We start from the raw sequence: 55,290 nt of genomic DNA on the forward strand, positions 1-55,290 counted from the left end.
CGAAGAGCCCCAAGGATCTCGACGCGCCACCCTACGCCTGAGCGGCTGCCGACACGCAAATTAACCGTATGATTACCCGCGCTCGCTAGAGGGGAAGCGACCCTCAATATTCGGCGCGACGATCTTGGTCCTTCAAAATAAAGCATTTCTGGTAAGCCTGCCGCTGATGCTGACGGCATCCTGCGTGCTTCCGGCCGCGGGCGCGAACCTACGCACCGCCGAAGTGAAGGCTGAGACGCTGCCTGATGTCATGCCGCCGCCCTCCTCGCTCCAGGCGCTGACGCCGGAGGCGGAGGCGCAATGGGAGCAGGCGGCGGGCAAATTCGACGCGCCCTCCGCCGCCCCTGCCCTTCCTTTCCAGCATCAGGGCGGGCCCGAGGATCAGTCGCGCGCAGCCGATTGCCTTGCTAAGGCGGTCTATTACGAGGCCCGCTCCGAAAGCGAAGAGGGCCAGCGTGCCGTCGCCCAAGTCGTCCTGAACCGCGTCCGCCATCCCGCCTTCCCGGCGAGCGTCTGCGGCGTCGTTTTCCAGGGCTCGACCCGCCGCACCGGCTGCCAGTTCAGCTTCACCTGCGACGGCGCGATGGCGCGGCGGCCGCAGGGCTGGGCGTGGGAACGGGCGCGGCGAATCGCCGACGCGGCGCTGAACGGCGAGGTCTATACGCCGGTCGGCAACGCGACCCATTACCACACCACCGCCATCCTGCCCTATTGGGCGCCGAGCCTGTCGCGCTCGGCCGTGATCGGCGCCCACGTCTTCTACCGCTGGCGCGGTGCTCAAGGCCGCTCCGCCGCCTTCCGCCAAGCTTATTCCGGCGATGAAAACGCGCGCTTCGTCCGCGCCTCGGCCTGGCGCCCTGACGATGTCTCGTCGGCTCAGTCGGACGAGCCATCGGCCGTAAAACGTCTCAGCTTCGACACCGGCACGGTTCGTATTCACCGGGGCACGACCCAGATCGAGAGCAAGCCCGACGCCGGCAAGGTGGCCCCGCCGGAAAGCTTCGGAGTCCGAATTCATCGCGGCGCACCTGCCGAGAGCTGATCTGCTCCAGCGCCGGGTAAGGCGCGCGTCAACCAAATCACTCGCTGTTCGGCTCCTCGTCCGGAGCCCGCGGCGCGGGCGCGGGCGCGGGCGGCGGTGCCGGCTCGTCCGGCGTCTCCCTCTCCGTAGGCGCCGGTTGCTGCCGTCCCGAAGGCACGGGCGGGCTCACTCGCGACAGGCTTGGCTCGGGGATGAGGAGCCCAGTATCGTCCGAAGGCGGCGTATTCTGCGGCGGCGGCACGTATATCTGCCCTGCACCTCCGTCGCCTGCAGCCGGCGGCTTAAATTCCACATCATAGTCTTGCACGTAATAGTCAGTCCGATCGAGGGTATATGCAGGCGTCTGCGCCTGCGGCTGCGGCGGGGTGAACTTGATCGGCGGCGCGCCCTTGGTCGCCTCGACCATATAGGCGCCCCAGATCTGCGCCGGGACGCCGCCGCCGACTGTATCGCCCAGCGACCGGTTGTCGTCATGGCCGATCCAGACGCCGGTCGCGAGATCGCCCGCAAAGCCGATGAAATAGGCATCGCGGCTGTCCTGCGTCGTGCCCGTCTTGCCGAAAGTCCCGGCGGGGATCGCCGCCGCGCGGCCGGTGCCCTCATTGCCCGCGGCAAAGAGTAGCTGCCCAAGCATCTGGCGTTCGTTGTCTTTGAGCGGGCTGGTGCCGGACTGCGCCCGCTCCGGAATACCGGTCGCCTTGATCGGATAGCTGCCGCTCCGCACCGCTGCGAAAGCGGACACCATCTCGATCAGCGGCACGCCCGACGTACCGAGCGCAAGGCTGGGCGTATTCTCGAGCTCCGCCGTCACGCCAAGGTCTCGCGCCGCCTGGATCACCGCCGACCGCCCGACGCTTTCAGACAGTCGCACCGCGCCCACATTGCTCGACACGGCAAAGGCTTCCCGCAAGGTAATCGGCCCGCGATACTTCCCTTCGTAATTCTTCGGCGTCCAGTTGCCGACCCGAAGCGGCTGGTCCTGGATCATGTCCTGCGGCGAATAGCCGGCCCGAAGCGCGGCCAGGTAGACGAACAATTTAAACGTCGAACCCGGCTGCCGCTTCGCCTGCGTCGCACGGTTGAAGGCGCTCTGCCGGTAATTCTTGCCGCCGACCATGGCCACCACGCGCCCGTCCGAGCGCATCGACACCAAAGCCACCTGCGCATCGCCCGTGCCGACGCTCCTGATCGCATTCACCGCCTGCCGCTGAAGCCGGTCCTCGAGCGTCGTCCTGATCTGGCGCTGGCCGTAGCTCGCCTCCCGCGCGTCCAGCTCGTCCAGCACCCAGTCGGCGAAATAGGTTCCCTTGGGCAGGTTCTTCACCGCGCCCTTGTTGATGACCACCTCGGGCGCCTTCGCCGCAGCAGTCGCATCGACAAAGCCCGCCTCGACCATGGCGTTCAGCACCAGATCGCCGCGCTCCCGCGCGCCTTTCAGGTTGGAGGTCGGCGCAAGCCTCGACGGCGCCTTCACCAGCCCCGCCAGCATTGCCGCTTCCTTGACGGTCAGCTCCTCCGGCTTCCGGCTGAAATAATGGTTCGCCGCCGCGCGGAGGCCGTACACATTGTCACCGAAATAGACGCTCGACATGTAGCGCGACAGGATCTCCTCCTTGTCGAGCCACGCTTCGAGCCACAGCGCCAGCACCAGCTCTTGCGCCTTCCGCGCCGCCGTCTGCTCGGACGAAAGGAAGGCGAGCTTCGCCAGCTGCTGCGTGATCGTGCTGCCGCCCTCCGCCACCTCGCCGGACGTTGCGTTGACGAACGCCGCGCGCGCGATGCCCCAGGCATCGATACCAGGATGGTCGTAGAAACGCCGGTCTTCGATCGCGAGGAAGGCAGCCGGAATATGCGCCGGAAGCTCCGCCGCCTTCACCGGCGCCGCCACCACCGCGCCCTTGCGCGCGATCGGCCGCCCCTCCGCCGACAGGAGGGTGATGCTCGGCGACGTGATCGGCTGAAGCGACTTCGAAAGCGGCGCCGTGATCAGCAGGAACGCGGTCATCGCCAGCAGGAACAGCAGGACGCCAAGCACCATCCACTTGGCGATTCTCCAGACCCGCCGCCCCTCGCGCCTGCGCCTTGCCTCGGCCCTCTGCATATAATCTACGGCGGGGGCGGAGGCGCGCGGCGTGGAGGCCGATCTTAGGCGATAAAGCATTGCGCCCGAACCGTTTAGGCAAACGCCTGTTCCGCCCTCCAGACGATTCAATAAGCTATGGGCACCTTGCTTAGACGGCAGGAACCGATGTGCTGCCGACTTCCCGCTTGACTCTGCGGCACGTATCCCGCAGTGGGCGGCGCGACGGCGGGCCACTGGTCCGCCTTTGCTTTTGGGTTTGGGCAGTCCCCCGCTTCGACTGCCTGGCCGGGGTTACCTGAAACGGACCCCGTACGAACGGAGAAGAGACATGCGTCATCGCGTCGGCGGCCGCAAGCTGCAGCGTACCTCAAGCCACCGGGCGGCCCTGTTCCGCAACATGGCGGCCGCGCTCATCAAGCATGAGCAGATCACCACTACCACCGCCAAGGCGAAAGAGCTTCGGCCCTATGTCGAGAAGCTGATCACGCTGGCGAAGAAGGGTGGGCTTTCGAACCGGCGCCTCGCGCATGCGCGGCTTCTGGACGACGCGCAGCTCGTGAAATTGTTCGACACGCTCGCGCCGCGTTATGCGGACCGCAACGGCGGCTATTGCCGGATCATCAAGGCCGGCATCCGCGCTTCGGATGCAGCGCCGATCGCGATCATCGAGCTGGTCGACCGCGACGTTTCCGCCAAGGGGCAGGATTCGGGTCCGGTCATGACCGACGAGGAAGATTTCGACCAGGCCGCCTGAAGGGGCAGGCCTGAAGGCCAGTGAAGGGGCTGCTTCGGCGGCCCCTTTTTCGTTGTGCGGGAAGCTGAACCTCACCCTACGAACGGGTTCAGGACCGGGTCACGCCCGTAACGGTAAACCATTGTCAAAGCTGGCCGAATCGTGGCCGGAATAAACAGGAGGTTTGCCATGAACAAGCTCACCAAGACTTTCCTCGGCGCGGGTACCGCTGCCCTGATGACGGTCACCGCGGCGGCTCCCGCCAACGCTCAGATCTATCGCAACCGCGATCGCGGCGGCATCGATGTTGGCGATATCGTCACTGGCGTCGTGATCGCCGGCGCTGCAGCGGCGGCCATCGGCGCGCTGTCTCGGGCCGCAAACGGCGGCCGCTACGGCGGCGTCTATGAAGGCGGCTACGGCTACCCGCAGGGCAGCTATGGCTATCCGCAGGGAAGCTACGGCGCCTATGGCAGCGGCTACGGTTATGGTCCGCAGGCGGCCGTGAACGTGTGTGGCGCCGAAGCGCAGCGCTATGGCCAGGGCGGACGGGTCACTGTGACCGACGTCGACCGCAAAGGCAGCCGCAGCTACCGCGTCAAAGGCGTGATCGACGCTGGCTACAACAATGGCGGCTATTACAATCGCGGCTACGGTTACAATCAGCGGGCCGAGTTCAAGTGCACCGCCCGCGAGGACGGCCGGATAACAGACTTCGATCTCAACCGCTAAGCTCTAGCCCCGCAAATTCCAGCCTTGCTGGACAGAAAGGCGCGCCGGTCCTAATCGGCGCGCCTATTCTTTTGCCCGTGAGACTCCATGACCGTCCAGCCGACAGACTCCATCCTCATCGTCGATTTCGGGAGCCAGGTGACGCAGCTCATCGCCCGGCGGGTGCGGGAAGCAGGCGTGTATAGCGAGATCGCGCCGTTCAACGCAGCGGACGAAGCGTTCGAGCGGCTGAAGCCGAAGGGAATCATCCTGTCGGGCGGGCCGTCTTCGGTGATGTGGGAAGACAGCCCCCGCGCGCCGCAGCATTTCTTCAATGCGGGTCTGCCGGTGCTCGGCATCTGCTACGGGCAGCAGACGATGGCGCACCAACTTGGCGGCACCGTTGCGCCGTCGGACAGCCGCGAATTCGGCCGCGCCTTCATCGAGATTACCGGCGAGACGCAGCTGTTCGACGGGCTGTGGAGCCCCGGCGAGAAGCACCAGGTGTGGATGAGCCACGGCGACCGGGTCGAGAAGCTGCCCGAAGGCTTCAAGGTCGTCGCCCAGTCCGAAGGCGCGCCTTATGCGGTTGCCGTGAACGAAGAGCGGCGCTTCTTCAGCCTGATGTTCCACCCCGAGGTCGTGCACACGCCGGACGGCGGCAAGCTGCTTTCCAATTTCGTGCGGCACGTCTGCGGCCTTCCCGGCGATTGGACGATGGCCGAGTTCCGCGAGGCCAAGATCGCCGAGATACGCGAGCAGGTCGGCAACGGGCGCGTGATCTGCGGCCTTTCCGGCGGCGTCGACAGTGCGGTCGCGGCGGTCCTGATCCACGAGGCGATCGGGCATCAGCTGACCTGCGTCTTCGTCGACCATGGCTTGATGCGGCAGGGCGAGGCGGAGCAGGTCGTCAGCCTGTTCCGCGGCCACTACAACATTCCGCTCGTTCATGTGGACGCCGAGAAGATGTTCCTCGGCGGCCTTGCGGGCGTCAGCGACCCCGAGGCCAAGCGTAAGTTCATCGGCAAGACCTTCATCGACGTGTTCGAGGAGGAGGCGCGGAAGATCGGCGGCGCCGACTTCCTGGCGCAGGGCACGCTCTATCCGGACGTGATCGAAAGCGTCAGCTTCACCGGCGGCCCGAGCGTCACGATCAAGAGCCACCACAATGTCGGCGGTCTGCCCGAACGCATGAACATGAAGCTGGTCGAGCCGCTTCGCGAACTCTTCAAGGACGAGGTGCGCGAGCTCGGGCGCGAGTTGGGGCTGCCGGAGGCATTTGTGGGCCGGCACCCGTTCCCTGGCCCGGGCCTCGCCATTCGCATCCCGGGCGAGATCACCAAGGAGAAGTGCGACATCCTCCGCAAGGCGGACGCCATCTATCTGGAGGAAATCCGCAATGCGGGCCTGTACGACGCGATCTGGCAGGCCTTTGCCGTGCTGTTGCCGGTGCGGACGGTGGGCGTGATGGGCGACCACCGCACCTACGAATATGTCTGCGCCTTGCGAGCCGTCACCTCGACCGACGGCATGACCGCCGACATCTACCCGTTCGACGCAGCTTTCCTGAGCCGCACCGCCACCCGCATCATCAACGAAGTGCGCGGCATCAACCGGGTGGTCTATGATTATACGTCAAAGCCGCCTGGCACGATCGAGTGGGAGTGAGCGGCTTGCCGCTCTAAATCCGCACCCTGCCTAAATCACTTTTGAAATCAACGCCTTTGTCGTCATAGAGGAGTCATGTCGCCGCGTTAGTAAGCGGCCGGGCCGGAGACTGCCGATTCTTACTATGCAGGGGGAGCCGAGCGCGTGCAGCCCTTTTCTGCGGCTTTGAAAAGGGGACAGCATGACTGCCGTTTATTACTCGCTCGCTTCCGGCAATTTCTCACAGGATTGACCGAACACCGGCCAGATCAACGCCGCCGACGACTGGTCGGGCGTGCCGAGTATCGTCGGCTATTTGGGCGACTATAGGCAAGCAGCCAGACGGGTCGATCCGCTTATCAACTCTCGCCCTAGTCTGACGTTTGGAGGCTCTGATTATGGCAGACGCTCAAGTCGGCACTGCAAAGGCCTCCTTGCATAGGCGTCGGCTTGAACTCGATAGGAAGGCAGCAAGGCTACCTCTTGCACACTTCCTCGCCCCCTTTCGAGTATAGGCGCGTGAAGGCGGAGGTGGGTGAGGTGGCGATCGCTACAGCTCCCGTGCACCGTTTCAACTGAAAGCGCACTTTGCGCGACTTAAAATCGAGAGACACTCGGCGGAACGTCTCCAATATGTCAGTTCCCAACAGCAGGGCTGGTTCGTCAGAAAGACCAAATACGCCGAAAGGCGGCACGTCAGCAAATGCCATCGGCACGTCGCGCAAAGTGATGGGACCGAGTGTGAGCTCGCTAATACGTGCCAATTGCAGTTCCATAGTCACGCCCGTGACTCCAGTCGTCGTGATCGTCCAGAATTTGCCTCGTCCCTTTTGAATGAGCCTGTCTCGAAGAGCGAGATTGCCAATCGTGATTTCGGACCCCGTGTCGATGACAGCGTCGAGCGGCAAACCTGCGGCCCTGACTTCAGTTAGGATCAACTGTCCGCGGTTGCGGCGCGCTACGACCACGATCTCGCCTGGATAACGCTTCACGGGCTGTCGCGCATCTTCGACCTGGATCAGCCGCTTCTCGAAATCCATCATCAAGCGCTGCTCGACGAGTGCGTCGATACCGAGCATCCCTTCGCCGCCAAGGTCTGCTTCCCGCAAGGCGGGGAGTTGCAGGTTTCTCACCGTGCTCGATCCGAGTGCTAATTCATCGACCCTGACGCGGTCCACCAGGTTGCGGGCCGTCATGTTATTAAGGATGGCCGGCGTACCGAGCGGAAGCTGCAAGTCGTTGGCGATGCGCAGGCCTACCACCGATGTATCCGCGCCGCTGTCCACGAGGAAGCGATAGGGGCCCCGGCCATTCACCCGAACATCGACGCTGAGGCGAGTGTTTACCTTCCTCGCCTTCACGTCCTCGCCCTCAATAGCGAGAGAATTGTCGATCACTGCCGGCGGGAGCGGGAGCATTTGCGGAGGCGTCTCCGGAGCAGGCCTCGGCTTGCCGACCCGCGGCGCCTGCGCAGTTGCTCCGACTATGACCGTCGAGGCGAGGAAGGCCAGGCCAAAAGTCAGGATCAGATGTCGCTGGAGCCTAGGCAAGTGGCTCTCCTTGAATGGATGAGAGATGGGTACCTATACACGACATTTCGGGCGAAACAGAGCGCGCTCCATTCACCAAGCCATGTCGCGTCAGAGGGTCGCCGTTGCGCCAGATCTATGGCTCGCGTCGATCAGAAGTACGCCATCTCCCCGACCGGCATACCTGCATGGCGTTGGTGCCGGAATTCCTGCCCAAGGTAATGCCGCCGCTCGGCAGGAATTCCATGCTCGTGTGTAACACCGGTTTGGAGCAATGGGCTATGAAAAGCGTTGGATTTGCGCGCTTTCGCGGAAATCTGCGCCTTTGGAAGAAACTGGTGGAGCCGAGGGGGATCGAACCCCTGACCTCTACAATGCCATTGTAGCGCTCTCCCAGCTGAGCTACGGCCCCGATCCAGTTTTTCGCCTCCCGCTGCTGGGGCGGGCGCGTTTGAGACAGCGCCCTTAAAACAGGCGCCGCCGCTTCACAAGCGGGTTTAGATTTCCTCGTCTTCGTCGCCCGCGCCCGGAACGCCGATATCGTCGTCGCCTCCGAGATCGACCTCGTCGTCCGGATTTTCTTCCGCATCCTCGTCGACATCGATGTCGAGATCGTCGGCTGCGAGATCCGCATCCTCCTTCTCGGGCTCGACGGCTTCCTTCTTGGGCGCGTCATAGGGAAGCGGCTGCTTCGACTTCAGGACAGGTTCGGGCTCCCAGGCCACGCCGCATTCGAGGCAGGTGACGGGATCGTCCTTGCCGAGGTCGTAGAAACGGGTTCCGCACTTGGGGCAGGTGCGCTTGGTGCCCCATTCAGCTTTCACCATGGGTGAGAGAGCCTCCGGTTTGAAAAAGAAAAATAGCGGCCGCGCGCGTGGCTTGGCCGTGATCGGGGCGCGCCTTGCCATAGCGGGGGGCCGCTGTCAAAAGCCAAGCGCGCTTACCCGATATGAGGATGCTCGAAGCCGGTATGAAGCCCTTCCCGGCCCAGCCGATGTCGTTTTCCGCCTCCGGCCCACTGAAAGGGGCAGCGGAGGTGCCCGGCGATAAATCGATCTCCCACCGCGCGCTGATGCTTGCCGCAGTGGCCTGCGGGCGGAGCCGGATCGCCGGCCTTTCCGAGGCAGAGGACGTCGCCTCGACCGCCGCGGCGCTGCGTGCGATGGGCGTGAAGATCGAGCGCGCGGACGACGGCGCGTGGGAAGTGCACGGCGTCGGCACCGGCGCGCTGCTTCAGCCGCGCTCCGCGCTCGATATGGGCAATAGCGGTACGTCTGCCCGGCTGCTGATGGGCCTCATCGCCTCGCATCCGGTCACGGCCACCTTCACCGGCGATGCCTCCTTGAGCCGCAGGCCGATGGACCGCGTGATCGCGCCGCTCCAGCGGCTGGGTGCGGAGGCGACGGCCGCGCCCGGCGGGCGGCTGCCGCTCACCCTGCGCGGCGTGTGTCCCGCCCTCCCCCTCACCCACCGGCTCACGGTGGCGTCAGCGCAGGTGAAATCGGCGCTGCTGCTCGCCGGCCTCAACACGCCTGGCATTACAACTGTCATCGAGGAAGTGCCGACCCGCGACCATACGGAGCGGATGCTGCAGCTGTTCGGCGCCGAGGTGCAGGTGGCGGACCGGAACGGCACCCGCGAGATCAGCGTCCGCGGCGAGGCCGATCTCCGCCCGCAGGCGCTTCACATCCCTGCCGACCCGTCCGCCGCCGCGTTCCTCGCCGTCGCCGCCCTCATCGTCCCGGGCTCCGCGATCCGCATTGAAGGCGTGGGCGTGAACCCGATGCGCATGGGCTTTTACGACACCCTCCGTGAAATGGGCGCCGACCTTCATTTCTCCGCTCAGCGAATGGTGAGCGGGGAGCCCGTCGCCGATCTCGAAGTCCGCCACGCCCCTCTTAGTGCAGTGAGCATCGACCGCGCCCGCGCGCCGGCCATGATTGACGAATTCCCGATCTTCTTCATCGCCGCCGCCTTTGCCGAAGGGGAAAGCCGCGCCACCGGCCTCTCCGAGCTGCGAGTCAAGGAATCCGATCGCATCGCCGCCATGGCCGCCGGCCTTCAGGCGATCGGTGCCGAGGTGGCGGAAAGCGACGACGGCCTCATAATCCGCGGCAGCGGCGGCGCTCCCCTCGCCGGCGGCGCGACGATCGCCTCGCGGCTCGACCACCGCATTTCGATGAGCTTCGCCGTGGCTGGCCTTCGCTGCGCAGCGCCGGTAACGGTCGACGACATGAACCCGGTTTCCACCAGCTTCCCCGGCTTCGCAGCCGCGCTTCAGGGCCTTGCCGCGTGATCATCGCCGTCGACGGCCCCGCCGCTTCCGGCAAGGGCACCATCGCCCGCGCGCTCGCTGCGCATTACGGCCTGCCGCATCTCGACACCGGCCTTCTCTACCGCGCAGTGGGTTTGAACCTCCTCCAGACGGGCGGCGACCCCGAAAGCGAGTTCGCCGCGCTCCGCGCCTGCGACATCAGCCAGATCGACTTCGCCGACCCCGAACTGAAGAGCGAGACCGTCGGCGGCCTCGCTTCCCGCATCTCGGCTTACCCCACCGTACGAAACGCCCTGCTCGAACGTCAGCGCACCTTCGCCAGCCAACCCGGCGGCGCAGTCCTCGACGGTCGCGACATAGGCACCGTCATCGCGCCTCAGGCGGAAGCAAAGCTCTTCGTCACCGCCTCCCCAGAGGTCCGCGCCCAGCGCCGCCTCGCCGAGCTCACCCGCCTCGGCCTCAACGTCCACTACGAGGACGTGCTCGCCGACATCCACGCCCGCGACGCTCGCGACCGGAACCGCGAGGCAGCGCCCCTCCGGCCGGCCGAGGACGCCTTTCTTCTCGACACCAGCGAAATGTCCGCCGACGAAGCCATCGCCGCCGCCCTCGCCGCCGTAGAAAGCCCGCTATAGCAGACTGATCCGGTGACCCTCGCTACCGAAAGCTGTCGCATGCTCGATGCACCTCGGTGATCAAGGAACCGTCGGCGCTTGCTGCGCGCGTAAGTATATGCTCTCTAAAGGGTTACCGGGGGGTAGGTCGTATGGCCGCGAGGACGAAGAGCCGCAGCGAATGCGCTGATGGAGTGGGCAGGCCGGCGGATGCCGCCGCGCCGAAGACGGCCGAGCCGTTCGACCGCTACCGCCTTCTGGTTCGGATGTTCGACCAAGCGCCCGGCTTCATCGCAATCGCGTCGGGCCCGGAGCACAGGATCGAGTTCTGCAATCAGGCTTATCATGCGCATGTCGGTCACCGGAAGGTGATCGGCTTGCCGGTCAGAGAGGTCCTTCCTGAGCTGGAAAGTCAGGGCATTCTAGATATCCTCGACCGCGTCTACACGTCGGGCATCGCCTATACGACTCGTGAAGCCATGGTCACTCTGTTTCAGCCAGATGGAACGATCGAGAACCTTTGCATGACTCTCTCCTACACTCCGATCAAGGAAGAGGACGGCACCGTTTTCGGTATCCTCTATGAAGGCATTGATACAACCGAGGAGAAGCGCGCCAAGGAAGAGGTAAGGCGGCTTCACGGGGAACTCATTCATATGTCACGCCTGTCGGCGATGGGGACGATGGCCTCTACCCTAGCTCACGAACTCAACCAGCCGCTCACCGCCGCGCTCAACTTCTGCCGAGCCGCCGGTCGGCTCGTTGCGACCGCTCCCGAACAGGCGGCGGGAGCGATACACCAGGCGGGAAACTGTATCGAACGTGCCGGGGGCATCATCAGAAGCCTGAGGGAAACGACAAAAAGGCGGCCGCCGTGCCGTTCGGCTGCATCGTTGGCCGAAATAGTTCGAGAAGCTGCAACGATCGGCCTGAGCGGCCACGAAGATCTGCAGCTCAGCGTCAACGTACCTGAAGAGTTGCAGGTCGACGTCGACCGGATCCAGCTTGAGCAGGTTTTCATCAACTTAATGCGCAACGCTGCAGAAGCAATGTATGACAGCGCCTACAAAAGCCTGACCATCGAGGCTGCCGCTTGCCCCGGCGAGGTGGTCGTCTCAGTCACCGATCGGGGTCCGGGCCTGCCTCCCGATCTTGTCGCGAAGCTTTTCGAGATGACGGATTCAACCAAGGCGACCGGGATGGGCGTGGGTCTGTCGATATGCCGGACCATCGTGGACGCTCATGGCGGCCGGATCTGGGCCGAGAACAACCCTATGGGAGGCGCGACCTTCTTCTTCTCAATTCCAGAGCTGGACGGGTTTGACGCAACGAACGATGATTTTCGGGCCGGTATCGGCCGCGTGTCGAGGTCAGCCGTTTAGGCGAGAGGTGCGGCTGTCGGTCCTCTCTGAACTAGTGGGCGAGCAGTCCGTGCTTCCTTTCACCTAGCTTAGCCGTCCACCCCGACCTGTTTCGAGCCCGGCATCCCCCGCCAATCTAATGAGATCGGCTAATGTCTTTGCCTGAAGGCAGGCCATCAGATCCGCGCGATGCATCTCGACGGTGCGCAGGGCCACATTGAGTTCGATGGCAGTTACCTTATTGGATTTGCCCTCGATGAGGCGGCTTAGGACCTGCTTCTGACGCTCGGTAAGGACGTTGATCTTCCGCCGCGCCTCCGATCTGCGGCAGGAACGAAGAACGCGGTTGTCCAGCAATGCCGCGGCTTGATCCAGGCTACTCAACAGAGCTTCCATTTCACAAGGCTTCTCAAGAAAATCTACCGCGCCAAGTCTCATCGTTTCGACCGCGAGCGCGACGTCACCATGGCCGGTCATCATCACGACGGGCCATTCTATTTCACGCTGTCGCATTTCGTGAAGAATATCGACGCCGTTCAACGACGGCATTCGGATATCGAGGATGACACAGCCAGGATCGAGATCTTCGATCTCTGCAAGGAAGTCCGTACCGCTGGCAAAGGGTCGAACAGGATTCTTTCTGGCCGAAAGCATGAAGCTCAGCGAGGCGCGAACCTCACGGTCGTCGTCGACAACATATATCGGCGCAGCTCGCGTACCTGCCTCCGCACAATTGTTGTGCCACCTGGACATAAAATGTTCTAACTTTGATATTAATGCAAGTTGGATATGAGTCAGAGCGAGGTTGTTGAGGACCATCCCTCCAGTAGCATTCGACCATTCCCGCCTCTCAACTACTGCTTGCCGCCACAACCGCATTGAACTATAGGGCCCACCGTCCTGCGGGCGCGGCCCGCGGAGCTTGCGGCAATAGGCATAGCGCGTAGGGCATGCCCCTGACGCGCCTTTTTGCTTAAAGAACGCCCAGACTTCGCTGCTCATTGCACGCATGGACGCTGCTCACGGCATGGGGTCGGGGCGGCAACATTACTCTGGCCCGGCCCGCGCATGGCTTATTCGCGGTGCGGACCGGTTGTGAAAGACAGATATTCTATGGCTACTTCGGCAATGCCGACCCGCGACGATTTCGCGGCACTCCTCAACGAAAGCCTCGGCGGCGAAAATGAAGGCTTCGAAGGCCGCGTCGTCAAGGGCACCGTCACCGCGATCGAAAACGACCTCGCTGTCATCGACGTGGGCCTCAAGTCCGAAGGCCGCGTGCCGCTCCGCGAATTCGCAGCGCCGGGCCAGAAGGCCGAACTCAATGTCGGCGACGAAGTCGAAGTGTTCGTCGACCGCGTCGAAAATCATAATGGCGAAGCGATGCTGTCGCGCGACCGCGCGCGCCGCGAAGCCGCTTGGGACAAGCTCGAAACCGAATATTCGGCCGGCAACCGCGTCGACGGCGTCATCTTCGGCCGCGTGAAGGGCGGCTTCACCGTCGACCTCGGCGGAGCCGTGGCCTTCTTGCCCGGTAGCCAAGTGGACATCCGCCCGGTCCGCGACGTCGGCCCGCTGATGGACCAGGCGATGCCGTTCCAGATCCTGAAGATGGATCGCCGCCGCGGCAATATCGTCGTCTCGCGCCGCGCCATCCTCGAGGAAACCCGCGCCGAACAGCGTTCGGGCCTCATTCAGAGCCTCGCCGAAGGTCAGGTGATCGAGGGCGTGGTGAAGAACATCACCGATTACGGCGCCTTCGTGGACCTCGGCGGCATCGACGGCCTGCTCCACGTCACCGACCTCTCCTACAAGCGGATCAATCATCCGTCGGAGATGATCAATATCGGCGACACCGTCCGCGTGCAGATCATCCGCATCAACAAGGACACGCAGCGCATCAGCCTCGGCATGAAGCAGCTCGAATCCGATCCGTGGGAAGGCGCGCAGGCCAAGTATCCGATCAACGGCGTGTTCCGCGGCCGCGTTACCAACATCACCGAATATGGCGCCTTCGTGGAGCTGGAGGCGGGGATCGAGGGTCTCGTCCACGTCTCCGAGATGAGCTGGACCAAGAAGAACGTGCATCCGGGCAAGATCGTCTCGACTTCGCAGGAAGTCGATGTCTCGATTCTCGAGGTGGACGAGGAGAAGCGCCGGATTTCGCTTGGCCTCAAGCAGGCGCAGGCCAATCCGTGGGCCGAGTTCGCCGAAAAGCACCCGGTCGGCACCGAGGTCGAGGGGGAAGTGAAGAACGCGACCGAATTCGGCCTGTTCATCGGCCTCGAAGGGGACGTCGACGGCATGGTCCATATGTCTGACATCGCCTGGGGCGTGTCGGGCGAGGAAGCGCTGGCCCTGCATCACAAGGGCGAGACCGTGAAGGCGGTCGTGCTCGACGTCGATGTCGAAAAGGAGCGTATCAGCCTCGGCATGAAGCAGCTTGAGCGCGGCGGCGTTGCCGCTGGCGGCGGCGCTTCGGCTGGCGGCGCCGGCGGTGCCGGCGGCGTCAAGAAGAACGACATCGTCACCGTGACCGTGCTCAACGTTCAGGACGGCGGGCTCGACGTGCAGGTGGGCGACGATGGGCCGACCGGCTTCATCAAGCGCACCGACCTCGGCCGCGATCGCGACGAACAGCGCCCCGAGCGCTTCCAGGTCGGCCAGAAGTTCGACGCGATGGTGTCGGGCTTCGACCGTTCCAAGAAGCCGAACTTCTCGATCAAGGCGATGCAGATCGCCGAAGAGAAGCAGGCCGTCGCCCAGTACGGTTCGTCCGATTCGGGTGCCAGCCTCGGCGACATTCTGGGTGAGGCTTTGAAGCAGAAGAACAGCTAAGCTGTTGAGAATAGAGGCGGGTGCCGCAGCGGCATCCGCCTCTTTCCAACATGCATCAACCAGTTTTCTGTTGGAACACCTTGCCTTAGCGCCAATATGGTGCGATTAATTTAAATTAGCGGGCCGCAGTGGGGAGCGGCTTTTCCTGGTCAGGCTTGACCGACTTTTAGCCAAGGGTGGGGTTACTTTGATCAGATCAGAACTCGTCCAGAAGCTTTGCGAGGACCACCCGGATCTTACTGCGCGTGAGATCGAGCGCGTGGTCAGCTCTTTCTTCGACTCCGTCACCGGCCAGCTTCAGAAAGCCGGCCGCGTCGAGCTGCGCGGCTTCGGCGCCTTTTCCACCCGCGAGCGCGACAGCCGCAAGGGCCGCAACCCCCGCACGGGCGAGTCCGTCGACGTGGAAGCGAAGCGCGTCCCTTATTTCAAGCCCGGCAAGGAAATGCGCGAGCGCCTCAACGTCTGAGGACGGTTGACGCGCGCCGCTTAGGCGGCCACCCCGCTTCACGTGCGGACGTGGCGGAATGGTAGACGCTGGAGACTTAAAATCTTCTGCCCGCAAGGGCGTGCGGGTTCGAGTCCCGCCGTCCGCACCAGCGCCTGATTGGCGCTCTCTCTGCCGCTGCGTTATCGCTTTCAAATGACGATTCGAGGCGGGTGGCTGACGGCGGCACTGGCAGGCGCGCTGCTGCTTTGCGGATGCGAGGAGCAGCGCTCCGGCCCCGTCGCCGTCAGCGCGATCGGTGCCGAGCCGCGCCTTCACAATCCCAACCTCGTGCCGCTCGACGCGGCTTCGAAGCTGCTTATCCAGTCGACGGCACAGGGGCTTCTCAAGTTCGATGCCGCGGGCCAACTCGAACCGGCTCTGGCGCAAAGCTGGATCGTGTCGAACGACGGCCTCCGCTACACCTTCCGGATCCGCCGCACGACCTGGCCCGACGGCAGCAGGGTGACTGCCGATCAGGTGGTGGGGCGGCTGCGCGCCGCGGCAAGCGCCGCCAGCCGCAATCCTCTGAAGCCGCTCCTCGGCGCCATCGACGAGATCATGCCGATGACCGAAGAGGTGCTTGAAATCAGCCTTAAGAGTCCGCGTCCTAATTTCCTTCAGCTTCTGGCCCAGCCGGAACTGGCGATCATCCGGAACGGCAGCGGCACCGGCCCCTTTCATGCCGCCAGGGAGGGAGGTGTGATCGCCCTCCACCTCCCGACTGAAGAAGAGGCCGAGGAAGATACGCCTGCCGAAGAGGACCTGCAGGCGCCGTCGGTGCATCTTCGCGGCGAACGCGCTGCGCTCGCCATTGCCCGTTTCATGGACGGCAAAGCCGACCTCGTAACCGGCGGCACCGTCGGAGACCTGCCGATCGCGCGTGTGGCGGAACCAGGCGACAGACTGCAGTTCGATCCCGTCGCGGGGCTCTTCGGCCTCAGCTTCGGCAAGAATAGCGGCATCCTCGGCGACATAGAAGTGCGGCGCGCGCTCGCCATGGCGATCGACCGCCCCGCCTTGGTGGCGGCTCTCGGCGTCCCCGATCTCCAGCCGCGCGAGACTCTGCTTCCCGCTGGCATAGACGAGCTTCCTCAGCCTGCCATTGCGGCATGGACGCAGGTGCCGCTGCCGACGCGCCGGTCGCAGGCCGCGGCCGCCATTGCCGAAGCTGCGGAAGGCACGCCGGTGACCCTCCGCGTCGCGATCCCCGAAGGTCCTGGTTACCAGCTCACTTTCGCTCATCTCCGCCGCGACTGGCGCGCCATTGGCGTCGATGCGCAGGCGGTGCGGCCGACGGACCGCTCGGCCGATCTCCGCCTCATCGACAGCGTCGCGCCGGTGGAGCTAGCCAGCTGGTACCTTCGGCAGTTCACCTGCGAGGCCAGCGCGATCTGCGATCCGGCCGCGGACGAGATCATGGCCGCAGCCCGCATCGCCCCGACTGCCGCCAACCGTCAGGCGCTGCTCGCCAATGCGGACCGCATTCTGACTGATAAAATAGCCTTCATTCCGCTGGCGGCGCCGGTGCGCTGGTCGCTGGTGGCGCCGCGTCTCACCGGCTTTCGCACAAACATGTTCGGCCGGCACAGCTTGGAAGGGCTCATTGCGGAAGAGCGTTGAGCTTCCTAGCTTCCATTCAAGGAGGGGCCGATGCCGACGCCGCAAGAACAGTTCGAACGCCTTGCCAACCAGCTTCCAGTGGGCCGCGACCCCGCCTCGGTGCGGAAACGGCTGGAGGCCGTAGAGGGAGTGCTTGAGCGGATGTTCGTCCTCCCCGGCATCAATCGCCCCATAGGGTTGGACAGCATCGTTGGCCTCGTGCCGGTGCTCGGCGACGTCGTTACCGCCTCGATGGGTGCATGGCTCGTCTGGGAGGCACGAAACCTCGGCATGTCGAAATTCCAGCTGATGCGTATGGCCGGCAATGTCGGCGTCGACACCGCATTAGGGGCGATACCCCTCGTCGGCGACCTGTTCGACTTCGCCTTCCGCTCCAACACGCGGAACCTCCGTATCGTGAAGCGGTACCTCGACAAAAATCATCCGGAGACGATGGTCGTCGAGGGCGAGGTGGTCAGCCGGAGCTAGCGCCTCTCCACCAGTTCCCGGTTGAGGTAAGCGAGCAGCAAGGCCGCGCGTTTCGCATCTTCGGCATTATCGGCGCCGACCGAATGGCCCCCCTCCAGATATTCGTGGAAGTAGAAGCGGTTGCCATATTCCTCCAGCCGCGCTGCCGCCTTCCGCGCATGCCCCGGGTGGACGCGGTCGTCCTTGGTGGAGCTGTAGAAGAGCACCGCCGGATATTTCACGCCCTTCCTGAGGTTCTGGTAGGGCGAATATTTGGACATGAACGCCCAGTCCTCGGGCTTATCCGGATCGCCATATTCGTCGATCCACGAGGCGCCGGCGAGAAGCTTCGAATAGCGCTTCATGTCGAACAGGGGCGATCCGATGATCGCGGCATTGTAGAGGTCCGGCCGCTGGTTCACCGCCGCGCCGGTCAGCACGCCGCCGTTCGAACGGCCCGAAATGCCGATCCGGCCCTTTTGCGACACGCCTGTGCGGATCAGATCCTCGGCGACCGCGTGGAGATCGTCGAAGCTCTTCTGCCGGTTCTCGCGAAGCACGGATTCATGCCATGCCGGGCCATATTCGCCGCCGCCGCGAATATTGGCGAGAACGTAGGCATTGCCCTGCTCTGCCCAGAAGAGCCCGAGCGGACCGGCGCGGTAAGGCTGCCCCGTCAGATAACCTGGCGTCTGTGCATTACGAAATCCGCCATAAGCATGGATGAGCGCCGGCATCGGCCCGTCCACGCCTTTCTTCCGCACAAGGAAGTACGGGATGCGCGTCCCGTCCTTCGACGTGGCAAAGCGCTGCTCGACCTGGAAGGCATTCGCATCGAACTTGGCCGGCAGGCTTTGAACGAGCGCCGGTGCGGCATTCGGTCTCACCGCATAGAGCGACGGCGGCGTCAGCATGCCCTCGACAGTCGCAAGGGCCATGTCGCGCTTGCCCGACGTTCCCAGCAGCTTGATCGTGCTGTTAGAAGCCAGCGGCATGGCTTGGGAGGTCCAGTCGCCGCCGTCCTGCGGCGACAGGGCGAAGAGCTTGCCGGACACGTCGTCCAGCGCCTTCACCCAAAGGATGCTGTCGGATGCGGCGACCTCCTCGATCGCCTGCGCCCTGCTCGGCGCCATTACCAGGCGCGGAGGCACGTCGCGGCCGGCGGCCAGATCGTTCAGCCCATAGGAGATGAGCGCACCGGCGGGAAAGCTGCCGAGCGGCGCATTCAGCTTCGCGATAAGACGCCCGGCGATCACGTCCTGATATTCCGCCGTGTCGGGCAGCGGCGTCTTCACCAGTGTTCCGGCAGGCGTGAGGATGGACAGATCGCTCGTCCAGAAAGTCTTGGCGCGCCTAATGAAGGTCCAGCGCGTGTCGCCGTCGAGCGCCGCGAACGGCGCCGCCCAGGTATCGCCCTTCTCGCCGGTGAAGACCGTCTTCGCCTGTGTGAGCGGCGTGCCGCGCTTCCACAGCTTGACGATCCTCGGGTAACCGGAGGCGGTAAGGCTGTCGGCGCCGAAATCGGTGCCGACCAGCAGATTATCCTGGTCAAACCAGGCGATATTGCTCTTGGCCTCGGGAACAGTGAAGCCGCCTTCGACGAACCTGCCGGTCTGAAGATCGAACTCGCGCACTACGTCGGCATCGGTGCCGCCGGGGCTCAATGAGACGAGGCAGCGGCGATAGTCGGGCGCAAGGCAGTCGGCGCCGTGCCAGACCCAGCTCTTGCCCTCCTGCTTGCCCAGCGCGTCGACGTCGATCAGCGTCCGCCATTGCGGCTTGCCGGCGGCATAGGCCTCGATCGGCGAAATCCGCCAGATGCCGCGCGGGTTCTTGGCGTCGCGCCACAGGTTGGTGACATAGTCGCCCATCACCGCTTCCGGCGCCGCGATCTGCTGCTCGTCATCGAGAATGGAAAGGGCCCGGACGCGATATTCCTCATAGCGCGGATAGGCGGTGAGGAGGTCCTCCGTTTCCTTGTTCCACTCCTTCACCCGATTCAGGGCCCGCTCACCCTCCACCTCTTCAAGCCACAGATAGGGATCGTCGGAAGCTGGGGCGGCAGCGATGAGCAGCAGAGCAGCGGCAGGAAGAATGTGGCGCAGCAAGGCGATCTCTCCGAATTTTCTGGTCTGGCACTATGACTTAACGGTCAAAGCGCCTGCCGTCACTACCATGAACCGGCGCTTAGTCCCCGGCGAGGATCGGCTTTCCCACGTCATCTTTGCCGACCGTCCTCCCCGCCATGTCAAGCATGCGATCGAGCGACTTCTTGGCGGCGAGGCGGAGGTCCTCGTCCAACTCGACGCGCGGCTCAAGATCGCGGAGCGCGACGTAGAGCTTCTCCATCGTGTTGAGGGCCATGTACGGACACATGTTGCAGTTGCAGTTCCCGTCCGCGCCCGGTGCACCGATGAAGCGCTTGTGCGGCGCCTTCAATTCCATCTGATGGATGATGCGCGGCTCAGTCGCCACGATCAGGGTCTCGGCGGGTGAGCGCAGCGCATAATCCAGGATCGAAGAGGTCGAGCCGACATGATCGGCATGGTCGATGATGTGCGGCGGACATTCCGGATGCGCGAGCACCGGCGCGTCCGGATGCTGCGCCTTCAGCTTCAGAAGCTCCGTTTCCGAAAACGCTTCGTGGACGATGCAGACGCCCGGCCACAGCAGCATGTCGCGCCCGGTCTTCCGCGCCAGATAGCCGCCCAAATGCTTGTCGGGGCCGAAGATGATCTTCTGGTCCTTCGGAATTTGGCTGAGGATCGTTTCCGCGGATGACGAGGTGACGATGACGTCTGACAGCGCCTTCACCGCCGCCGAACAGTTGATGTAGGTGAGCGCAATGTGATCGGGATGCTTCTCCCGGAACGCCTTGAACTGGTCCGGCGGGCAGGAATCCTCAAGGCTGCAGCCCGCGTCCATGTCGGGCAGCACCACGATCTTCTCAGGCGAGAGGATCTTCGCCGTCTCCGCCATGAAACGGACGCCGCAAAATGCGATCACATCCGCGTCCGTCGCCTCGGCCTTGCGACTGAGGTCGAGGCTGTCGCCGACGAAATCGGCGATGTCCTGCAATTCCGGCGCTTGGTAATAATGCGCGAGAATTACGGCGTTCCGCTCCTTCCGCAGCCGCTCGATTTCGGCGCGGAGGTCGAGGCCGCGAAGGCTTCTGTTCGGTGCGTTCATGCTTTCCCCAACTTCCGGCGGCTACTGCGCCTGCCGTTCCTTTAACACATCCTCGATCCGGCGCGACCGGTCGAGATAGGAAGCGTCATTGCCGCTCTCGCCGGCAAATCGCACCTCCACATTGGCTTCGATCCCCGCAGCCCGCAGCGGCATCGCGAAGCTTCGCGCCACAGCGCGCCGCGCCGCGTCCCGCGCAAGCCGCATAGGCAGCGGCTGCCGCGCCTGTTGGATCAGCTCCTGCCGCCCCCGCTCCCGGTTGGCGGCGTCGAGCCGGTTTTCCGCGTCGGTAAGGGCGATCAGAACCCCGCCGCCATCATATTCTCTTATCTCCCTAAGATCGACCTCGGGGCCGGAAATTTCAAGTGGTGGCAAGGAGATAGACAGGGTCTTGGTCGCCTCGTTCCAAGCGATATCCCGCTGCTGCAGCTTTGCCAGATCGAGTTCGTAGCGGACCATGCCCGGCATGATCAGCGTCTTTTCCGCGCTGAGACCGAACCGCGTCTGCCGCGACGTGACGACGGCAACGAAGCGGGCCGCGAACGGCGTTAGGCGCGCCTGCTCCCGCACTGACTGAAGGCTTGCGGCGGCGATCGTCTCCGGGTCGGGACCGCGAAGCATGTTGCCCATGCGGATAAGGCCGATCAGCGCCGCTCCGAGCAGCAGCCCGACGGCAAGTGCGAGAGCGATCTTGGCACGGCTCCTCATGCGGCAAGGCTCCATTCCTCATCCACGCGACGAACAACCCCGCGCGCCTCGAGGTCGATAAGATGCGCAAGCACGGAGCGGCCAGCCGCCGGATGAAGGCGCGGATCGATGCCCTTATACATGTCCGTCACCATTGCCGGGATACGTCCTTGGCCGCGCTTCAGGTGCCGCAATATCTGCCCCTCCCGCTGCTTGCGATGGCCGATCAGGCCCCGCACCAGCCGCTGCGGCTTCTCGATGGAGGGTCCGTGCGCCGGATAGTAGATCACGTCGTCGCGCGCGAGCAGCCGCTCAAGACTCTGCATGTAGAGCGCCATGTCACCATCGGGCGGCGACACGACGGTGGTTGACCAGCCCATCACATGGTCGCCGCTGAACAGCGCCCGCTCCTCAAGCAGCGAAAAACAGAGATGATTGGACGTGTGGCCCGGCGTCGCTACCGCTTCCAAGGTCCAGCCCTCGCCCGCGATCGTCTCGCCGTCTTCAAGCACTCGGTCCGGACGGTAGTCCGGGTCGAAAGCAGCATCCGCCCGCGGCCCGTCATCCTCAAGCGTCAGCGGCGCGCAACCAACGATCGGTGCGCCGGTTGCCGCCTGAAGCGCACGGCTGGCAGGGCTGTGGTCGCGGTGCGTATGCGTGCAGACGATCGCCGCCACCTTCTCGTCGCCAAGCACGTCAAGAAGCACCTCGATATGTTGAGGCAGGTCCGGCCCCGGATCGATCACCGCCACCTCGCCGCTGCCGAGGACGTAAGTCTGCGTGCCGGTGTAGGTGAACGGCGACGGGTTGGGGGCGAGCAGCCGCCGGACCAGCGGGCTCAGCCGCTCAACCTTGCCGGTAGGCCACTCTTCCATGCCGGGGCATGTGGCACCGGCAGAGCCAAAATAAAAGGCGGAGGCGCCTTTTGAAGCGCCTCCGCCTGAACATCGTCTTAGAGCCGGTTCAGCTTAGGACGCTGCCTTCCGGCGTGCGATCTCAGCCTTGATGGCTGCCACTGTGCGCTCCCTATGAGCAGCAGGCATGGGGCTCTCCTGATCGATACGGGCGAGAGCCTTCTCAAGCGTCGCAACCATATCGGCATTGGTGGTGCCTTCGTTGCAGATGAAGAACTTCAGCCTGTCGTTCTCGCCAGCTTCGCCGATATCGGCCTCGAACGTTTGCGAAACATCACAGGTCATCGGCCGCTCGGCGCGCTGAATATCCTGGCCAGGACGGATCGCCCGAGTGAACGGCCGCGCACTCAGAGCCGGCATGGTGGCAGGATCGCCCGTGAACACGCGGGTATGCATCTTGCCGTCCTTCAATTCGTCGTCCGGACCGGCGAGTATCACGACGTCACCGACCTTCTCCTTCGCCTCCTGGGCGAAGCTTGGGCTGCTGAGGACGAGGCCGGCAGGCAAGAGCGCGGCAAGCACGGCGGTCCCGCCAATGCTGCGCAGCAGGCTGCTGCGGTGGTTCTTGATCATCTTCAATCTCCGTTTCAATTGATCGGCGTGGTTCAGGGGGCACACGGTGATCAGGCCGGGGTGGCTCGCCGCCTTCACGAGCGCACAGCCATAATCGTGCTTTTCGTTTGCACTGGCATCGGCGGTAACGGCGGCGTCACAGGAGAGCTCTTGGTCCGCCCGAAAGGCGCGGAAGGCAAACCATGCCACTGGATTGAACCAGTTGAACGCCAGCATCAGGAGCGCAGCCATGTTCCACCACATATCCCCCCTGAGGTGGTGGGTTAGCTCATGCTCCAGTGCGAGCCGCTGTTCCGTAGGAGTATAGCGTTCGATAAAATCGGCAGGAAGAACGATGCGCCGTTTCAGAAGACCGAGCGCCAGCGGGCCTTGCACCGCATGGCTCGCGATCGTTCCGATACCGCCAAAGACGGGCGGTTCCGCCGCTGTTGCGCTCGCCTCGATCCGGCGCAGGAACATCCTGTAGGACGCCCATTGCCAGATGAGGAAAACGGCCGCGCCCCCGGACCAGATTGCGAGGTATAGAGGCATTTGCTGCTCCGGGCTGCCGCTCGGAAGCGACATCGGCGCGGCCGCTCCCTCTGCCGCCGCTGGGATGAAGGCATAGGCAGAGGGAAGCACGGAAGGCATTTCAATTTCGAAGAATGGCATCGGCGGAAGGACCAGCCTCAGCGCGGGCAGGATCCAGAGCGCATATGCCCATCCCGCCCCGAAATAATTGGCAACGGGGCGCCGAAGCATCAGCACCACGACCATGAGCAGGGTGACCGCGACGAGCGTCTGAACCAGCCAGCCGATCACGACTTCAGCGCCTTCAAAAGGGCTTCGATCTCGGCGATGTCCTCAGCGCTGAGCCGGTCCTGCTTCGCCAGATGAGCGACCAGCGGCGTCACTCGGCCGCCGAACATCCGGTCAATGAGCTTGCCGGATTCCTGCGTGACATAGTCTTCGCGGCGTATCGTGGGACGGTAGAGGTAGCGGCGGCCATCCTCCTCATGGGCCAACACGCCCTTGGCAAGGAGACGGGACAGCAGCGTCTTGACGGTTCTGACGCTCCAGCCGCGGCGAGTATCGACCCGCTCGGCCACATCGGCAGCAGTCAGTGGGGCGTTCTGCCAGAGCACCTCCATCACCGCCTGCTCGGCTTCCGATATCCGCTCGCTCACCCGACTCTCCCGACTACATCCGTAATCATCGCGACTACATCTGTAGTCAATAGCCTGAACGGTTGATGAATGTCTATCAACTCGGGGGTGTCGGACGCTTTTACAGCGACCAGCGGACGCAGATTGGCGTTAACCGTGAAGATGCGCGGATTTCTGCGGCACGCCGAAATTGGCACGCGGCATGTATTCTAGGATGATGTCCCAACGTTCCAACGAAGCAGGGGCGGGCAAGCGCTTTTCCGGTCGCGCGCCCGCCCCTCTTATTTTGCGCTGCTGGCGATCAGCTGACCTTGGCGACCTGCTTTTGCTCGAGGAACTGCTGGAGCTCGCCGGCTTCGTACATCTCCATCATGATGTCGGAGCCGCCGACGAACTCCCCCTTCACATAAAGCTGAGGGATGGTCGGCCAGTCGGAAAATTCCTTTATCCCTTGGCGGATTTCCGGATCCTGGAGCACGTCCACCGTCTCATAGGCGACGCCTAGATGATCGAGGATCGCGATCGCGCGGGACGAAAAGCCGCATTGGGGGAACAGCGCCGTGCCCTTCATAAACAGGGTCACGTCGTTCGCGTTGACGATCTCGGTGATGCGGGCGTTGGTATCGGACACTTTTCTACTCCTCAATCCGGTGTGGCTGTGGTGAGCTGCAGCGCGTGGAGCACGCCGCCCATCCTTCCGCCCAGCGCCTCATAGACGCGCTGATGTTGCTTGACGCGCGGCAGACCTCTGAAGCTTTCCGCTATAACCCGCGCTGAATAATGATCGCCGTCGCCCGCAAGATCGGTGATCTCGACACGGGCATCGGGAATGCCTTCCCGGATCAGCGCCTCGATCTCTTCGGCCGCCATCGGCATGATGCTTACTTCATCTCCGAGATGAACTGGCGCCGCGCTTCAACCGACTTGTGCTCCAGAGCCTCGCGGATGCGCGCCTCGTCGCATTCGACGCCGGCACTGGTAAGGTCGCCAAGCACCTTCCGGATCACATCCTCGTCGCCCGCTTCCTCGAAATCGGCGCGAACCACATCCTTCGCATAGGCATCCGCCTCAACCTCGGTCAAACCCATCAGGTTTGCCGCCCACTGCCCCAGCAGCCGATTGCGGCGCGCAAGGATCTTGAACTGCAGCTCCTGATCGCGTGCATACATATTCTCAAATGCGCGTTCGCGGTCGTCGAAGGTGGTCATGGTCTTCCCTTGGCTGTTGCGTGTCCAGATAAGCGCAAGGGCGGCAGCGCGCAACGCGGGCGGGTGAGCGACGAACTGAATCTTGATAGAAAGGCGGCCCGCCTTGGCCAGCCGCCTTTCCATGATTATCGCAGGGGCAGGAAGAGGTCTGTCACCGTCTCGTTCTCCGGCACCTCCGGAAAAAACTTCACCCGCTGAGCAAAAGGCGGAAAGTCGCGGAGTTCTTCGCCGCTTCTTGGCAGCCAGTCGGCATAAAGAAAGGTGAAGCCTGCCCCAAGATCGTCACTTGCGCCGGTGAGGCGCAGCACCGCACAGCGACCGCCGGGTATCAGCCCTTCGACAACGCCAACTTCATTTGGCTCGATTGATCCATTCGTGGCTGCACAGATATCCATCCGATAATCCTCGGCCGCAGTGCTCGCCGGATCGGAATGGAAGATATTGTAGGTGGCGCTGCTACGCGGTGGCAGCCCCGCCGACCTTCGCCAGCTTATGAAGCGTCGCACGCTGTCGCCGATGCGGGATGGGTCTCCGCGATGCTCTAGAAGAGCGACGGGGGTATCGGAGAAATCGACAATGCGTACATCGCCGTCGATGAAATCATTCGCCATAGCTTGGCTCCTTGCCTGAGTGATCGGCCCGAGGGCCTGGAGCCAAGGAGTCCAGTTCGGCTGTTTCCGAAAATCGTTGGGCGTCTGTTCCAGCCACTGCTTGAAGGCCCGAGCAAAGGCTTCCGGACCCTCATAGCCGCTGTTCAGCGCCACCTCCATCACGCTGGCTCCTCGAAACGCCAGACGGTAAGAGGCGCGCTTCATCCGGACGAGCTGAACGTAACGTGCGACGCTGATCCCGAACAATTCCGAAAACTGCCGGTGGAAATGATATTTGGAGAAAGCTGCCACTTGGGCGAGCCGCTCGACGCTCAAATCCTCGTCGAGATGCCCGTCTATATGATCCAGCACCCGCTTCATTCGCGTCCAGTAATGCTGCGTCATGGCTGCTTCACCAAATAACCTCCTTGGCGGAGGCTTCTTTAATCGGGCACGGGAGGTGCAGCCTGACCGATCTTGCTTTTCGGCCAGCCAGTCACTCGACCATAACGACGAGCTTACCCACCGCCTTGCGGGCGGCCATATAGGCGATGGCTTCGCCGCCGTCCGCGAGCGGCCAGGTGCGGCTGACCTTGGGCGCGATCTTTCCCTCCTGCCAGAGGCGGAACAAAGTCTGGATGTGCGCGGCATTGGCTTTCGGGTCGCGTGCCGCGAAGGCGCCCCAGAAGACGCCGCAGACGTCGCAGCTCTTGAGGAGGGTCAGGTTGAGCGGCAGCTTCGGAATGCCTGCTGGAAAGCCAACGACGAGGTAGCGGCCTTCCCAGGCAATCGAGCGGAGCGCGGGCTCCGCATAATCGCCACCGACGGGGTCGTAGATCACGTCGGCGCCGTTCGGCCCCACCGCATCCTTGAATTGCTGGGCGAGCGCCTTCGACTGGTCCTTGTCGAACGGGCCGCGGGGGTAGACGATCGCTTCCTCCGCACCCGCCGCTCGTGCCGCCTCCGCCTTTTCCTCCGAGGACACCGCCGCCACCACACGCGCGCCGAACGCCTTGCCGAGTTCCACTGCTGCAAGGCCGACGCCGCCCGCGGCGCCAAGCACCAGCAGGGTCTCGCCCTCCTTCAACTTACCGCGATCCAGAAGCGCGTGGATCGAGGTGGCATAGGTGAGGATCAGCGCCGATCCCTCCTCGAAACTCCGTTCCGGCGGCAGCGGCAGCGCCATGCGCGCGTCCACCAGCACCTTTTCGGAAAGGCCGCCGTGGCCGAGCATCGCGATCAGCCGGTCGCCTTCCTTCCAGCCTTCGACACCCTCGCCCAATGCTTCCACCACGCCGGCAATCTCGCCGCCGGGGGCGAAGGGCCGCTCGGGCCGGAACTGATACTTATCCTCGATGATCAGCACGTCGGGATAATTGATCGCGCAGGCCTTCACCCGCACCAATAATTGTCCCCTCCCCGGTACTGGGTCCGGCAGCTCCGCGAGCTCCAGCGTCTCAGGGCCGCCCGCCGCGCGGGAGAGCAGCGCCTTCACTCGGCCGCCGCCGGCGCAGGCGCCCGGTAATCGGCGATGATGGTGCCGCTCGCGCCCACTTCATTTTCATGGCCGATTTCACGGTGGGTTTCGGCAAGCGCCGCTTCCTCCCATTCGCGCATCGTGGGCAGTGAAAGCATGTGCGCCACCCAAGCGGCAGCGCCGTCTCCAACTTCGAGACCGTGACTGCGGATCCGGAAAGCGACCGGCGCGAAAAAAGCGTCTGCAGCGGTGAAGTCCTTTCCGGCGAGGAAGGGACCGCCAAACCGCGCGGGGCCACCGCCGAGAATCTCGTCCATGCGAGCCACATCACGGCGAAGGGCGTCGCTGTCTTCCTCGCGCCGCACGCGGATGCCGACGTTCATCGGGCAGCGGCTGCGGAGCGCACTGAAGCCGCTATGCATCTCCGCCACGACACATTGCGCCCAGGCTTTCGCCTCTGCGTCCTTCGGCCAAATCCCCTGGTGCCGATCGGCAAGGTAGAGTGTGATGCCGAGCGAGTCCCAGATCGCTCGATCGCCGTCGATCAGGCACGGCACCGTTCCGCTGGGGGCGAAGCTGCGAAACGCCTCGTAATTCTCAAGTCCGCTGAACGGCACCAGCCGGTCCTCGAACGGGATATCCAGCTGCCGCATCAGCAGCCATGGACGGAGCGACCAGCTCGAATAATTTCGATTGGCGGTGATGAGCGTGTACATCGCTCTTATTGGGCCGCCTGCGGAAAGGCTGGAAGCTTGGCGATGTCGGCCTGCTCATGCTGGATGATCACCTTGGCGCCCAGGTTTTTCGCAATGCGATCGAACCGATCCATCGATGCCAGTGTGTCCGCCCGATTGTGGTTGAAGGGCGGGACGCCGCGGTTAGCGACCTGTTCGGTGAAGTGATAAAGGTCTCCGGTCAGGAGCACCGGCCCCGACGCTAGCCGCACCAGCAGAGCATTGTGCCCCGCCGTATGGCCGGGTGTGGTGAGCATCATGACGCGTCCGTCGCCGAATACGTCCTTGTCGGCGATAGTTGCCTCGAGCTTTCCGCTGCCTTCAAGCCAGTGCGCGAGCGCCTCTTTCGAGTCCTTGTCCGCCGGTGGATCAGCCTTCAACGCATCCACATCGCCCTTGCCGATCAGCAGCTGCGCGTTCGGAAAGTGTTTGGCCTGGCCAACATGGTCGAAATGCCAGTGGCTGATGCCGATCATCTCGATCTGCTCCGGACGGACGTTGATGTCCTTCAGCTGGTCGAGAACACTGCGCTTCAGCTTCAGTGTCTGCGCCGGGGTAGTGAAGCTACGCCCGACAAGCCGGTCCGTGAGCCCGGTGTCCCAAAGGAAATAGCGGCTGCCGTTACGAATGAGGTAGCAGCTGCCGACGATCGTCTTGGGCCCTTCGGGATATTGAAAAGTGTCGGAGAAGAAGGCGCCATATTGATTGATCTGAAATTCGCCGCAATCGAGCCGCCAAAGCTGCAGGGGTGCCGGTTGCGCGGGCGGGGCCTGCATTCCACTCAAGGCCAGGAATGCCGTTGCTGCGGCGATCAGCTTCTTCATGTCGTCCCCCTTCCGATTGATCCTCTCAGGCTTCGTAGCGCGCCGTCGTCTTCGCCGCTACTTCCTCGGCCGTCACGCCCGGCGCCATTTCGATGAGCTTGAAGGGGCTCTCATGGTCGGGTCGCTGGAACACGCATAGATCGGTGATAATCATGTCGACCACATTTTTGCCCGTCAGCGGCAGCGTGCATTCGGGAATGAACTTCGGATCGCCGTTTTTCGAGGTGTGCTCCATCACCACGATGATCTTCTTGACGCCGGCGACGAGGTCCATTGCCCCGCCCATGCCCTTGATCATCTTGCCGGGGATCATCCAGTTGGCGATGTCGCCGTCCTGGCTTACTTCCATGGCGCCGAGCACGGTGAGATCGATATGGCCGCCGCGGATCATCGCGAAGCTGTCGGATGACGAGAAATAGCTCGACGAGGGAAGCTCCGAGATCGTCTGCTTGCCCGCGTTGATGAGGTCCGGATCCTCCTCGCCCTCGTACGGAAACGGGCCAATGCCGAGCATCCCGTTTTCCGACTGGAGCGTCACTTCCATGCCCGCGGGGATATTGTTCGCGACGAGCGTCGGAATGCCGATGCCTAGGTTCACAGAAGAGCCGTCGCGAAGCTCCTTCGCCGCGCGCGCCGCCATCTGGTTGCGGTCCCACCCCATCTTAGCTTCCCTTCTGCTTCTCTTTTCGCTCGGCAATGGCCGCCTCGATGAGGGCCGCCACCGCCGGATCCTTCAGATCGTCCAGCGTCCTGATCTTTAGGTGCCGCAGCATCTTGCCGGGCCCGCCGAGGCGCCCGCCCGGATCGGGCAGGTTCGCGCCGTGAAAGAACCCCAGATTGGCATGCGCCGTAAAGGCGATCATGTAGATATAGCCGTCGCTCATCTTCTTGGGGCCGGTGCCCCACCAGATCAGCCTCTCCTTCGGGCTCGGCACCGCGACCGCCTCAGGATCGCGACGGTCGATCTCAGCATGCATCGCTTCGAGTAGGCCCTGCCCGAATGGGCCGACCCGCTCGAAAACCTGGTCGATGGTGCCGAGATGCTCCGATACCTTCAATCCGCACCTCCCGTGCCCGGATCGACCCAGCGCTTGTCGGCCGGGAACACATCGTCATAGCTGCCGCGGACGCTCGGCCCGTAGACCGGGTTGGGGAGCATGAACCAGCCATTGCCCCAGAGAGAAGCGAAGCTGCCGCTCGTCGCTGCGCGGCGGCGATCCGGAACGCTCAGCGTCTTCACATTGAACAGGTCGGAGAAATCGCCGAGTTGGTCACCGGCCATGGCGATCACGCAATAACGTTCTGCGATCAGCGCTCGGCGCGCGTCCTTGGCCGATCCGCTGCCGGCATCGCCCTGCAGGAACAAGGTGTCACGATGCCGCGCCGGCCCAAGGCCGGACTGATTGATTGCGATCTCCGTAAAGGTCGCGTTCTCGGCCTTGCGGTTGGTGTTGAAGATCACCTTCACACCCGCCTCGCGGATTGCGCGGAGGGCTGTCACCGCGCCCGGCACCGGCGCGACATTGTCCGCACCCGTTCGCTCCCAGCGGTCCCAGATCTCCTGGCTGTAGCTGCGGCCCTTCACGGCCTCGTCATATTCATAGCCGAGGTTGAGCAAAGCAGTCTCGTCAACGTCGAGCACCACCGCCAGCGGCTTGTTTCCGCATTGCTGGAAGCGCGGACTATCTAACGTCGAACCTTCGGCAAGAATGACGCTCTGCGCGGGCCGCCGCAGTGCAAACTGCCGCACATAATCGCGCATCGCATGATAAGCTTGGATCGACGTCGCGCCCGCCTCGCCCGAACCGTACAGCCACTGCATCGTCTTCGGCGGCTCAGCCGAAGCGGCAGGCGCGGGCAACACCGTAACGGGCGCCGGCGCGGTTGTGCAGGCCGACAGCGCCAGCAAAACCGCAGCGGCCGATTTTCGCATCATGCCGTTTCCCGCTGGCGTGTCATCCGGAACTCGATCTTCTTGTCGTACGGCGCGCCGAGGATCAGGCGCTTCACATAGATGCTCGGCAGGTGGATGGCGTCGGCATCGAGGCTCCCCACCGGAACGATCTCCTCAACCTCCGCGACGCAGACCTTGCCCGAAGTGGCCATCGGCTGGTTGAAGTTCCGCGCCGTCTTGCGGAAAATGAGGTTCCCCGCCTCGTCCGCCTTCCAGCCCTTGATGATGGAAAGGTCCGCGCGGATGCCGCGCTCGAGGATGTAGGTCTCTCCGTCGAACTCCTTATGCTCCTTGCCCTCGGCGACGACGGTGCCGACGCCGGTCTTGGTGTAGAAGCCCGGAATGCCCGCCCCACCCGCGCGGCAGCGTTCGGCGAGTGTCCCCTGCGGGCAGAATTCGACCTCGAGTTCCCCGGCCAGGAACTGCCGCTCGAACTCCTTATTCTCCCCCACATAGGAGGAGATCATCTTCTTCACCTGGCGCGAACGGAGGAGCTTCCCCAGACCCTCATTGTCGATGCCGGCATTATTGGAAGCGATGGTAAGGTCCTTCACCCCCGACGCCTGGATCGCGTCGATCAGCCGCTCCGGAATGCCGCAGAGGCCGAAGCCCCCCGCGCAGATCGTCATGCCGTCGAACAGGAGCCCGTCGAGCGCGGCCTCCGCATTAGGGTAGATCTTTTTCATCAACCGCTCCGCTCTGGTCGAAAGGCCGATAGGCGGAGCGGCCGAGTCAGGTCAAGAAAACCTGAATGGGCCTTCAACTTCTGCAGGTCAGCTCTTCAGCTTCGACAGCACGCCCTGAAGCTGCATGGCGTTCGACATGTCGCCCTCAACCTTCAGCTTGCCCATCATGAAGGCGGTCATGCCGTCCATCTGCCCGCTCGCAAGCGCCTGCCAATCCTCCCAGCTGACCTTGATCGTGGTGTCGGCCGCGCCGTCTTCCTCGGTCACCTGATTGGCCTGCCCGTCGAGCATCACCGCGCCTTCGCTGCCGAAGTCGAGCTTCACGCGCTTGCCGGGGATGAAAGCCTGCTTTTCGCCGAGCGCCGCCACCAGTTCCTGCTTCGTCATCTTCGTCTCCTTGGTTGCCGAACCAACTAGTTTACGCGAACGTCAAGTCAAGGCTTCGGCGCTCTCGACGGGCGCGGATGTGGGCGGTAGAGGCGCGGCATGGACGCAGCCGAGATCATCCACGAAAAGTTCCTCGCAAGGGTCGGTAAGGGAAGCCTTCCGCGCCGCGTCGCCCGCGTTCAACCCGCCGACGTGGGCCTCGCCCGCGAGACGATGGTGGAGCTGTTCTACAGCCAGTGCATGAGCCGCCAGATGGACCGGCTCTCGCGCCGGCTTCAGGCGCGGGGCGAGGGCTTTTATACGATCGGCAGTTCCGGCCACGAGAACAACGCCACCGTCGCCGAGGCCTTCCGCGCCGACGACATGGCCTTCCTCCACTACCGCTCCAACGCCTTTCAGATTCACCGCTCGAAGAAGCTGCCCGGCCAGACGCCGGCCTGGGACATGCTGCTGAGCTTCGCCGCTTCCGCCGAGGACCCGATTTCCGGCGGCCGGCACAAGGTGATCGGCTCGAAGGCGCTCGCCATCCCGCCGCAGACCAGCACCATCGCCTCCCACCTCCCCAAGGCCGTCGGCGCGGCGTTCAGCATCGGCATCGCGAAGATGCTGAAGCTTCAGGATGCCGTCTTGGCACAGGACTCCGTCGTCCTGTGCAGCTTCGGCGACGCGTCCGCCAACCATTCGACCGCGCAGGGCGCGTTCAACACCGCCGCCTGGGCGGCCTATCAAGGCACGCCGATGCCGCTCGTTTTCATCTGCGAGGACAATGGCATCGGCATCTCGACCCGAACGCCGAAGGGCTGGATCGAAGCGACCTTCCAGGACCGGACGGCGCTCAAATATATCCACTGCAGCGGCCTCGACATGGCCGACGCTTATCGCGGCGCGGCGGAGGCTGCGCATTACGCCCGCACCAAGCGCCAGCCCGTCTTCCTGCACATGGATTGCGTTCGGCTCTATGGCCATGCCGGCTCCGACGTGCAGGCCACCTACCTGCCCAAGCATTTGATCGAGCAGGACGAGGAGCGCGATCCCCTTCTCTTCAGCGCCTCCCTACTGGTCGAGCAGGACATCCTCTTGGGTAAGGACATCCTCGCCATCTACAACGAGACGGAGGCGACGCTGAACCGCGTGGCCGAAGAGGCGATCCGGCGCCCGAAGCTCATCACTTCCAAGGCGGTGATGGAGAGCATCGTACCTCCCAAGCGCGAAATCGCCCGCGCCAACACGCCTAGCCCGGAGCAGCGCAAGGCGCTGTTCGCCCGCGACCTCGGCATGATGGAAAAGCCGCAGCATATGGCGCGGCTCCTAAGCTGGGCCCTGGCCGACCTCATGCTCGCGCACGGCAACATCATCGTCGCCGGCGAGGATGTCGGGCCGAAAGGCGGCGTCTACAATGTCACCGCCAAGCTGCACGAACGCTTCGGCTCCTGCCGCGTCATCAACACCCTTCTCGACGAACAGAGCATCCTCGGCCTCGGCATCGGCGCCGCCCATAACGACCTGCTCGCCATCACCGAGATCCAGTTCCTCGCCTATGTCCACAATGCCGAAGACCAGATACGCGGCGAGGCGGCGACGCTCAGCTTCTTCTCGGACGGCCAGTACACCAATCCGATGATCATCCGCATCGCAGGCCTCGGCTACCAGAAGGGCTTCGGCGGCCATTTCCACAACGACAACAGCCTCGCCGTCTTCCGCGACATTCCGGGCCTGATCCTCGCCTGCCCGAGCAACGGCGCTGACGCGGTCGAAATGCTGCGCGAGTGCGTCCGCCTCGCGCTCGAGGAACAGCGGGTGATCGTCTTCGTCGAGCCGATCGCGCTCTACATGACACGCGACCTACACGAGGAAGGCGATGCCCTCTGGACCGCACCTTATGCGGCGCCGGGCGAAGCGAAGCCGATCCGGCTGGGCGAGCTCGGCGTCCACGGCGAAGGCACCGATCTCGCCATCGCCAGCTACGCCAACGGCTATTACCTCTCCCGTCAGGCCGAGAAGATATTGCGCGAGCAGCATGGCCTCAAGCTCCGCGTCATCGACCTCCGCTGGCTCGCTCCGCTTAACGAGGATGCGATCGTCGAAGCCACGAAAGGCTGCGCCCGCGTGCTGATCGTCGACGAATGCCGCCGCACCGGATCGCAGAGCGAGGCTTTGATGGCGCTGTTCGCCGAACGGACGCCCCACATCCCCTGCCGCCGTATTACTGCCGAAGACAGCTTCATCCCCCTGGGCCGCGCTGCGACCATCACCCTGCCGAGCCGCGACTCCATTGTCGAAGCGGCGCTGGAGCTGGTCCGTGGCTGAGAAGCTCTCCGCAGTCATCGTCTGCCCGGGCCGCGGAACCTACGGCAAGGCGGAACTCGGCTATCTGAAGCGTCTGCACGCCGACAAGATGGATTTGATCTCCACCGTCGACCGGCTCCGCGCCGAACGCGGCCAGCCAACCATTTCCGAACTGGACGGCGCCGAGCGCTTCAGCCCGGCGCTCCACACGCGCGGCGACATCGCCTCGCCCCTCATCTTCACCGCCTCCTACGCCGACTTCCTAGCCATCGACCGCTCGCGCGTCGATATCGCGGCCGTCACCGGCAATTCGATGGGCTGGTACACCACGCTTGCCGTCGCGGGCGCGGTGAGCGCGGAGCATGGCTTCGGCATCGTCGATGCGATGGGCGAGAACAGCCAGGCCGGTGAGGCCGGAGGGCAGGTCCTGCTCACCCTCGTGGACGAAGATTGGCGGGAGATAGCAGGCCTGCGCCAGCAGGTGCTGGCGCTGGTGCAATCCATCAACTCCCGCACGGATCACGCGCTCTACCTTTCCATCGATCTTGGCGGCATGCTCGTCCTTGCCGGCAACGAAGCCGGCCTTGAAACCCTCCTCAAAGAAGCGCCGCCCACCCCTGCCCGTGAGCCCTTGCGTCTCGTAAATCACGGCCCGTTCCACACGCCGCTGATGCAGGGCTCCTCCGAACGCGCCTTCCAGCTTCCCGCCGAATGGCTTCATGCGCCCAAAGTGCCGATGATCGACGGCCGGGGCCAGATCTGGCGCCCGTTCGCAAGCAACGCTGAGGCACTCCGCAGCTACACCTTTGGGACTCAGATCCTCGAACCTTATGATTTCACCCACGCCGTCCAGGTGGCCGTGAAGGAATATGCCCCCGACCGGATCATCCTGCTTGGCCCCGGCGACACGTTGGGCGGGGCGGTCGCCCAGGCTCTGATCGCCATCGAATGGCGCGGCCTGCGTTCGAAGCAAGACTTCCAGGAGATGCAGGGATCCTCGCCCTTCCTTCTCGCGATGGGCCGCGAGGATCAGCGCGCGCTGGTGATCTGATGAAAAGCTTTACGACACAAAAGGGGATCTGAATGCCGTCAGGACTGGTAGCCCTTCTCGACGACGTCGCGAGCATCACCAAGCTCGCCGCCGCGTCGCTCGACGATATCGGCGCCGCCGCCGGCAAGGCCGGCACGAAAGCGGCCGGCGTGGTGGTGGACGATGCCGCGGTGACCCCGCGCTACGTCACCGGCTTCACCCCAGACCGCGAGCTGCCGATCATTGCCAAGATCGCCAAGGGCTCGCTGAAGAACAAGCTGATCTTCCTCCTTCCCGCCGCACTCCTGCTCTCTGCCTTCGCGCCTTGGGCGATCACGCCGCTGCTGATGCTGGGCGGCGCCTATCTCTGCTACGAAGCGACCGAAAAGATCATGGAGGCGGTGATCGGCCACGACGCCCATGTCGCCGACGTGCCGGTCGATGCCGGCCCGGGTGAGATGGAGGCCGAAAAGGTGTCGGGCGCGATCCGCACCGACTTCATCCTCTCCGCCGAGATCATGGCCATCGCGCTCGCCGACGTGGCGGAAGAACCGCTTCTCACCCAAGGCCTGATCCTTGCCGTCGTCGGCATCGGCATCACCGTCGCCGTCTACGGCGTCGTCGGCCTCATCGTGAAGATGGACGATATCGGACTCCACCTCGCCCAGCGCCGCTTCGGCGGCACCCGCGCGCTCGGCCGCGGCCTCGTCCTCGGCATGCCAGTGCTGATGCGCGCGCTCGGCATTATCGGCACCGCCGCCATGCTCTGGGTCGGCGGCGGCATCGTCGTCCACGGCCTGGAAGAATTCCACTGGGAAACCATCCCCCACACGCTCCACCATTGGGCTGAAGTGGCGGGCCACGCCGTCCCCGCCGCCGAGGGTGCCGTCACATGGATCGTCAATGCGCTCGGCTCCGCCGTGGTCGGTCTAGTGATTGGAGGCGCAGTGATTCTGCTGATCAAACTGTTCCAGAAGGTCCGCGGAACACCGGCAACGCATTAAAGGTGCGATGGCATCACGGCGTTATGTCGAGTTCTAAAGCTCTCAAAGATTCCGCGGTCAACGTCTGCTTTCACCGATCCTATTTAAGGTTGCTGGCGTTGCCGTTTCAGGTGCGCCAGCACAACTACCAAGATCGGCCCGAGAAGTCCGGCAGCCACACTAGCGTAGCTGCTCCAGACATACCTCTTTCCCAGTTCACGCAAAATGGCGGGGCCAACATAAGGATCTGACAACTCCGCATGGGTTCCCCAAGCAACGAAGAGTCCAAATGGAACAACAAGCAGGCCTAGTCGCGGACGCAGCGCTTCCAGCACCAGGGCAACCGCAATGAGTGCCACTGCCAATCCCCACATCGATCCTAGCGCGGGCTCCTTATCGGCGACCTCCGCGCACGCGGGCGAGGACACGGAGAGTGCTGATAAAGTTACCAAGGAACAGCGACGCATTCGATGTCTCCTGCGGACCTAGAGCTGTAAGCGAGAACAGATAACATCTGGTCACCTATCTTCCCATTCACATCAAAGCCCGAACGGATACATCTCGTCCTCGCCTGCCTGGATGGCGCCGGGCAGCGGCGTCACCGCGCTTGTCTCCTCGAACCACACCCAGGCGTCGAACTGACCCGGCAGCACCGCCTGCGCATAGTGGCTCCAGCGTTCCGTCTCCGGGCGATAGATGACGCCGATGAAGCGTTCTAGGCGCGGCTCTTCGAGGGCGGTGCGTAGCTCGGTCTTGGCGCCCCGAAGATCGAGCAGGTAGCGTTCCACACCTGCCTGATGCGACGCCTCCTCATAACTGCCCTTCATCGACGGGCGGACATCCTTCACCTCCATCGGGCCGTCCCAATCGGTTGCCGCGGCGACCGTGCCTGTATGGGTGCCGAAACCGATCAAAGCCGCCTTGTCGCCGAACTTCTCTCGGCAAAGTTGGCCGATATTCAGCTCCTCGCGCACCTGTCCCATCTCCGTATGGCTTGCGTCGCCGATATGGCTGTTATGCGCCCAGACGACCGCCTTCGCGTCCGGCCCTTTCGCCTCCAGCAGCTGGCAGAGCGTCTGGAACATGTGCGTGTCACGAAGATTCCAGCTCTCCGCCGCGCCGTGATACATGACGCGGTAATATTCCTCGGCATTCTTCACGAGCCGCGCATTGGCGGCGGCGTCGAGCCATTCGTCTCCATCCTCGGCGACCAGCTCCCAGCGCTTCTGCATCAGCTCGCGGAGCATCTGCGCCACCGGCTGCGCGCATTCGGCAAAGCCGCGCGTAATCGCCATCCGGCCGTAGCTTTGGGGGTTCTTCGCATAGGGCCGGAGGCAGCCGTAGCGCTCGCGCGCGATCGCGGCAGCGTCGGGGTCGCGCTCTTCCAGATAGTCGATCACCGCCCGGATCGAGCTGCCGAGATTGTAAAGATCGAGGCCGTAGAAGCCCGCCATACGCTCCGGCCCCACCACGGCGTTCCGGCTCCGCATCCAGCGGATGAAGGCTTGCACGTCGGTGTTGCGCCACATCCAGGTCGGAAAGCGGGTGAAGGCGGCCTCCTCGCCGTCGCGCGGCGGCCGGTGCCGTACATAGCGGTCGATGGTCGCCGCGTCGGGCCAGTCCGCTTCAACCGCCACTATCGTGAAGCCATGCTCCTCGATCAGCCGCTGCGTGATGGCGGCGCGGGCGCGATAGAATTCCGACGTGCCGTGGCTCGCCTCGCCGAGCAGGACCACCTTAGCGTCCGCATAGCGGTCGAACATCGCGCCGAAGGCGGGATCGTCAAGGTCCGGGAGCGGCTCCGCGGCGTCCCGGATCAGCTCCGGCAGCGAACGAGATTTGGACGGCGCGCCCTGCTCGTCCCAGGCATGCTTGCCAACCAAAGGCACGAAGCGGACCGGCCCCAGATCCTCCTGCTCATACTCATTCTCGCCGACGCGCGTGACCTTGACGAGGCTCTGCACCTGCTGCGGCTCGCCGACCGGCATGACGAGCCTGCCACCGATGCTGAGCTGGTGCAGCAGCGCCTCCGGCACATGGCTTCCGCTGGCGGCGGCGAGGATAGCATCGAACGGCGCCTCCTCCGGCAACCCTTCGGTGCCGTCGCCCTCTAGAACGTCGACATTGGTATAGCCGAGCCGCTCCAGCCGCTTTCCGGCAAGCTCGGCCAGCTCATGATGCCGCTCGATCGCCAGCACCTCGCCCGCGACCCGTCCCATCACCGCCGCCGCGTAGCCAGAGCCGGCACCGATCTCGAGCACCTTGTCGCCCTTCCCGATCTCCGCAGCCTCGATCATCAAAGCGACGATATAGGGCTGCGAGATCGTCTGGTCGGATTCGATCGGCAGCGGCGAATCCTCGTAGGCGAATTCGATGAGATGCTCCGGCACGAACGCCTCACGCGGAACGCTCCGCATCGCCTCCAGCAGCGAACGGTCGCTGATGCCCCGCGCGGCAATCTGCCGCTCGACCATCTTTTCGCGTGCCTTGGTAAGATCGGCCATCGTCGCCTCCTCGGTCCAAAACCGATGCTAGGCCGCGCCGTTCCTCATTCCGACTGCAGCTCCGCCCGCGTCTCCCGGAGCGAGATGAGTTCCCAAACCGCCACGATCACGAGAATCGCCGTCACTGCGAGCGATATGACGGCAGGGCTAAGTCGGGTGGCCGGAAGCACCATTGCGCCGAGCAGGCAGAGCCCGACGATGTGCGACAGCGGGAAATATTCGGACCCGCTGGTCCGTTTGAAGATGAGGTTGCCGAACAGATACAGCGCCGGGCCGCCGATCAGGGCGGCAACCTCCGCGGCGCCCGCATGGCCGGTGGGATGGGCAAGCGCCATCTCGTCCGACGCAGCGGTGACGATGATCCCCGCCACGATGGGAATGTGGAAATAGGTGTAGGCGAGCCGCGCCATCCGCCCTGGATCCTTGTCCTGCGCCAGCAGCCGTGCGGCGCGCGTGGCGCCAGTATCGAAATAGAGCCACCACATCGCGACGGTGCCGACGAAAGCGGCGGCGAAGGCGACGACGACCGGCAGCGCCCATTCGGTCTCCGCAAATGTGGCGCCGGTGATCAGGATCGATTCGCCGAGCGCGATAATGATGAAGAGGCCGCAGCGTTCCGAAAAATGATGACCTTCCACGTCCCAGGTCGCGGTGTCGCTCCGGCCCAGTCCCGGCACCCAAAAGGCAGCGATCGGACCCGTCGAAACGATGGCGAGACCGATCGCCCAGAGCGCCATCCGCTGCCCCGCATCCTCCACCAGCGCGCCGGCAATCCAGAAGGGCGCTTCGGCGAGGCTCCAGAGGAAGATGCGAATGAAGTTCAGGTGGTTGTCGCGATTATGGTGCCGGAGCGCGAGGATCATGAACAGGTTTCGGCCGATCTGGGTCACCACGTAGGTGATCGCAAACACAAGCCCTCGTTCGCGAAACGCCTCGGGTAGGCTGATCGCCATCAGCATTCCGGTCGCCATCAGCACGATCAGCAGCAGCCGCACCGGCATGTGCCGCACGTCGAGCCAATTGGTGACCCAGGCCGTATCCACCCACACCCACCAAAGCGCGACGAACAGCATTCCCGCCTGAAGGAAACCGACCGGATCCGGATGCTCGATCAGCGCGTGGCTGACCTGCGTCACGGCGAACACGAAGACGAGGTCGAAGAAGAGCTCGATGAAGCCGACCCGCTCGTGGCGTCCCTCGCTGCGCGGCCTCAGCAGATTGCGCCTGATCCCCACCTGCATCGGCGGAGAATTGGACCGGGCGGGTGAAAAGGTAAAGCGGCTAGATGAGCCCCGCGAGCGGGCTCGACGGATCGGCGTAGCGGCGTTTGCCCATACGGCCTGCGCGGTAGGCCATGCGCCCACTCTCGACCGCGAGCTTCATTGCTCGCGCCATCAGCACTGGGTCCTTCGCCTCGGCGATTGCGGTGTTCATCAGGACACCGTCGCAGCCGAGCTCCATCGCCACTGCAGCATCTGACGCCGTGCCGACGCCTGCATCCACCAGCACCGGCACCTTCGCCTGCTCGACCATGATGCGGATCATCACTTCATTCTGAAGGCCAAGGCCCGACCCGATCGGCGCGCCAAGCGGCATGATCGCGACCGCGCCCGCATCCTCCAGCTTCTTCGCGGCGATGGGATCGTCGGCGCAATAGACCATCGGCTCGAAGCCTTCCTTGGCGAGGATCTCGGTCGCGCGCAGGGTCTCGATCATGTCGGGGTAAAGCGTCTTGGCCTCGCCCAGCACTTCCAGCTTCACCAACGTCCAGCCGCCCGCCTCCCGCGCAAGCCGCAAGGTCCGGATCGCCTCCTCCGCCGTGAAGCAGCCGGCGGTGTTCGGAAGATAGGTGATCTTCTTCGGGTCGATATAGTCCATCAGCAGAGGCTGGTTCCGGTCGGATATGTTTACCCGCCGCACGGCGACCGTGACGATCTCGGCACCCGACGCTTCCACGGCCGCCGCGTTCTGCGCGAAATCCTTATACTTCCCCGTGCCGACGATCAGCCGCGAGGTGAAGGTCCGCCCTGCGACGGTCCAGGTATCTTCTTTCATGCTCACCTTGATTGCCTCAGCCCCCGCCCACGAAGGTCACGATTTCGATGTCGTCGCCATCCTCGATCCGCACTTCGCCATGCGTCGAGCGCGGCACGATCTCGAGGTTCCTCTCGACCGCCACGCGCGCCGGATCGAGTCCCAGCTCCTGCGCCAGCTCGGCGATGGTTATGCCTTCGCGGACGCGCCGATGCTCGCCATTGACCGTGATCGAAGCGGTGCCGTCATCGTGCATGGGAAAGCCGTGCCTTTGCGTGATTGCTCAGTCCGCCATATAGGAAGCTTCCATGGCGGCGCTACCGGCGATCTACGTCCTCAACGGACCTAACCTCAACCTCCTCGGCACGCGGGAGCCGGAAATCTACGGCTCCGACACGCTCGACGACATTGCGAGCGCGCTTGAAGACAGGGCTCGGGAGCTGAAGGTCGAGGTCGACATCCGCCAATCCAATCATGAAGGGCATCTGATCGACTGGCTGCACGAGGCGCAGGCGGAAGGTGCGAAGGCAATAATCCTGAATGCGGGCGCCTATACGCATACGTCCGTTGCCCTTCACGATGCGGTGAAGGCGATTACCGTCCCGGTCATCGAGCTTCATCTTTCCAATCCGCACGCGCGGGAGCGCTTCCGCCACCGGAGCTTCATCGCGCCGGTCGCGAGAGGAACCATCACCGGCTTCGGAGCGCTGGGCTATCAGCTTGCTCTGGACGCGGCGGCCCGTCTCTGACAGAGGCCCGGCAACAAACAGAGGGATAATATGGCCGAGAAACAAGGTGCCGAAAGCGCCATGCAGGTCGATACCGATCTGGTGCGCCAGCTCGCCGAAATGCTGGGCGAAGCCGATCTTAGCGAAATCGAGGTTCAGGACGGCGAACGCCGCATCGTGGTGAAGCGGAAGCTTGCCGGCAGCTATGCGCCCGCGCCGGTCGCTGCGCCTGCGGCCGCTCCGGCCCCTGCAGCAGCACCTGCCCCGGCAGCGGAAGCGGCTCCTGCCAATCCAGCGACCCACCCCGGCGCAGTCAAGTCGCCGATGGTCGGCACCGTCTATCTATCCGGCGAGCCGGGCGCACCGCCGTTCGTCTCTCCGGGCGCGACGGTGAATGCCGGCGACACGCTTCTCATCGTCGAAGCGATGAAGGTCATGAACCCGATCACCGCGCCCAAGGGCGGCACCGTCAAACAGGTGCTGGTCGAAAATGCGCAGCCGGTCGAATTCGATCAGCCGCTGGTCATCATCGAATAATGGCGATCAACAAGGTCCTTATCGCCAATCGCGGCGAAATCGCGCTCCGTATCCACCGCGCCTGCCATGAAATGGGAATCAAGACGGTTGCGGTCCATTCCACTGCGGACGCGGACGCGATGCACGTCCGCCTCGCCGACGAAGCGATCTGCATCGGCCCGCCGCCTGCGGGCGAATCCTACCTCAACATCCCCAACATCATCTCGGCCGCCGAGATCAGCCACGCGGACGCGATTCATCCCGGCTACGGCTTCCTCTCCGAAAACGCGCAGTTCGCCGAGATCGTCGAACTCCACAACATCATCTGGATCGGCCCCAAGCCCGAGCATATCCGGACGATGGGCGACAAGATCGAGGCTAAGCGCACGGCCGCGAAGCTCGGCCTGCCGCTCGTCCCGGGCTCGGACGGTCCGGTCGAGGAGGTTGAGGAAGCGAGGAAGATCGCGGCCGAGGCGGGTTATCCCGTCATCATCAAGGCGGCTTCCGGCGGCGGCGGACGCGGCATGAAGGTCGTCCATTCGGAAGACCAACTCGAAGCGCAGATGATGCAGGCGGGCTCCGAGGCAAAGGCCGCGTTCGGCGACGCCACCGTCTATATCGAAAAATATCTCGGCGATCCGCGCCACATCGAATTCCAGGTGTTCGGCGACGGCAACGGCAATGCCGTGCACCTCGGCGAACGCGACTGCTCGCTCCAGCGCCGCCACCAGAAGGTGCTCGAAGAGGCGCCCTCCCCCGTCATCACGCAGGAAGAGCGCGACCGCATGGGCGGCATCGTTGCCAAGGCGATGGCCGACATGGGCTATCGCGGCGCCGGCACGATCGAGTTCCTCTACGAGAATGGCGAATTCTACTTCATCGAGATGAACACGCGGCTGCAGGTCGAGCACCCGGTGACCGAGATGATCACCGGTATCGATCTCGTCCGCGAGCAGATCCGCGTCGCCGCCGGCGAGGGCCTTTCCTGCGAGCAGCACCAGATCAACTTCCGCGGCCACGCGATCGAATGCCGGATCAACGCCGAGGACCCGAAAACCTTCGCCCCCTCGCCCGGCCTCGTGAAGAATTACGTCGCTCCCGGCGGTATGCACGTCCGCGTCGATTCAGGCCTCTACGCCGGCTACAAGGTGCCGCCTTATTACGACAGCATGATCGCCAAGCTGATCGTCTACGGCACCACCCGCGAACGCTGCATCATGCGCCTCCGCCGAGCCCTCGAGGAGTTCGTGGTGGACGGCATGAAGACCACCATCCCCCTCCATCAGAAACTCGTCCGCGACCCCGAATTCAACGAGGGCGAATATACGATCAAATGGTTGGAGGAGTGGTTGGCGCGCGAGGACAGCTAACCCGCCTTCGACTTAGCGGAGACCGTCTTCCAAAACCGCCGCGGGCGCGTAGCTGACCACCTCATACTCGATGCCATCGTGGTCGAGGAAGTAGAAGCGGCGTCCCGGCTCATAATCGGCGTGGTTGAACGGAGCGAGGCCTGCTTCCGCCACCCGCGCTTCCACCGCCTCTAAATCGTCCACGACAACGCCGACGTGGTTGAGGGGCCGCCCCATGGCGCAGGCCTCAGCGGCGAAGCCCGGCCCTGTATAGAGGGCAAGATAATGATCCGCCGAGCCGACATGGATCGTACGCCCACCGTCGCGCGCGGGGCCCTGCCAGCGGATCTGCCAGCCGAATAGCTGCTCCATCAGGCGAGCCGTGCGTTCGGGATCGCTCACCGAAAGATTGACATGCTCGATGCGGGGTTCGGCCACGACTTCGTCTCCTATGCCACTCCAAAAATGCGACATCGAAGCCGAACGTCAACGCTCCGACGGCTTGTTGGCCGGTGTCGGACCGCTCTCCATCAGCGTGATCCGGCCGGCATGAAACTCCATCTTCACGGGCATGCCGTAGAGCTTCTCCAGCTCTTCGCATTTCGCAAGCGCCGCCACCTTCATGCCTTCGTCCGCCGCATAGACGTCCAGCCGCATCGCGCGATCATATTCGCTATATGCCGTTCCATTCAGCGTCGGCAGCAAGGACGCAGTCAGCGTGTGATCCACTCGCCGCCGGATCGCATGCACGTCCTCCAGGCTGTGCGGCGCGCCATATTGCACCACCACCGGGACGCGCGCGGCGCGGTCCTTCAGCTTCATGGGCGGGAGCGGGTCGTGGCCCTTCATTCGCACCACCATGCGGAGCCGCATCCGGTTGCCGTCGATCGGCTCATGATAAATGGCCGCGACCCGGTCCGGATAGCGGGCGAGCAGATGCTTCTTCAGCCACAAACTGTCGGACTGCACCGCCCGCTGATAGGCGAATTCATGCGGCGCCAAGCCCAGGTCAGCCCACTTCGCAGCCTCGCAGCGGTGCCGGGTTTCAGCCTGCCCCTGCGTCTCCGCCTGCCCCGCCGCCAGCACGGCGAAGCCCAATGCGGCTGCGGCAAATATTTGGATCGGCATAAGCCCTCTTTGGCGGGATGAGGTCTCATGATAATTGGCCGCCGCTAGCCAGGAGATGAACCGATGCGCGCCACGATCTACCACAATCCCAATTGCGGCACCTCGCGGAAAACGCTCGATATTTTGAAGGAAGAGGGGGCGGACGTGACGGTGGTCGAATATCTGAAGACGCCGCCGTCGAAGGAAGAGCTGAAGCGGCTCTACGACCGCGCCGGCATCTCGCCCCGCCAGGGCCTCCGCGCCAAGGAGCAGCTCGCCAAGGACCTCGACCTCGTCGACGGCCATGTCAGCGACAATGCCATCCTGGACGCGATGATGGAGAACCCCATCCTCATCGAACGGCCCATCGTCGAAACCGAAAAAGGGGTTCGCCTCTGCCGCCCGCAGGACATGGTGCGGGAGATACTTTAGCGTTAACGGGGCGGTTGACCACTTCGGCGCCTCGCATCAATTTGCTCATGCCCATGGTGCTCGATCCCGACCTGCTGCTTCGCGCTTATTCCATCGGGGTGTTCCCGATGGCAGACAGCCGCGATGCGAACGAGATTTTCTGGGTCGAGCCCCGTCGCCGGGCAATCATCCCCCTGGACGAATTTCGCCTTTCCCATTCGCTCCGAAAGACGATCCGTTCCGGCCGCTTCACCGTCACGCGAGACCGCGCCTTCGCGGAGGTCGTCCGTCGCTGCGCCGACCGCGAGGAGACCTGGATAAACCCGGAAATCGAGGCGAGCTACAACCTTCTCCATAAGGAAGGACATGCCCACTCAGTCGAGTGCTGGCGGGACGGGGAGCTGGTCGGCGGCCTCTACGGCGTCAATCTGGGCGCCGCCTTCTTCGGCGAAAGCATGTTCTCGGCCGAAAAGGACGCGTCGAAGGTGGCGCTTTCCTGGCTCGTCGCCCGGCTCAGGGTCGGCGGCTACCGCCTGCTCGACTGCCAGTTCATGACCGATCATCTTCGCAGCCTTGGGGCCGTCGAAGTCGATCAGCCGGATTATATGGTGTTGCTTGGCTCCGCCCTCGCCGCCGGCTCGCCGGACGGCACTGCAGTCGAGGGCCGGGGCGCGGATCGCGGCGCGGAGTTCGGCGCCTTGGACCGGCTATTGGACTCCGATCCTTCCCGAACGGTCGATGCGCCGGCCTCAGGATGCGTCATCGCGCAGCTTTTGGGCCAGACGTCATAGACCGGATGCTCGATCACGTTGAGCGACGGGCTTTCCTTGTAGAGCCAACCTGAAAAGGCGCGCTGGAACTGCCCCTCAATGTTGCGCACGTCGAGCTGCACGAACGCGCCGGTCAGCTGCTGCGCCTCCCACGGCGCCGTCGTCTCGCATGCCCGCAGGCGCACGATCACACCCCCCACACGTACCGCCTGGCCCGGACGCAGCGTCAGGTCCTGTGCGATGCCGTTCCTCTTGTTGAGGAGGCCGAGCACCGCCACGCGCTGCGCCATGGGCGTGGTGCCGGGGGCGAGGCTTTCCACTTCCTGCGGAATGTCGACGGTGTCGGGCTCCGCCTCCACCGCCCCCTGCTTCGCCTTCGGCTGCGGGTCCGGGCGCTGGTCGCAGCCGGCAAGCGCGGTGGCGGCGATGGCTGCGAGGAGTGCGAGGCGCATCGGCTTACTGCGGCGTCCAGGCTTCATAATCGCCGCTGGCCGCCTGCCGCTGCCCGCCCTTTTCCAGCGACCCGGAGGGCCGATAGGCCTGCTCCGTACCGGTAAGGTTCGGCGTCGGCTCCCTCAGGAACTTGGGCGCGGGCGGAAGCGCCTTGTCCGGCACGTCCTCGATCTGCTTGTGCATCCAGGCGTACCATTCGGGCGGGATGCGGCTCGTATCGTTGGGGCCGTTATACATCACCCAGCGCCGGTCGCCCTTCCGCGACTGGTAATAGGTGTTCCCGTGCATGTCGGTGCCGACCTTCGACCAGCCGCGCCACATGGTAAGCCGCGTCCCGGTGCTCGCGCCTTCCCACCAGGTGAACAGATTCTTGAAGAAGCCCATGGCCGTCCGACTAGCCCTGAAGGGGCGCGGCAGCAAGCGTCGATGAGCAGATGCATCCCGCCCACTCGCAGCGGCTCCGCGCCGCCACCGATCACCGCAGACCAGGCACGGTCGCGGAACGAGCGCCCGTGCCTGCGGTTGACCATTCGAGCCGCAGGTTCGGATGCGGCTGCTCAGCAAAGGAAAGAGGAGAATTCAACGTGACACAGGACCAGCGAACGTTGCCCGAGGGCGCAGGAACGACCAGCGCATCGAACGACACCACGACGACCTATTACCCGACGGAGGCGCGGGGCCGCTCGACCTCTTCGACCTATACGCCGGGAGCCTCCCAGCGCAGCGCCTTCGCCAGCGAGGAATATAGCTCCGCCGAACGCCGGGACCTGGTGGTGACCGAACGGAGCAGCAGCCCCAATCGCGCGACCGTAGTCGGCGCGGCCGTTGCCGGCGCCGTCCTCGGCGCCGCCCTCCCCTTCATGCTTTCCGGCCGCAGCAGCTCACGCAGCAAGTCCGAAACGGCGGTCGCCGAGGAGAGCATCATTATCAACCGCCCAGCCCGGGAACTCTACGACTTCTGGCGCGACTTCACGAACTTCCCGCAGTTCATGGACAATATCAAATCGGTCGAGAAGCTCGACGAGAAGCGCTCGCACTGGGTCATCAAGGCCCCGGCCGGGACCAGCGTCGAATTCGACAGCTTCATCACCGAAGACGTGCCCGGCCGCGTGATCGCGTGGCGGTCGGAAGAAGATGCGAGCGTCCCCAACCGCGGCCGCGTCGAATTCATTGAAACGTCGAACGGCCAAGCCACAAACGTCCGGACCACGATCAGCTACGATCCCCCCGCGGGCGCGGCCGGCCGCCTCGTCGCCAAGCTGTTCCACCGCGAACCGCAGACCCAGGCACGCGAGGATCTCCAGCGCTTCAAGGACCTGATGGAGGGCCGCCGGTCCTGAGCCTTTTGCGGGCGCCCCACATGCGGGCGCCCGCAACTCGCTGCCGTGCGGCTGCTACCGCCGCTTGATCCCGTAGTCGATCCTGATCCGAACCCAACTGCCGACCAGCGACTTTCCGCCCTTCTGCGGCGGCCGCACCTTGAACTGCCACGCCGCCGCCAGCACCGCACGGTTGATCTGCGCTCCGTACGGATATTCGCTGAGCGCCACGCAATCCTCGACCCGGTAATTGGGCGCGGTGCGGCAGGCGATCAGCCCCCAACCCGGCCCGCTCGCCGTCGACATATAGCCGCTAAGCTCATCCTCCCGCGGCTCCCGATACCATGCCGCCGCATAAAGCGGCTCGCCATTCGGCGCCGTCCCCACCCGCTCGGTGTCGCGGGAGGCCGAGGAGCCGCCTCTGTCCGGCGGTCCGTACGCAGCCCTTTTCGCAGGCGCGGGCTGGACGGGTCGCATGGAAGGTGTGGCAGGTTGTGTGGGCACTGGCAGAGGGAGCGGCGCGGGCATGATGGCGGGTAGGGGTGGAGGCGTCTTCGGCACGATTGGCTGAGGCGGCACCGGCTCCTCAGGCGCAGATTCTTGAGGGACCGGCCGCTCTGCGCTCTGCTGTTCGCGCTCAGCGCTTGCCGGAGCAGGCGTATCCTCGGAAGCATTGTCCGCGTTGACGTTAACGACCGTGATGCGCTGCGAGCTGTCCTGAGGCGGCTCTGCCACGCCGAGCGTAAGCAGCACGAGCAGCAACAGTCCCTCAATGAGTAGCGCAAGACCGACCCCAAGCGCACGGCGCCCGGCTCCGCTGCGGAGCCGTTCGACGAGAGGGGTGGCTGGAATGCGGCTCGGTTCGAGCAGACGATTTTCGATGAGAGGCCCCCAAAACAAACACGCGAGGCTAATTCGCGCGCGATAAACCGCCGCTGAACCTGTGGCAAGCAGAGGGCGAGTACAATGTTGCTGGACGAAGAGAGCTGATCCTGCGTGAGAAACGGCACGGGCGCCACCTACCACACGTGCCTCTTTTAGTTAGGAGAACGCTAAAGCATATCTCCTACGGAAAAGGCGTAGCGGGGAAGCCCCGATCGATTTCCCAACGAGCGAGAGAGGCCTCCTCCTGCTCCAAACGGCTATGCGGACTTCCGGCGCAGCGTCGGCAATGATCCTCGAACCCGGCCATGTTTCCCCGCTGAAGCGCGTCAATGGATAAATAGAAGTCCGATTGGCATCTCGCCCGTCCGAGCAATTTGGGGTTTGTATGCCGCTCAACAAGCCGCACGATTTCCAACTTGGTCGCCCGTCCGAGCAACAGCGGGGCAATTAAGCGGGGGTATCCGATGCTTTTTGGACGCGAAAGGCTTCGCAGAACCCGCTTGGCTTCGCTACATACCGCACCGTCATTTAGCCTTAGACCGGCGTAAAGCAGCACCGACGGCGCCATGACGGAGGCGGTGTTGGTATATCCGGCACTGAGGCCATATCGAAAACACTCAACCGCTAGGCCGGGCTGGTCGAGCCACCAATGGCAAATCCCCTCTCGCACAGCGTCGGCGTCGCCTCGACTATTCGGATCTTCCAACGAGCGAAGTCTCTGACATTCTTCAAGCGCCTCGGCGAAGGCGCCGAGTTCGATGAAAATCCCCGCCCGGTTGCGTAGGCTGGAGAGGTGACCGGTACGTTCGAACTCCTTGAGATAGCCCGCAAGAGCTTCTTCATTACGGCCTTGGAGATGCAGGTCCCAAAGGCTAGGTCCGGTGACGCTCAAGATGTTCTCACCTCATATCGATCGGTATGATCGGTTCCGATAGAACACCTTCTACTGCAAAGTTCTAAAGGCGGATGTCGATTACGACATGAACCTTCTCGACAGGCCGAGGAGCAGCGAGAGCATAATTCAGACACAGGGGTGATGCGCTAATCTTCAGCGCCTTGCCGCCGGCCCTCCCGGCCAGCTCACGCAGTCGCCCTCGGCGATGCCCAGCTCCACCGAACGCCCGCCGGCAATTTCCAGCACCGCAGCAAGGTTCTCTTCCACCCCGACCGGCGCCAGCGAATGGGGAACGGTATTCACCGCCACCCGAGCGATCGAGCAATCCGGCCGGACGAAGATCATGTCGAGCGGGATCAGCGTGTTTTTCATCCAGAAGCTCGCCGGACGCGGCGGCGTGAAGGGGAAGACCATGCCCTTGTCGGGGTCAAGCCGCTCGACGAACATCAGGCCGGTCGCCTGCTGCTCCTCGGTCGCCGCGACTTCGACGGTGAAGCGGTGCACGCCGCTGCCCCTTTGCACTTGCAGCGGCACCACCGGAAGCCCCGTCTGGGTGGAAATCCGCGCCTGCTGCGGCGCGTTGGTCTGCGGCTCCGCCCGGCAGCCCACGAGCAGCGACAGGGCCGCCGCCGACAAAAACAGCTTTTTCATCATCTCGGGGCAACCTCTACGGCAAGCGGACCCTTCCGGCCCATGGCGATGCGGGCGCTAAGCGGCTGATCGGGCAAAAGATCGGCCAGGCCGCCGCGGCGCACCGTTTCCATATGGACGAAAATGTCCTCGTCCTCGTCGCCCTCGCGGTTGATGAAGCCGTAGCCTTTGAGACGATTGAACCATTTGACCCGCACCGGCTCGAACGCGCCGGCATCGTCCAGCAGCGCCGTCGGATCGACCCGCTCGCCCATGCGCGGGCTGTGCTGGACCGGATCGGGAAGCACCGCTTCGCTGAGGTCGATCGAAAGCACCTTCTTCGCCTGAAGGCCGCGTTCCTGGTCGGCGACGAGGCATTCGACCAGCGCGCCTTCTGGAAGGCTTCGCCGGTCATGTTCCTTCAGCACGCTGAAGTGGACGAGCACGTCCCCCTTGATGTCGTCGCTGACGAGAAAGCCGAAACCGCGCGTGGCGTCGAACCATTTCATCCGGCCGCTGACCTTGATCAGCGCCTCGTCTTCGGCGCGCGCAGACCTATCTTCCTGATAATCAGGAGCTTCGGCCTGCCCTGCCAGCATCTCCCCACGCGGACTCATACAACGCGCACCTGACTGTTACTTCGGGGAGGAGTATCACGCCTTGGCCGGAAATGTGAACAGTAGCTGAATCTTTTTTGCTAGCCGTCCCGATCTGGCACCTCGCCGGCCCGCGCATTGACGAGTTTCCGCGCCGTTTCCATCGAATGCCCGGCGCGGACCATGGCCGCGAAGGCCTTCTGCCGCGCATTCCGGTCCAGCTCCCCGGCCGCGAACGGCCCGATCCGCTTCCGCTCGGCGAAGCGAAGCGCCGCCTCCCATGCGCCCGCCTCCGTCTGCTCCCGCGCCTCTACCGCGTCCTCCTCGCCGATGCCCGCGGCAAACAGGGCCTGATCCACCCGCCGCCCGCCATACCCACGGCGCTGCAGCGATCCCGCCTTCGCAACGGCAAAGGCGCGATCGTTCACATAGCCGAGCTCGGAAAAGCGCTCGACCAGCCGCTCGACGGGCGGCGATCCGCTCCCCTCCCAGCCCCGCTCCTTCAGCTTCCGCTTGAGGTATGAGGCAAGCTTCGCCCGTGTCGTCGCATAGCGCCCGGCATAGAAAAGCGCGAGCCGCTCCAGCGCTTCGCCGTCGAGCGGCGGCCTCGGCTTTTTATGACGGTCCTGTTGCACGGCCATGTTTGTGCCACAGTCGAGCCCGAATATGAACGCGTCGAGCCCCACATAGGGAGCTGAAATGTGCAAGAAGCGCGGGATGCTTCGAGCTTTTTGAGGAAATAGCCAAGGTGCAGCAACAAGCTGAAGGCAAGCGCATGGCGCCCGTAAATGGGGCTGCCGGCACGATTGCCCCCACCCCCACCGCCGACGATCTTCCGCGGCTCTATTCGGAATTTGAGACGCTCGGCGAGGCGCTGGATTATGCGGCGAAAGGCAAGCGCGGTCTAAACTTCCACGATCCGCGCGGCGTCCTCACCCGCCCATACAGCTACCGGGAGTTGCGCGAGGACGCGCTCCTCACCGCCTACCGCCTCATCGCCTATGGCGTGACGCCCGGCGATCGCATCGCTCTCGTCGCCGAAACAGGCGCCGAATTCGCCGCTCTCTTCTTCGGCGTCGTCTACGCGGGCGCCTGGCCGGTGCCGCTTCCCTTGCCAACCTCCTTCGGCGGCCGGGATAGCTATATCGACCAGCTTACGGTTCAGCTGAAAAGCTCCGATCCGAAGATGCTCTTCTACCCGGCCGAGCTTGCCTCGATGGCCGGCGAAGCGGCGAAGATTGCCGGCTGCGAAGGCCTCGACTGGGAAAGCTTCGCCGAACGCGCCGCGCCGGAGGCGCCGCTGCCGGTGGCGAGCCCCGACGACGTCGCCTATCTCCAATATTCCAGCGGCTCGACCCGCTTCCCGCACGGCGTCGCAGTCACGCACCGCGCGCTCCTCAACAATCTCGCCGCGCACGCGCACGGCATGCAGGTGACCGACACCGATCGCTGCATCTCCTGGCTTCCCTGGTATCACGACATGGGCCTGGTCGGCTGCTTCCTGTCGCCCGTCGCGAACCAGGTCTCAACCGATTACCTCAAGACCGAGGATTTCGCCCGCCGCCCGCTCGCCTGGCTCGATCTTATCAGCCGCAACGAAGGGACCACGCTCAGCTATTCGCCGACCTTCGGCTACGACATTTGCGCCCGCCGCGTGTCGAGCCAGACGCACGTTTCAGAGCGCTTCGACCTCTCCCGTTGGCGCGTCGCCGGCAACGGCGCCGACATGATCCGTCCCGACGTCATGCAGTCGTTCGTCGACGCATTCGCGGATGCCGGCTTCAACGCGCGGAGCTTCCTGCCGAGCTACGGCCTTGCGGAAGCGACGCTCGCCGTCTCGATCATGCCGCCGGGCGAAGGCATCGAGGTCGAACTGGTCGAGGAATCCCTCCTCTCCGGCGCGACCGCCGATCCGTCGAAGCCGAAGCGCTACCGCGCCATCGTCAATTGCGGCAAGGCCGTGCGCGACATGGAGATCGCCGTTCGGGACGATCAGGGTAACGATCTCCCCGACCGCGCCATCGGCAAGGTCTGGTGCCGCGGCCCCTCCGTCATGCACAGCTACTTCCGCGATCCGGAGGCGACCGACGCCTGTCTGGTGAACGGATGGCTCGACACCGGCGACATGGGTTATCTGTCGAACGGCTACATCTACATCGTCGGCCGCGCCAAGGACATGATCATCATCAACGGCAAGAACCACTGGCCGCAGGATATCGAGTGGGCCGTGGAGCAGCTTCCGGGCTTCAAGGCCGGCGACATCGCGGCCTTCTCGATCACCGGCCCGACCGGCGAAGAGACCCCCGCCGTCCTCGTCCAGTGCCGCACCTCGGACGATGCCGAACGCAGCCGCCTCCGCAACGAAATCCGCGAACGCGTCCGCTCGATCACCGGCATGAACTGCGTCATCGAACTGGTCCCGCCGCGCACCCTTCCGCGCACCAGTTCCGGCAAACTGAGCCGTGCGAAGGCGAGAAACCTCTACCTCTCCGGCGAGATCCAGCCCTACGACATCGCAGCCTAGCGCCCGAGCGTAGCGACGCCGGCTGCAACGCAGCCGCCGGAGCAGCGCGAAGAGAGCGCGTCGGCCGGCCAGCCTGCGCAGAGCGACAGGACTGACGTCACGGGATTCATTCCCGTGACGGCCAACGGCGTCTACTATTAAGGAAAATGGCAGGAGTGGAGGGACTCGAACCCACGGCCCTCGGTTTTGGAGACCGATGCTCTACCAGCTGAGCTACACTCCTAGGCCGGAGCGGCAGGTAGCCGCGTGGCGTGGGGAAGGCAAGAGCCGAAACCCCGCCATTACCCTTGCCTTCCGCCCCGCCTCTCGCTATCTCGCGCCCTTCGCATTACATCGGCAAATGCTCGGCTGACCGGCCATCCGGTCCCGGGCGGCTGTCCGCAAGTCTCGTAAGGAATAAGAGCCGTGGCCAAGGTCAATCCGGGTGAATTCTTCCGGCAGGTGCGCGCCGAAACCGCCAAGGTCGTCTGGCCGACGCGGAAGGAAACGGTGATGACGGGCGTGATGGTCGTCATCATGACCACGCTTCTCGGCATCTTCTTCTTCGGCGTCGATTCCGCGTTCAGCGCGATCGTCCAGGCGCTTCTCGGCCTTCTCTCCTAACCGCGTCAGATCAAGGTAGACCCATGTCCCGCTGGTACATCATCCACGCTTATTCGGGCTTCGAGAACAAGGTCCGCGACTCCATCATGTCGGAGGCGCAGCGCATGGGCCTCGAACAGCTGGTCGAGGCGGTCGAGGTCCCGACCGAGAAGGTGACCGAGGTCCGCCGCGGCAAGAAGGTCACGTCCGACAAGAAGTTCTTCCCCGGCTACGTGCTTGCGAAGCTCGCGATGAACGACGACGTCTACCACCTCGTCAAGAACACGCCGAAGGTCACGGGCTTCCTCGGCTCGTCGGGTAAGCCGCAGCCGATCAGCGAGGCTGAGGCCGCGCGCATCCTCAACACCAAGGACGAAGCCGCCGCCGCCGCGCCGAAGCAGAAGGTCAGCGTCGATTACGAGATCGGCGACAATGTGAAGGTGCTCGAAGGGCCGTTCGCAAGCTTCAACGGCATCGTCGAGGAACTCGACTTCGACCGCGGCCGCGTGAAGGTCGGCGTCTCGATTTTTGGTCGTGCGACTCCCGTGGAGTTGGAATTCGATCAGGTAGAGCTCAGCAAATAGCCGCCCTGCATTAGCGCAGCCTAAGCGCAGCGCAGTGCAAGCTAATGTAGGAGTCGGCTTTTGCCGGACGGCGGGCGGCTAAGCCGACCCGACCGACGACGCGGGATTAACTCCCGCGTCCCCCTCCATCTTCTTCCTCATCTCTCGAATCCGCCATCCCCCAAACAGCGCCACGTCCGCATCGTGCGGCGCCTCCCCCCTCGCCCGCGACCACCCCGTCACCAGCTCCAGCGGCGGCAGCTTCGGCGGCTCCGCCTCGTCCGCCATCCGCCAGCTCCCCGTCTCCTCGTAACGCGCCGCTCGCGCCGCCGCCCGAGCCTCCGCCGCACGGTCTTCCGCTGCCCTGTTCCGGTCCGCGGTCCACCTGATCCGCATCCGCTCCAGGAACACCTCCCTCGGCTCGCTCCGCCGCCGCGGGACCGCCGGCGCCGATCCCATCACGATGCTCTTCCGGTGCAGGTAAAGGAGCTGCAGCGCCTGCCCCGCGGTCATGCGCGGCATCGCATCCTCGCCGGCATGCGCGCGCCATCCGTTCTGGCTGGGAAAGGCCTCATCCTCGTCTTCGGCGGCCTGTTCGATCATCATCATCTGCAGCCGGTCGTAACCGGTTTCGAGCGCCAGCCGCATTTCGCGCGCAAAGACTGGGCTCTCCGCCCGCCGCCGGTAGAAAGCCCGCGCCGAAGCCCCCGCTGCCGCCGCCGATAGCCGCACATTGGCGCTTGCCGCGAGCGCCCGGAGGAACAACTGCTCGCATGTTTTGGTGAGCTTCCCCCGATGCGCCGGCCGAAGCTGCAGCTTCCCCGATCGCGTCCGCACCACCACCGCTTCGCCACCTTTGGTGCGAAGCCCCCGCCGGTCCAGGAACGGGTCGCCATGCCCCCGGCATGGCTGCGGACTGCCGAGGGCAGTCTGCACCCGCTCACCCTGAGCTTGTCGAAGCGCCTTCTTCCCCTTCCGCTCCGGCCCCGGCTCGGCCTCTGGGCCTCGCCTCCCGCCGCCAAGATGAAACCGGGCATGCGCCGCCGCCACCGCCGCGTCCCAGCGCTGAGCGAACGCGGCGTCCTTCGTCCGCCGCTCATGCATGGTAGAATGCGCCCGCTTTACCTCCCGAGCAGCGAGCCGCGCATTCCCGGTCTGCCCAAGCACCTCGAGGAAGCGGCCATTCTCATGAACCTGAGCGTGGGTGAAGGGGAGAGGCATCAGTCAAGCCGCGCGAGAGCAGCGCTGCGAGTGCGCAGCAATCGCGAGCAGCGAACGCAGTCGGCGCAGACCGGCCGGCGGGGCAGGCCGTTCCTCAGGCGGGCTGAACCCGTTCGACGTCCCGGCGCGGCTTTGCCGCGCCTAAATTGAAG

57 protein-coding genes, 3 tRNA genes and 2 pseudogenes are annotated in these 55,290 nt (G+C 64.1%); 24 read left to right on the plus strand and 38 right to left on the minus strand.

All coding sequences use genetic code 11. The features are described 5' to 3' along the window. Nucleotides 1-166 precede the first annotated feature (166 nt). A complete protein-coding gene (locus tag VGD10_RS13385; RefSeq protein ID WP_414639531.1) occupies nt 167-1,042 on the plus strand; it encodes a cell wall hydrolase in 876 nt (291 codons plus the stop codon). A gap of 37 nt (nt 1,043-1,079) precedes the next feature. Here the strand turns inward: VGD10_RS13385 and VGD10_RS12185 are convergent, their stop codons facing one another. After that, entirely contained in the window at nt 1,080-3,143 is a 2,064-nt protein-coding gene (locus VGD10_RS12185; protein WP_331041090.1) for a transglycosylase domain-containing protein, read from the minus strand. Nucleotides 3,144-3,453: 310 nt separating this feature from the next. On the opposite strand from VGD10_RS12185, the gene rplQ reads away from it, so the two are divergent. The 3 genes from rplQ to guaA all read left to right on the plus strand — a co-directional run bounded on the left by rplQ (nt 3,454) and on the right by guaA (nt 6,237). Beyond that, nucleotides 3,454-3,879 carry a 50S ribosomal protein L17 gene (rplQ, locus tag VGD10_RS12190; protein ID WP_331041091.1) on the plus strand — a complete coding sequence of 142 codons (426 nt, stop codon included), beginning with the start codon at nt 3,454-3,456 and terminating at the stop codon, nt 3,877-3,879. A 168-nt stretch (nt 3,880-4,047) separates the two neighbouring features. Next, nucleotides 4,048-4,590 carry a hypothetical protein gene (locus VGD10_RS12195; protein WP_331041092.1) on the plus strand — a complete coding sequence of 181 codons (543 nt, stop codon included), beginning with the start codon at nt 4,048-4,050 and terminating at the stop codon, nt 4,588-4,590. Nucleotides 4,591-4,677: 87 nt separating this feature from the next. Next, nucleotides 4,678-6,237, plus strand: a complete 1,560-nt coding sequence (guaA, locus tag VGD10_RS12200; RefSeq protein ID WP_331041093.1) for a glutamine-hydrolyzing GMP synthase — start codon at nt 4,678-4,680, stop codon at nt 6,235-6,237. A gap of 455 nt (nt 6,238-6,692) precedes the next feature. Here the strand turns inward: guaA and VGD10_RS12205 are convergent, their stop codons facing one another. From VGD10_RS12205 to VGD10_RS12215, 3 genes are all read right to left on the minus strand, one after another. Next, the gene (locus tag VGD10_RS12205) at nt 6,693-7,613 is read right to left on the minus strand and encodes a retroviral-like aspartic protease family protein (protein ID WP_331041094.1); all 921 of its coding nucleotides are present in this window, start codon (nt 7,611-7,613) and stop codon (nt 6,693-6,695) included. A gap of 468 nt (nt 7,614-8,081) precedes the next feature. Continuing rightward, nucleotides 8,082-8,157, minus strand: a tRNA-Ala gene (locus tag VGD10_RS12210). Between the two features lie 85 nt (nt 8,158-8,242). Next, complete coding sequence (locus VGD10_RS12215; protein ID WP_331041095.1) at nt 8,243-8,572, minus strand: TIGR02300 family protein; 330 nt, start codon at nt 8,570-8,572, stop codon at nt 8,243-8,245. 128 nt (nt 8,573-8,700) lie between these two features. Here VGD10_RS12215 and aroA point away from each other — a divergent pair, with 128 nt between their 5' ends. From aroA to VGD10_RS12230, 3 genes are all read left to right on the plus strand, one after another. Next, the gene (gene aroA, locus VGD10_RS12220; RefSeq protein ID WP_414639532.1) at nt 8,701-10,041 is read left to right on the plus strand and encodes a 3-phosphoshikimate 1-carboxyvinyltransferase; all 1,341 of its coding nucleotides are present in this window, start codon (nt 8,701-8,703) and stop codon (nt 10,039-10,041) included. After that, entirely contained in the window at nt 10,038-10,655 is a 618-nt protein-coding gene (gene cmk / locus VGD10_RS12225) for a (d)CMP kinase (protein WP_331041097.1), read from the plus strand. The genes aroA and cmk overlap by 4 nt, the downstream gene beginning before the upstream one ends. A gap of 245 nt (nt 10,656-10,900) precedes the next feature. Continuing rightward, on the plus strand, nt 10,901-12,016 hold the full coding sequence (locus VGD10_RS12230; protein ID WP_331041098.1) for an ATP-binding protein: 1,116 nt from the start codon (nt 10,901-10,903) through the stop codon (nt 12,014-12,016). Nucleotides 12,017-12,079: 63 nt separating this feature from the next. On the opposite strand, the gene VGD10_RS12235 is transcribed toward VGD10_RS12230, so the two are convergent. Then, the gene (locus VGD10_RS12235; RefSeq protein ID WP_331041099.1) at nt 12,080-12,997 is read right to left on the minus strand and encodes a response regulator transcription factor; all 918 of its coding nucleotides are present in this window, start codon (nt 12,995-12,997) and stop codon (nt 12,080-12,082) included. A gap of 111 nt (nt 12,998-13,108) precedes the next feature. Between VGD10_RS12235 and rpsA the strand changes: the two genes are divergently transcribed. The 5 genes from rpsA (at nt 13,109) to VGD10_RS12260 (ending at nt 17,408) form a co-directional block, all read left to right on the plus strand. Continuing rightward, nucleotides 13,109-14,833 (plus strand): 30S ribosomal protein S1, encoded by a 1,725-nt coding sequence (gene rpsA / locus VGD10_RS12240; RefSeq protein ID WP_331041100.1) that lies wholly within the window; start codon nt 13,109-13,111, stop codon nt 14,831-14,833. A 187-nt stretch (nt 14,834-15,020) separates the two neighbouring features. Beyond that, entirely contained in the window at nt 15,021-15,299 is a 279-nt protein-coding gene (locus VGD10_RS12245) for an integration host factor subunit beta (protein WP_331041101.1), read from the plus strand. 44 nt (nt 15,300-15,343) lie between these two features. Further along, nucleotides 15,344-15,429 (plus strand) — tRNA-Leu (locus VGD10_RS12250). 44 nt (nt 15,430-15,473) lie between these two features. Further along, entirely contained in the window at nt 15,474-16,940 is a 1,467-nt protein-coding gene (locus VGD10_RS12255) for an ABC transporter substrate-binding protein (RefSeq protein WP_331041102.1), read from the plus strand. 30 nt (nt 16,941-16,970) lie between these two features. Continuing rightward, nucleotides 16,971-17,408, plus strand: a complete 438-nt coding sequence (locus VGD10_RS12260; RefSeq protein ID WP_331041103.1) for a DUF4112 domain-containing protein — start codon at nt 16,971-16,973, stop codon at nt 17,406-17,408. On the opposite strand, the gene VGD10_RS12265 is transcribed toward VGD10_RS12260, so the two are convergent. The 18 genes from VGD10_RS12265 to VGD10_RS12350 form a co-directional block, all read right to left on the minus strand. Then, nucleotides 17,405-19,492, minus strand: coding sequence for a prolyl oligopeptidase family serine peptidase (locus VGD10_RS12265; protein WP_331041153.1), 2,088 nt, complete (start codon nt 19,490-19,492; stop codon nt 17,405-17,407). The two genes, VGD10_RS12260 and VGD10_RS12265, sit on opposite strands and share 4 nt — an antisense overlap. 82 nt (nt 19,493-19,574) lie before the next feature. Then, nucleotides 19,575-20,576, minus strand: coding sequence for a quinolinate synthase NadA (gene nadA / locus VGD10_RS12270; RefSeq protein ID WP_331041104.1), 1,002 nt, complete (start codon nt 20,574-20,576; stop codon nt 19,575-19,577). Between the two features lie 21 nt (nt 20,577-20,597). Next, nucleotides 20,598-21,281: a DUF4230 domain-containing protein gene (locus VGD10_RS12275; protein ID WP_331041105.1), complete on the minus strand. Its 684-nt coding sequence runs from the start codon at nt 21,279-21,281 to the stop codon at nt 20,598-20,600. Continuing rightward, a complete protein-coding gene (locus VGD10_RS12280) occupies nt 21,278-22,135 on the minus strand; it encodes an MBL fold metallo-hydrolase (protein WP_331041106.1) in 858 nt (285 codons plus the stop codon). The genes VGD10_RS12275 and VGD10_RS12280 overlap by 4 nt, the downstream gene beginning before the upstream one ends. 93 nt (nt 22,136-22,228) lie before the next feature. Continuing rightward, nucleotides 22,229-23,548, minus strand: a complete 1,320-nt coding sequence (locus VGD10_RS12285; protein ID WP_331041107.1) for a M56 family metallopeptidase — start codon at nt 23,546-23,548, stop codon at nt 22,229-22,231. After that, on the minus strand, nt 23,545-23,913 hold the full coding sequence (locus VGD10_RS12290; RefSeq protein WP_331041108.1) for a BlaI/MecI/CopY family transcriptional regulator: 369 nt from the start codon (nt 23,911-23,913) through the stop codon (nt 23,545-23,547). Before VGD10_RS12290 ends, VGD10_RS12285 begins: the two co-directional genes overlap by 4 nt. Before the next feature lie 280 nt (nt 23,914-24,193). Further along, a complete protein-coding gene (grxD, locus tag VGD10_RS12295) occupies nt 24,194-24,523 on the minus strand; it encodes a Grx4 family monothiol glutaredoxin (protein WP_331041109.1) in 330 nt (109 codons plus the stop codon). 11 nt (nt 24,524-24,534) lie between these two features. Then, nucleotides 24,535-24,768 (minus strand): BolA family transcriptional regulator, encoded by a 234-nt coding sequence (locus VGD10_RS12300; RefSeq protein WP_331041110.1) that lies wholly within the window; start codon nt 24,766-24,768, stop codon nt 24,535-24,537. Nucleotides 24,769-24,773: 5 nt separating this feature from the next. Continuing rightward, a complete protein-coding gene (locus VGD10_RS12305) occupies nt 24,774-25,100 on the minus strand; it encodes a DUF1476 domain-containing protein (RefSeq protein WP_331041111.1) in 327 nt (108 codons plus the stop codon). A gap of 125 nt (nt 25,101-25,225) precedes the next feature. After that, complete coding sequence (locus VGD10_RS12310; protein ID WP_331041112.1) at nt 25,226-26,095, minus strand: AraC family transcriptional regulator; 870 nt, start codon at nt 26,093-26,095, stop codon at nt 25,226-25,228. A gap of 91 nt (nt 26,096-26,186) precedes the next feature. Then, entirely contained in the window at nt 26,187-27,185 is a 999-nt protein-coding gene (locus VGD10_RS12315; protein ID WP_331041113.1) for an NADPH:quinone oxidoreductase family protein, read from the minus strand. Further along, nucleotides 27,182-27,883 carry a glutathione S-transferase family protein gene (locus tag VGD10_RS12320; protein ID WP_331041114.1) on the minus strand — a complete coding sequence of 234 codons (702 nt, stop codon included), beginning with the start codon at nt 27,881-27,883 and terminating at the stop codon, nt 27,182-27,184. Before VGD10_RS12320 ends, VGD10_RS12315 begins: the two co-directional genes overlap by 4 nt. A gap of 5 nt (nt 27,884-27,888) precedes the next feature. Next, nucleotides 27,889-28,725 (minus strand): N-acyl homoserine lactonase family protein, encoded by an 837-nt coding sequence (locus VGD10_RS12325; RefSeq protein ID WP_331041115.1) that lies wholly within the window; start codon nt 28,723-28,725, stop codon nt 27,889-27,891. A gap of 25 nt (nt 28,726-28,750) precedes the next feature. Beyond that, entirely contained in the window at nt 28,751-29,386 is a 636-nt protein-coding gene (locus VGD10_RS12330) for a 3-oxoacid CoA-transferase subunit B (RefSeq protein WP_331041116.1), read from the minus strand. 1 nt (nt 29,387) lies between these two features. Then, entirely contained in the window at nt 29,388-29,783 is a 396-nt protein-coding gene (locus VGD10_RS12335) for a DUF1801 domain-containing protein (protein ID WP_331041117.1), read from the minus strand. Further along, a complete protein-coding gene (locus VGD10_RS12340) occupies nt 29,780-30,661 on the minus strand; it encodes a 5'-nucleotidase, lipoprotein e(P4) family (protein ID WP_331041118.1) in 882 nt (293 codons plus the stop codon). Before VGD10_RS12340 ends, VGD10_RS12335 begins: the two co-directional genes overlap by 4 nt. Beyond that, a complete protein-coding gene (locus VGD10_RS12345) occupies nt 30,658-31,365 on the minus strand; it encodes a CoA transferase subunit A (RefSeq protein WP_331041119.1) in 708 nt (235 codons plus the stop codon). The genes VGD10_RS12340 and VGD10_RS12345 overlap by 4 nt, the downstream gene beginning before the upstream one ends. An 87-nt stretch (nt 31,366-31,452) precedes the next feature. Next, nucleotides 31,453-31,752 carry an SCP2 sterol-binding domain-containing protein gene (locus VGD10_RS12350; protein ID WP_331041120.1) on the minus strand — a complete coding sequence of 100 codons (300 nt, stop codon included), beginning with the start codon at nt 31,750-31,752 and terminating at the stop codon, nt 31,453-31,455. Between the two features lie 99 nt (nt 31,753-31,851). Here VGD10_RS12350 and VGD10_RS12355 point away from each other — a divergent pair, with 99 nt between their 5' ends. Genes VGD10_RS12355 through VGD10_RS12365 form a run of 3 tightly spaced genes read left to right on the plus strand, consistent with a single transcriptional unit; the run spans nt 31,852 to nt 36,072 of the window. Beyond that, nucleotides 31,852-34,059 carry a thiamine pyrophosphate-dependent enzyme gene (locus VGD10_RS12355; RefSeq protein WP_331041121.1) on the plus strand — a complete coding sequence of 736 codons (2,208 nt, stop codon included), beginning with the start codon at nt 31,852-31,854 and terminating at the stop codon, nt 34,057-34,059. Then, entirely contained in the window at nt 34,052-35,089 is a 1,038-nt protein-coding gene (locus VGD10_RS12360; RefSeq protein WP_331041122.1) for an ACP S-malonyltransferase, read from the plus strand. Before VGD10_RS12355 ends, VGD10_RS12360 begins: the two co-directional genes overlap by 8 nt. A gap of 32 nt (nt 35,090-35,121) precedes the next feature. Next, nucleotides 35,122-36,072 carry a DUF808 domain-containing protein gene (locus VGD10_RS12365; protein WP_331041123.1) on the plus strand — a complete coding sequence of 317 codons (951 nt, stop codon included), beginning with the start codon at nt 35,122-35,124 and terminating at the stop codon, nt 36,070-36,072. An 83-nt stretch (nt 36,073-36,155) separates the two neighbouring features. On the opposite strand, the gene VGD10_RS12370 is transcribed toward VGD10_RS12365, so the two are convergent. From VGD10_RS12370 to thiS, 4 genes and pseudogenes are all read right to left on the minus strand, one after another. After that, a complete protein-coding gene (locus VGD10_RS12370) occupies nt 36,156-36,410 on the minus strand; it encodes a hypothetical protein (RefSeq protein ID WP_331041124.1) in 255 nt (84 codons plus the stop codon). 180 nt (nt 36,411-36,590) lie between these two features. Further along, on the minus strand, nt 36,591-38,555 hold the full coding sequence (locus VGD10_RS12375; RefSeq protein ID WP_331041125.1) for a protein-L-isoaspartate(D-aspartate) O-methyltransferase: 1,965 nt from the start codon (nt 38,553-38,555) through the stop codon (nt 36,591-36,593). 44 nt (nt 38,556-38,599) lie between these two features. Beyond that, nucleotides 38,600-39,790, minus strand: a complete 1,191-nt coding sequence (locus tag VGD10_RS12380) for a low temperature requirement protein A (protein ID WP_331041126.1) — start codon at nt 39,788-39,790, stop codon at nt 38,600-38,602. Nucleotides 39,791-39,836: 46 nt separating this feature from the next. Then, nucleotides 39,837-40,845: pseudogene (gene thiS, locus VGD10_RS12385) on the minus strand (sulfur carrier protein ThiS). Nucleotides 40,846-40,897: 52 nt separating this feature from the next. Here thiS and aroQ point away from each other — a divergent pair. The 3 genes from aroQ to accC are packed head-to-tail and all read left to right on the plus strand — an operon-like array spanning nt 40,898 to nt 43,203. Next, a complete protein-coding gene (aroQ, locus tag VGD10_RS12390) occupies nt 40,898-41,338 on the plus strand; it encodes a type II 3-dehydroquinate dehydratase (protein ID WP_331041127.1) in 441 nt (146 codons plus the stop codon). 30 nt (nt 41,339-41,368) lie between these two features. Continuing rightward, nucleotides 41,369-41,854 (plus strand): acetyl-CoA carboxylase biotin carboxyl carrier protein, encoded by a 486-nt coding sequence (accB, locus tag VGD10_RS12395; protein WP_331041128.1) that lies wholly within the window; start codon nt 41,369-41,371, stop codon nt 41,852-41,854. Next, nucleotides 41,854-43,203 carry an acetyl-CoA carboxylase biotin carboxylase subunit gene (gene accC / locus VGD10_RS12400; RefSeq protein ID WP_331041129.1) on the plus strand — a complete coding sequence of 450 codons (1,350 nt, stop codon included), beginning with the start codon at nt 41,854-41,856 and terminating at the stop codon, nt 43,201-43,203. Before accB ends, accC begins: the two co-directional genes overlap by 1 nt. A gap of 12 nt (nt 43,204-43,215) precedes the next feature. On the opposite strand, the gene VGD10_RS12405 is transcribed toward accC, so the two are convergent. Together VGD10_RS12405 and VGD10_RS12410 are read right to left on the minus strand one after the other, a co-directional pair. Further along, nucleotides 43,216-43,620, minus strand: a complete 405-nt coding sequence (locus VGD10_RS12405) for a VOC family protein (protein ID WP_331041130.1) — start codon at nt 43,618-43,620, stop codon at nt 43,216-43,218. A 48-nt stretch (nt 43,621-43,668) separates the two neighbouring features. Next, nucleotides 43,669-44,310, minus strand: coding sequence for a hypothetical protein (locus VGD10_RS12410; protein ID WP_331041131.1), 642 nt, complete (start codon nt 44,308-44,310; stop codon nt 43,669-43,671). A 63-nt stretch (nt 44,311-44,373) separates the two neighbouring features. Between VGD10_RS12410 and arsC the strand changes: the two genes are divergently transcribed. Both arsC and aat read left to right on the plus strand, forming a co-directional pair. Next, nucleotides 44,374-44,721: an arsenate reductase (glutaredoxin) gene (arsC, locus tag VGD10_RS12415; protein WP_331041132.1), complete on the plus strand. Its 348-nt coding sequence runs from the start codon at nt 44,374-44,376 to the stop codon at nt 44,719-44,721. A 53-nt stretch (nt 44,722-44,774) separates the two neighbouring features. Further along, nucleotides 44,775-45,491, plus strand: coding sequence for a leucyl/phenylalanyl-tRNA--protein transferase (aat, locus tag VGD10_RS12420; protein WP_331041154.1), 717 nt, complete (start codon nt 44,775-44,777; stop codon nt 45,489-45,491). 35 nt (nt 45,492-45,526) lie between these two features. Here aat and VGD10_RS12425 read toward each other — a convergent pair. Both VGD10_RS12425 and VGD10_RS12430 read right to left on the minus strand, forming a co-directional pair. Then, nucleotides 45,527-45,949, minus strand: a pseudogene (locus tag VGD10_RS12425) (DUF2155 domain-containing protein); the annotation flags it as partial. Next, nucleotides 45,927-46,307, minus strand: coding sequence for an NADH:ubiquinone oxidoreductase subunit NDUFA12 (locus VGD10_RS12430; protein WP_331041133.1), 381 nt, complete (start codon nt 46,305-46,307; stop codon nt 45,927-45,929). The gene VGD10_RS12430 and the pseudogene VGD10_RS12425, both read right to left, overlap by 23 nt. Before the next feature lie 200 nt (nt 46,308-46,507). Between VGD10_RS12430 and VGD10_RS12435 the strand changes: the two genes are divergently transcribed. Continuing rightward, on the plus strand, nt 46,508-47,263 hold the full coding sequence (locus VGD10_RS12435) for an SRPBCC family protein (protein WP_331041134.1): 756 nt from the start codon (nt 46,508-46,510) through the stop codon (nt 47,261-47,263). Nucleotides 47,264-47,317: 54 nt separating this feature from the next. On the opposite strand, the gene VGD10_RS12440 is transcribed toward VGD10_RS12435, so the two are convergent. From VGD10_RS12440 to VGD10_RS12460, 5 genes are all read right to left on the minus strand, one after another. After that, the gene (locus VGD10_RS12440; RefSeq protein WP_331041135.1) at nt 47,318-48,142 is read right to left on the minus strand and encodes a hypothetical protein; all 825 of its coding nucleotides are present in this window, start codon (nt 48,140-48,142) and stop codon (nt 47,318-47,320) included. Between the two features lie 166 nt (nt 48,143-48,308). Continuing rightward, nucleotides 48,309-49,019 carry a hypothetical protein gene (locus tag VGD10_RS12445; RefSeq protein WP_331041136.1) on the minus strand — a complete coding sequence of 237 codons (711 nt, stop codon included), beginning with the start codon at nt 49,017-49,019 and terminating at the stop codon, nt 48,309-48,311. A gap of 156 nt (nt 49,020-49,175) precedes the next feature. Next, nucleotides 49,176-49,673 carry a DUF192 domain-containing protein gene (locus VGD10_RS12450; protein ID WP_331041137.1) on the minus strand — a complete coding sequence of 166 codons (498 nt, stop codon included), beginning with the start codon at nt 49,671-49,673 and terminating at the stop codon, nt 49,176-49,178. After that, a complete protein-coding gene (locus tag VGD10_RS12455) occupies nt 49,673-50,161 on the minus strand; it encodes a cold-shock protein (RefSeq protein ID WP_331041155.1) in 489 nt (162 codons plus the stop codon). The genes VGD10_RS12450 and VGD10_RS12455 overlap by 1 nt, the downstream gene beginning before the upstream one ends. 188 nt (nt 50,162-50,349) lie before the next feature. Further along, nucleotides 50,350-50,889 (minus strand): regulatory protein RecX, encoded by a 540-nt coding sequence (locus VGD10_RS12460; RefSeq protein WP_331041138.1) that lies wholly within the window; start codon nt 50,887-50,889, stop codon nt 50,350-50,352. A gap of 134 nt (nt 50,890-51,023) precedes the next feature. On the opposite strand from VGD10_RS12460, the gene VGD10_RS12465 reads away from it, so the two are divergent. Next, complete coding sequence (locus tag VGD10_RS12465; protein ID WP_331041139.1) at nt 51,024-52,772, plus strand: fatty acyl-AMP ligase; 1,749 nt, start codon at nt 51,024-51,026, stop codon at nt 52,770-52,772. Between the two features lie 147 nt (nt 52,773-52,919). On the opposite strand, the gene VGD10_RS12470 is transcribed toward VGD10_RS12465, so the two are convergent. After that, nucleotides 52,920-52,995 (minus strand) — tRNA-Trp (locus tag VGD10_RS12470). Nucleotides 52,996-53,177: 182 nt separating this feature from the next. Here VGD10_RS12470 and secE point away from each other — a divergent pair. Together secE and nusG are read left to right on the plus strand one after the other, a co-directional pair. After that, entirely contained in the window at nt 53,178-53,375 is a 198-nt protein-coding gene (secE, locus tag VGD10_RS12475; RefSeq protein ID WP_331041140.1) for a preprotein translocase subunit SecE, read from the plus strand. A gap of 23 nt (nt 53,376-53,398) precedes the next feature. After that, nucleotides 53,399-53,938 (plus strand): transcription termination/antitermination protein NusG, encoded by a 540-nt coding sequence (gene nusG, locus VGD10_RS12480; protein ID WP_331041141.1) that lies wholly within the window; start codon nt 53,399-53,401, stop codon nt 53,936-53,938. Nucleotides 53,939-54,016: 78 nt separating this feature from the next. Here nusG and VGD10_RS12485 read toward each other — a convergent pair whose 3' ends face one another. Then, nucleotides 54,017-55,138: a hypothetical protein gene (locus tag VGD10_RS12485; protein WP_331041142.1), complete on the minus strand. Its 1,122-nt coding sequence runs from the start codon at nt 55,136-55,138 to the stop codon at nt 54,017-54,019. Nucleotides 55,139-55,290 lie beyond the last annotated feature (152 nt).

The sequence above is a fragment of the Allosphingosinicella sp. genome (genome assembly GCF_036402135.1).
Lineage (GTDB): Bacteria > Pseudomonadota > Alphaproteobacteria > Sphingomonadales > Sphingomonadaceae > Allosphingosinicella.

Excerpts from the sequence above, each read along its gene's own strand:
- VGD10_RS12365 (WP_331041123.1), top strand. The coding sequence starts at position 35,122 with ATGCCGTCAGGACTGGTAGCCCTTCTCGACGACGTCGCGAGCATCACC.
- VGD10_RS12340 (WP_331041118.1), bottom strand. The coding sequence starts at position 30,661 with ATGATGCGAAAATCGGCCGCTGCGGTTTTGCTGGCGCTGTCGGCCTGC.
- VGD10_RS12260 (WP_331041103.1), top strand. The coding sequence starts at position 16,971 with ATGCCGACGCCGCAAGAACAGTTCGAACGCCTTGCCAACCAGCTTCCA.
- VGD10_RS12410 (WP_331041131.1), bottom strand. The coding sequence starts at position 44,310 with ATGCCGATCCAAATATTTGCCGCAGCCGCATTGGGCTTCGCCGTGCTG.
- rpsA (WP_331041100.1), top strand. The coding sequence starts at position 13,109 with ATGGCTACTTCGGCAATGCCGACCCGCGACGATTTCGCGGCACTCCTC.
- VGD10_RS12300 (WP_331041110.1), bottom strand. The coding sequence starts at position 24,768 with ATGCCGATGGCGGCCGAAGAGATCGAGGCGCTGATCCGGGAAGGCATT.
- VGD10_RS12465 (WP_331041139.1), top strand. The coding sequence starts at position 51,024 with ATGGCGCCCGTAAATGGGGCTGCCGGCACGATTGCCCCCACCCCCACC.
- VGD10_RS12375 (WP_331041125.1), bottom strand. The coding sequence starts at position 38,555 with ATGGCCGATCTTACCAAGGCACGCGAAAAGATGGTCGAGCGGCAGATT.
- VGD10_RS12330 (WP_331041116.1), bottom strand. The coding sequence starts at position 29,386 with ATGGGGTGGGACCGCAACCAGATGGCGGCGCGCGCGGCGAAGGAGCTT.
- rplQ (WP_331041091.1), top strand. The coding sequence starts at position 3,454 with ATGCGTCATCGCGTCGGCGGCCGCAAGCTGCAGCGTACCTCAAGCCAC.
- VGD10_RS12345 (WP_331041119.1), bottom strand. The coding sequence starts at position 31,365 with ATGAAAAAGATCTACCCTAATGCGGAGGCCGCGCTCGACGGGCTCCTG.
- VGD10_RS12310 (WP_331041112.1), bottom strand. The coding sequence starts at position 26,095 with ATGACGCAGCATTACTGGACGCGAATGAAGCGGGTGCTGGATCATATA.
- VGD10_RS12280 (WP_331041106.1), bottom strand. The coding sequence starts at position 22,135 with ATGGAAGAGTGGCCTACCGGCAAGGTTGAGCGGCTGAGCCCGCTGGTC.
- arsC (WP_331041132.1), top strand. The coding sequence starts at position 44,374 with ATGCGCGCCACGATCTACCACAATCCCAATTGCGGCACCTCGCGGAAA.
- VGD10_RS12455 (WP_331041155.1), bottom strand. The coding sequence starts at position 50,161 with ATGAAATGGTTCGACGCCACGCGCGGTTTCGGCTTTCTCGTCAGCGAC.
- VGD10_RS12235 (WP_331041099.1), bottom strand. The coding sequence starts at position 12,997 with ATGAGCAGCGAAGTCTGGGCGTTCTTTAAGCAAAAAGGCGCGTCAGGG.
- VGD10_RS12460 (WP_331041138.1), bottom strand. The coding sequence starts at position 50,889 with ATGGCCGTGCAACAGGACCGTCATAAAAAGCCGAGGCCGCCGCTCGAC.
- VGD10_RS12275 (WP_331041105.1), bottom strand. The coding sequence starts at position 21,281 with ATGAGGAGCCGTGCCAAGATCGCTCTCGCACTTGCCGTCGGGCTGCTG.
- VGD10_RS12185 (WP_331041090.1), bottom strand. The coding sequence starts at position 3,143 with ATGCAGAGGGCCGAGGCAAGGCGCAGGCGCGAGGGGCGGCGGGTCTGG.
- nusG (WP_331041141.1), top strand. The coding sequence starts at position 53,399 with ATGTCCCGCTGGTACATCATCCACGCTTATTCGGGCTTCGAGAACAAG.
- VGD10_RS12450 (WP_331041137.1), bottom strand. The coding sequence starts at position 49,673 with ATGAAAAAGCTGTTTTTGTCGGCGGCGGCCCTGTCGCTGCTCGTGGGC.
- aroA (WP_414639532.1), top strand. The coding sequence starts at position 8,701 with ATGCTCGAAGCCGGTATGAAGCCCTTCCCGGCCCAGCCGATGTCGTTT.
- accC (WP_331041129.1), top strand. The coding sequence starts at position 41,854 with ATGGCGATCAACAAGGTCCTTATCGCCAATCGCGGCGAAATCGCGCTC.
- VGD10_RS12355 (WP_331041121.1), top strand. The coding sequence starts at position 31,852 with ATGGACGCAGCCGAGATCATCCACGAAAAGTTCCTCGCAAGGGTCGGT.
- aat (WP_331041154.1), top strand. The coding sequence starts at position 44,775 with ATGGTGCTCGATCCCGACCTGCTGCTTCGCGCTTATTCCATCGGGGTG.
- VGD10_RS12430 (WP_331041133.1), bottom strand. The coding sequence starts at position 46,307 with ATGGGCTTCTTCAAGAATCTGTTCACCTGGTGGGAAGGCGCGAGCACC.
- VGD10_RS12195 (WP_331041092.1), top strand. The coding sequence starts at position 4,048 with ATGAACAAGCTCACCAAGACTTTCCTCGGCGCGGGTACCGCTGCCCTG.
- VGD10_RS12215 (WP_331041095.1), bottom strand. The coding sequence starts at position 8,572 with ATGGTGAAAGCTGAATGGGGCACCAAGCGCACCTGCCCCAAGTGCGGA.
- accB (WP_331041128.1), top strand. The coding sequence starts at position 41,369 with ATGGCCGAGAAACAAGGTGCCGAAAGCGCCATGCAGGTCGATACCGAT.
- aroQ (WP_331041127.1), top strand. The coding sequence starts at position 40,898 with ATGGCGGCGCTACCGGCGATCTACGTCCTCAACGGACCTAACCTCAAC.
- VGD10_RS13385 (WP_414639531.1), top strand. The coding sequence starts at position 167 with ATGCTGACGGCATCCTGCGTGCTTCCGGCCGCGGGCGCGAACCTACGC.
- VGD10_RS12325 (WP_331041115.1), bottom strand. The coding sequence starts at position 28,725 with ATGAAGAAGCTGATCGCCGCAGCAACGGCATTCCTGGCCTTGAGTGGA.
- VGD10_RS12230 (WP_331041098.1), top strand. The coding sequence starts at position 10,901 with ATGTTCGACCAAGCGCCCGGCTTCATCGCAATCGCGTCGGGCCCGGAG.
- VGD10_RS12255 (WP_331041102.1), top strand. The coding sequence starts at position 15,474 with ATGACGATTCGAGGCGGGTGGCTGACGGCGGCACTGGCAGGCGCGCTG.
- VGD10_RS12350 (WP_331041120.1), bottom strand. The coding sequence starts at position 31,752 with ATGACGAAGCAGGAACTGGTGGCGGCGCTCGGCGAAAAGCAGGCTTTC.
- VGD10_RS12485 (WP_331041142.1), bottom strand. The coding sequence starts at position 55,138 with ATGCCTCTCCCCTTCACCCACGCTCAGGTTCATGAGAATGGCCGCTTC.
- guaA (WP_331041093.1), top strand. The coding sequence starts at position 4,678 with ATGACCGTCCAGCCGACAGACTCCATCCTCATCGTCGATTTCGGGAGC.
- VGD10_RS12320 (WP_331041114.1), bottom strand. The coding sequence starts at position 27,883 with ATGTACACGCTCATCACCGCCAATCGAAATTATTCGAGCTGGTCGCTC.
- VGD10_RS12305 (WP_331041111.1), bottom strand. The coding sequence starts at position 25,100 with ATGACCACCTTCGACGACCGCGAACGCGCATTTGAGAATATGTATGCA.
- nadA (WP_331041104.1), bottom strand. The coding sequence starts at position 20,576 with ATGAACGCACCGAACAGAAGCCTTCGCGGCCTCGACCTCCGCGCCGAA.